The sequence below is a fragment of the Siminovitchia acidinfaciens genome, from assembly GCF_003605385.1.
In the GTDB taxonomy this organism is placed as follows: domain Bacteria; phylum Bacillota; class Bacilli; order Bacillales; family Bacillaceae_C; genus Siminovitchia; species Siminovitchia acidinfaciens.
In genome coordinates this window covers 57,347-115,017 of record NZ_QYTV02000003.1, presented here as the reverse complement: position 1 = coordinate 115,017, position 57,671 = coordinate 57,347, and the positions used below count along the sequence as shown (strand labels likewise).

Sequence of the window (57,671 nt, the reverse complement as noted above, 5' to 3'; positions counted from 1 at the left end):
CTCTTTATGGCCAACGGTATATTGCGGCATTGACTGTTTCCAGCGCGAGACAATTGTAAAATTCGGCTTTGCCGTTAAATTCATTGTCCGCTTCAAATCTGCCAATACGATTTTCTCAATCTCTTCATCTGACAAATCTACGACAGTTTCCTCGCCAGCGCGACCAACATAACAGCGAAGCAGAACTTTCCCCTCTGGTGTCGTATGCGGCCATTTTTTATGAGTCCATGTACATGCCGTAATTGTATAGTCACTGTTTCTCGAAACTACAAACCCAGTTCCATCCAGATGATCATCGACATCTTCCGCATTAAATGCCATTGCTACAGTTGCTACCGATGTTGCAGGCATATCCTTTAATTCCTGAATAACAGAATCATCAGGGAACAAGTCCGCCAGCGCAAAATGAGGCAGGGCTATTACAACACTGTCTGCATCCAGCGAATCACCGTTATTCAGCATAAGCTTATACCCGTTACCATCATTTTCCGTAATCGACACAACGCGTGTCCCTTTAATAATAGAGTCAGTTTCAAGCTTCTCTTCAATTGCCTTGACAAGCGATTCCAAACCGCCTTTTAACGTTAGGAAAATCCCTTGATTTTTTGCACTCACTGTTTTTGGAGGTGCGGAGGGCGTAGTTTTTTTCATGCCCAAGATCAAACTGCGGTATTTTTGCTCCGCATGGTAAAATTGCGGAAATGTTGACATTAAGCTGAGTCGATCAATGTCCCCGGCATAAATACCTGACAGCAGCGGTTCGACCAAGTTCTCCACTACTTCGTCTCCCAGCCGTCTTCGGAAGAAACGTCCCAACGATTGATCGCCCGAAACATTCGACCGCGGCATGACTAAGTCTGCAGCCGCCCTCATTTTTCCTTGAATAGTAAATAAATCTGTCGTTATGAAGGGCCCAATCTTAGTTGGTATCCCCATAACCGCACCCTTAGGCATCGGATGGAGCTTCTCGTTTGCAAGCACAAAGGCGCGGCCCGCTGTATTGTTCACGAGCTCATCTTTTAAGCCCACTTCAATCGCTAGCTCCTGTGCACTCATTTTCCGTTCAAGAAATGAGTCGGGTCCGCGCTCGATAGTAAAGCCATCTTTATAAACGGTTTGAAACTTACCTCCCAGCTTGTGGCTTGCCTCAACAAGCGAAACGTCACAAGACATCTGCTCTTTTTGTATTGTTTTTTGCAAGTAGTATGCTGTTGTTAAACCGGTGATGCCACCACCGATCACAACAACCTTTTTCTTGTCTTCCAAACCGAAATCGCCTTCTTTTTATTAATGTTTTCCGAGTTGCTTTAATACCACTGAAGCAAGAGCATCTATAAACTCAGGCTGCGCGTCCGGCATGTCCGGCCGATAATACGCCGAGCCCACTTCATCAGTCACAACTTTACACTCGTGGTCGTTGTCATAGAGTACCTCGAGGTGGGTTGATACAAATCCCACTGGTATATACACAAAAGCTTTGTACTTTTTCTCCCTATATAAATCTCTGGTCAAATCCTGCACATCCGGTCCAAGCCACGGCTCAGGAGTATTTCCTTCACTTTGCCATCCGACTTCATACACTTCAATGCCTGCGCCTTCCGCAATTAAATCCGCAGTTTCCTGTAATTGCTGCGGGTACGGATCTCCGAATTGAAGGATTTTCTCAGGCAGGCTATGTGCAGAAACAATAAGGCAGGATGCTTCGCGCTCATCCGCCGGCATGTTATTGTAAACTTCTTTTACACGTTTGACCCAATAATCTATGAACTTAGGTTCCTTGTACCAGCTTTCAACAGATGTGATTTCAGGACCACCCAATTCAGCAGCCTTCTCTTGTGCCCGGCCATTATAGGACTTGACACTGAAAGTGGAGAAATGGGGCGCCAATACGATGGATACAGCCTCATGTATGCCATCATCGTGCATTTCCTGCACAGCATCTTCTATGAACGGCTCAATATGCTTTAATCCGATGTATGCTTTGAATTCCACTTCTTCCTGAATTTCATTCAACCGATCCGCAAGTCCGTACGCCTGATCTTTGGTAATTTTTGCAAGCGGTGAAATTCCTCCGATGGCTTCGTATCTGCTCCGCAAATCTTCCAATGCTTCTGGGGAAGGGCGCCTTCCTCTTCTTATATGAGTATAGTAGCGTTCAATATCATCTTCGTGATATGGAGTTCCGTATGCCATAACGAGCAATCCCATTTTCTTTTTCGGCATCATCTTGCGCTCCTTCTGGAAAAATTACTTTAATTTCTCTGCACTGTATTCATGAACAAATGCAGTCAGTTTTTTCAATGTTTCCGGCTTAACTTCAGGGAAAACACCGTGACCCAGATTAAAAATAAAGCCAGGTTTTTCAATACCTTGATCGATAATTTCTTTCGCACGCTCTTCAATGGCACTCCATGGAGAAATTAACAATGCAGGGTCCAAGTTTCCTTGTACTGCTTTTGTTATTCCGAGCTTACGGGCATCCGCAATCGGCAATCTCCAATCAAGTCCAACGACATCAAGCGGCAAATCATTCCATTCAAGCGTAAGGTGGCTGGCCCCTACCCCATGCATAATAAGCGGGACATTCTCATTTCTCATTTCAGTGAATATCTTCTCCATAACAGGCTTGATAAAGTTTCGATAATCTGCACGGCTTAGAGCACCCACCCAAGAATCAAACAATTGTACCGCACTGGCACCAGCTTTAATTTGAGCTTTTAAGTAAACAACCGTCATTTCAGCCAGCTTATCCATTAAAAGTGCCCAGGTTTCCGGTTCGGAATACATGAACGCCTTCGTTTTATGGTAATTCTTTGAAGGGCCTCCTTCAATCATATAAGATGCCAATGTAAACGGAGCTCCACCGAAGCCGATCAGTGGGACAGATAATTGCTCCTTTGTTAAAATCTTGATTGTTTCAAGCACATAATCAATGTCTTTTTCCGGATTCAATTCACCAAGCTTTTCCACATCACTTGCAGAGCGGATGGGATTATCAATGACAGGACCGATTCCGCTGACAATCTCTACATCTACCCCCAGTGCAGGAAGCGGAGTCATGATATCTTTGTATAAAATTGCTGCATCCACATTGTAATTTTCCACCGGGAGGCGTGTAACATATGCGCAAAGCTCAGGCTGGTGAGTAATCTCAAACAGAGAATATTTTTCTTTCAGTTCCCGGTATTCCGGCTGCGAGCGTCCGGCCTGGCGCATGTACCACACAGGTACATGTTCCGTCTTCTCTCCTCTTGCAGCCCTTAAAAAAGTATCATTTGTAATTTTACTCATGTAAATGGAAGCCACCTTTCGGTTTTTCTATATAAAACAAATTGTTATTCCACACTAATAATAGAACATGTGATTGACTCATGCTTACTATAGTACTTTTCTATCGTAAAGTATAGGCGGGGTGCGGGGTTGTCATAAATTTGTGCTTTTTACACACCCCTTTTGCACTTTGTTTTGTCTTACCCGGTTTAGGGTAAAATTAAATAACAAGCAATTCTGTACAGAAGGGGTGTCTTGGTTGTACACATACATTACTACAGGAACATATTTTTTCTTAAAAAAAATTGAAGAAAAGCATCCGGATGAGGATATGCTTTTAATGCAAAACGTTGAAACTGCACTAATTTGGCACGAAACAAATGGCCCAACGCTTTTTCAATCGCCCAGAAAATATGAAGTCATTCATTCTTCGGGGCAGCTTGAAAAGAATGGCTTCGTTGCCTGCAATCATATACCTGTACGCGAAGAAGGCAGGCCCGTATTCGAGTACCAGTTTGCTGAACGGATGAAAAAAGTCGAATCTTTTCCCGGTTTTATTGCTTTCAGGTTATTGCGGCCGCTTTCAAATGATACTTATGTTGTCATGACCATGTGGGAGGATGAGAAAGCATACAACGACTGGAAGCAATCACCTTCATTTGCCGAATCCTACTCGAAGGCAATCCATTCCGCTGAAAATAACAATGTTTTTTCCGGGCAATCGTATGTATCCGTCTTTGTACTGGACGACGAAAAAAGTGATGATAACGAGTAATTGACACACCCTCCCCGAGCTTTCATATGATGCTGTATGGGAAAATAGGCTTTTATCCCATTGACATATGAAGCTGCAGGGAGGAATAAGTGTGGGAATTGAGTTAACTGCCTTGCATTGGATCTATCTCTTATTCATCGGACTGACAATCTTATTGATGATCCTAAGACGTGATATCACAATCATTTGCATAACAGGTGTTCTTCTGCTTGCCTTTACGGCCACCGGATCTTTAGCCCCATCAATTAGCGCTATTTTTACAAGTTTTATATATGCAATCAGCGAATTGCTTTCAATTATCCTCGTCATATCAATCATTACATCGATGAGCAGGATATTAATGGCAACCGGAATCAATGATATGATGATTTCTCCTTTCGCCAAAATAATTAAGACCCCTGCACTTGCCTTTTGGACGATTGGTATCGTAATGATGGTCATTTCCTGGTTTTTTTGGCCTTCCCCTGCTGTTGCTTTAATGGGAGCGGTACTGCTGCCCGTTGCTCTTCGGGTCGGCCTTCCTGCTCTTGGTGCTGCAATCGCTATGAACCTTTTTGGCCATGGAATTGCCTTATCAGGCGACTTCATCATCCAGGCGGCCCCTAAACTTTCCGGTGATGCAGCAGGATTAGCGGCTTCGGAAGTTATTGCAGCAAGTATTCCCCTTATCATTATCATGGGTGTTGTCACAACAGTAACCGCGTTTATTTTTTTAAAGCGGGATATGAAGAAAGGAAAGCTCTATTCCACAAAAGAATTCGCCTCCGAGGGAGTCATGAAAGAAACCGAAAAAAGTGAACTCTCTCCTCCTGTCAAACGATTCTTCGCAGCAATCATTCCTATCCTATTTGCAGCCAATATTGGCATGATGTTTACGTTGAACCTCCAAGGAGGAGAAGCCACGGCGCTAATTGGTGGAACTTCAGTTTTAATATTAATATTCACATCTATTGCAGCACATAAACGGCAGGCTCTGGAAAAAACAACTAAACTTCTTATTGAAGGACTTCAGTTCGGTTTTCGTGTGTTCGGACCTGTCATTCCTATTGCCGCCTTCTTCTACCTTGGCGGAGGCGGATTTGAGCAGATGATTGGCAGCCCTTTGCCAGAAGGCTCCGAAGGAATCATCAATGATCTCGGAACAGCCCTTGCAGCTGTTGTCCCTGTCACCAAATCAGTCGGGGCCTTAACAATTACAGCTGTTGGCGTCATCACGGGTTTGGACGGATCAGGCTTTTCCGGACTCCCTTTGACAGGCTCCATTGCAGCACTATTCGGCAAAGCTATCGGCTCCGGTACAGCATCGTTAACCGCATTGGGACAGATTACTACCATCTGGGTAGGCGGAGGGACCATTGTTCCGTGGGCACTCATTCCTGCTGCTGCCATTTGCAATGTCGATCCATTTGAACTAGCCAGGCGTAACTTGGTTCCTGTCATCATCGGATTGGCAGTGACCACTATTGCCGCTTTGTTTTTCATCTAAAAGATTATTAGGGAAATGCGCTTTCTGACAGCATTTCCTTTTTTAGTAAGGTTGATCGCAAACTACCTGGAAATATGCGACAATTAACTTCCACCACACAGTAAAAAACGCTTTCAGCCACTCCTCTTATGCTATAATTATTTTCAGACAAATAATAAATAGGCGGTGGTACTCGATGAAGCAGGCTCTATTTGAAAAATTGGAAGAGCAATATGATGAAATGGTGCAAACCAGACGCTACTTGCATCAGCATCCCGAACTTTCATTCAAAGAGTTCAAGACAGCGGCATATATCGCAGATTTTTATAAAAAGCTTGGAATTGATGTAAAAACTGGAGTTGGCGGTAATGGAGTCGTGGCACGCATTAAAGGCGGAAAACCGGGTAAAACGGTCGCCCTGCGGGCTGATTTCGATGCACTTCCGATTCAGGAAGAAACAGGTCTTCCTTATAGTTCAAAAGCACCAGGCGTGATGCATGCATGCGGTCATGACGCTCATACGGCGGTATTATTGACAATCGGAAAGGTGCTCCATGATTTAAGGGAGGAGCTTCCCGGGGAATATGTTTTAATTCACCAACACGCCGAAGAGCTTGCTCCAGGCGGAGCCATCTCAATGATTAAAGATGGATGCTTAGATGGTGTAGATGTCATTTTCGGAACGCACCTGTGGGCAGAACTTCCTTATGGAACAATCAGTTACCGGACAGGCCCATTCATGGCAGCCGCAGATCGCTTTGAAATTGTCATTCAAGGCCGCGGCGGGCATGGTGCCATGCCGCATAAAACAAAAGACGCTGTGGCCATCGGTTCCCAGCTTGTCATGAATCTGCAGCAAATTGTAAGCCGCAGGGTCAACCCTGTAGAACCGGCAGTTGTTTCCGTCAGTTCTTTTATTGCAGAAAATGCCTTCAATGTTATAGCGGATACAGCTAAGCTGCAAGGCACAGTCAGGACATTCAGTGAAGATGTCCGTGATTTAATCGAGCAAGAAATTGAAACGGTCGTAAAAGGTACTTGCATAGCCAACGGCGGTTGCGGTTATGAGTTCGACTATCACCGCGGTTATCCAGCAGTCGTCAATCATAAAAATGAGACGGAATTCTTAGCAGGTCTAGCAGCCGACGTTCCAGGCGTTTTATCGGTGGAAGAGTCGGAGCAGCAAATGGGAGGAGAAGATTTCGCATACTATTTACAGAATGTGAAAGGCACATTCTTTTTCACAGGCGCCCTGCCCGATCATGAGGATGCAGGTTACCCTCATCACCATCCAAAGTTTGATATTAACGAAAAGGCAATGCTTCTTGCAGCCAAAACACTGGCATCGGCAGCTGTTAATTATCAAAAACATGAGTTGACGGAAAATAAAGCTGTAGGAATATCATAATAGCAAAAGGCACCCGTTTTTTTATGCGAGTGCCTTTTCTGATCGTCCATAGATGTGCAGGATATGGAAGTAAAGAGCTTCCCCCTAAATTGCCCTTTCCCTTTTAAAAGTACTGCTCCATTTTCTTAATTCTGCCGGGCGCGTATTGCTTACCGAAACCAAAAGCGAACATGATACTTAACAATAAAATGAGTCCGGAGTTTACAATATTCCCCCCTGCCAAGGTGAAAAGAGCGAATAGCAGTCCCTGCAACATCAAAACCTGGGTTAATAAAAGATAGAAATCCTGCTTTTTATATACTGGCGGTACGGGATACAAATGAACCCACACCTTCGTATCATGGAGCCGATAAATGGGGAGCAGCTGGAAGCCTGTCAAATATAAAAATAGAAATGCGACTCCGACAGCAACATATAAATTGTCGATAAAATACAAAATAATACAGGCAAGCAGTGTTAACCTGATAATTAATCCTGAATATTCACTTGTTCTCACAAGTGTTCTCGAATACAAGAATCGAAAAGTATTCCTGTCTCCAAACGAGATGAACTCGAAAAGAGGATCGAGCCATTTCCTTCTCCATACCTTGCTTTTCAAATGCGGTACATCAGTAAACATATTTGCCGTCCGATAAAACATTTGCATCCTGCCTTGCTCTTTTTCAATCAACAATTCCCATTTCAGGCTCTTATTTTTTACAATGCTCCTCATATAAAGAGTGTAAGCAGTTGCGATAAGAACAACGGCCAATATGTACCACCACGAAGCTTTTGCAATAATAAAATAAAGGATTACTGTATTCAAGGTAAACCGGATAATCTGATCAGCCGCAAGCGTTCCAGAATCATTAGTTTTCAATGTATCCCAACGCAATTTTAAATTCCAAAACTTTAATACAAGCAGCACAGTAAACAAATATATAAAAGCGGCCAACCCTGCACCTGTCGCTTTAAAATACAAGGGCATCAGCGCCGCAAGAGTGAGCAGGAGGATATATGCCTGGATGACAAAGCTTAGTTTCATCCCTTTTTTAAAATATCCCGTCAACTCATTTTCCAACGGCAGCAGAAAGACTATATCAGCTTCCTTGAGCAATGTAATGATGGGGCTGATCGTCAAACAAAAAGCTAAAACAATCGACATGACAAGGCTGACTGGGAAGTCTTCCGTGATACTCTTCACCCATTGAGAATAGTAATAAATGGCGGCACCACCGCCAAAAATCAGCACAAACTTCATGTGATCATTAAACATATATTTGAAATAGCGCTGCATCTCTTTTATAAATTCCTGAAACCTTTCAGGCCATAGTTCATTTATTTGTTTCATCCGGCTCTTCCTTTGTCAATTGAATATAAATGTCATTCAAAGTTGCGCCGCGCATGCCGAATTGCTCCTGAAGCTCTTCTAATGTTCCATTTGCGCGCACTTTGCCGTTATGTAAAATGACAAAACTGTCACAAAACTGCTCCGCTGTTGCAAGGATGTGAGTAGACATTAAGATGCCGGCCCCCTGCTCCTTCATTTTTTCCATTAGTTCAAGCAGTGATTGAATTCCAAGTGGATCAAGGCCTACAAAAGGCTCGTCAATGATATACAATGGCGGTTCGATTAGAAATGCACACATGATCATTACCTTTTGCTTCATCCCTTTTGAAAAGTGTGCGGGAAACCATTTCATTTTTTTATCCAGACGGAACTCCTTAAGCAATGGCTCAACTCTCGATTTATATGTATCCTCAGACAGGCCATAAGCCATTGCCGTTAGCTGCAAATGCTCCTCTAATGTCAATTCGTCATACAATACCGGCGTTTCGGGAACAAAGGAAAATTGCTTCCTATACGCGACATGGTCTTCTTTCAACTGCTTCCCATTAACGGAAATTGCTCCGGAACGAGGCTCCATCAAGCCAATAATATGTTTGATTGTCGTACTCTTGCCTGCTCCATTCAACCCGATCAATCCGACTAACTGACCTTTCTCCATGGAAAAAGATACATCTTTTAAAACAGGCTTTTTTGTATATCCGCCGGTCAGGTTTTTGATATCCAATAAAGACATAGTCATTCGTCCTCTCATTTAATGATTTCATTGTATCAAATAACAGGCATCCAAGCATTAAGCAGCTGGTGAATTTTTCCTCTAATAAACCATACTTAAATACACAATATATATTTTGAAGGGCGCGGGAAAAACAAAGCTGGGGTGGTTGTCGTAGACAATGATCTGCAGTAGACGCGGAAAGTCAAATCAATTGCATGAACTGTAATCTGTACCTTAATAAGGGGATGATTGCGTTGGGCATGATTATGATTGATCGAATGTTTCTTTAATCAAACCGATGGGCGAGATGAAGAACACTTTCCTAAATATCCGCTAATCCTTCAATGTGCAGAGCCTTGGTGCTCTGCACATTATTTATGTTTCGCTTTAACAGACAGGAAGTCCTATTAGACGATTGAGGCCAGTGCCTCTTGCAGACCACGTTTTTTTCGTTTGCTTTTTGTTGTTCCCCTCCCTCTATGATAAAATGGGCTATTATAATGTGCAAAGGTGGAATGGACATGAGCAACTGTATTTTTTGTAAAATTGTAAATGGCGAACTTCCGTCAGCAAAAGTATTTGAAAATGATGACATTCTGGCTTTTATGGACATAAGCCAAATCACAAAAGGTCATACGCTTGTTATCCCGAAAATACATAATGAGGATATTTTTGAAATGGATGAGGAGACAGCCGAAAAGCTTTTTTCCGTTGTTCCTAAAATTGCGCAAGCCATTAAAGAAGAATTCGGTGCCAAAGGCATGAATTTATTAAATAACAATGGTGCATTCGCGGGCCAGGAAGTTTTCCATTATCATATGCACTTGATTCCAAGATACGATGAAAATGACGGCTTTTCCAAGCGGTTTGTCAGCCATCAGGCAGACTACACACCTGAAGATTTACAGACGATGGCCGCGGCCATTTCAGGCAAATTAAAATAATCTCCATAACCCGGACCTTATACCTGGTTGAATTTAAAAAAGGCTTCATTTTCAGAAAATAGTATGCTACAATACTGTTAATCTTTCGCTGGCAGCAACAGAGCATGTCAGGATTGAGAGTATGAGTTTAGTTGAGAAGAGGAGAGTTATACAAATGAATACTAGAATACTTGTCATTTTATCTTTATTTGTGGCAATCGGCGCTGCGCTGCATTTTGTCATTCCTGGGATTTTCGGGGGTATGAAACCTGATATGATGCTGGCTATGATGTTTTTAGGAATCGCGCTTTTCCCTGATAAGAAAAATGTACTATTGATCGGCTTGGCAACTGGTTTGCTTGCGGGTCTTACATCCAGCTTTCCAGGAGGACTAATTCCGAACTTGATCGACAAGCCAGTAACTGCTTTTGTTTTCTTCGGACTGTACCTGCTTATTGCAAAGAACATGTCCAATTTGGTCGTTGTTGCGATCCTGACTGCCATCGGTACATTGGTTTCCGGAACAGTGTTTCTAGGGTCTGCTTTACTCATTGTCGGGTTACCACCAGGCACAGGCTTTTTAGCATTATTTGCAGCAGTCGTGATTCCTGCAACAATCTTGAACGCTATCGCCATGTTTGTTCTTTTCCCAATTGCTAAAACGATTTTGAAACGTACGAATCTGATGCAGCAAGCCTCATAGAATTAATAAGAACCCCGCCTATGGTGAGGGTTCTTATTTTACTTTGAAAGTATGGCCATTAAAATCCCGGCGACAAAAATCAGGCCGCCTATACATCCAAGGGAAGCAACCCGGGCCCTTAATATTTTTTTCGGCGGATAAATGCCTGGCCGTTGGTATAAAATGACATTATAGAACATGCCAATAAGTAACAGCGTCCCGAGGGTGATAAAAACGGTCATCATCACATTTATATCGTCCACCTCGATCCTTTTCGAGTTTACACATCACTAAATGATTACACTATTCTGATTGTCCGGTTGCAGACGGCGCCAAAAGACGTGGCAATTTAGGCAGCCAGCAGTTGTCGCCCCTAAGCAGCCGTCTTACGCTTTTCTGTTGTCTAGCTACAGCGCCTATCGACTAGCAGACTTCGCGTCTAATCTGCTCCTGCGGCGCAGCATATTCGAAGAAGCATAGGCGAACTTCATAGCAAAGCTGCACGACGTTTACTCAGGGAAGTATCACACGAAGTCATTCCAAGGAGCAGCTTTCCTACGATAAGTCAACATCGGCTCCGATGGACAGGACGTCCTAGTGCCACCGACGCACAGGAAGTGCTAGTGCAAGCGAAGCGACAGGATGTCGCTCCCTGAGCCTGCCAAAGCCACAGGACGTGGCAATCTGAGGCGGCCTTCGTCGCCGTGTTTCCTTTATCTCGTCGGGGTCACTCTGTCCAGCTGCAACGCCTAGCCCCTCGAGGTCATAAGCCAATTCCCTGTGGTGGCTGAAAAACTGCCTCCTCGGGAATCGTCTTATGCTTGTCGGGGCTGATCAAGGCGTTTCCGCATTTCGGCTCAGTCTGTACGTCGATGGGCAGGCGCTTTCGCTTTTCTATAATACTATGCAAAAAAAGTGTGCGCATGAAAAAGTTCGGGTAAAGTAAATAGCAGGAGTTTTAATTTTTTTCCAGAAATAATTATTAAAATAAGTAATTAAGACAGGGTGAGGAAAATGAACAAAAAAATGTTAACTTACGGTTTATTGGTGGGAGGAGCCGTCGGTGCGGCAACTGCCCTGCTATACGCTCCTCTTTCGGGAAGAGAATTGCGAAACCAAATGAAGGAATCAAAAGATGAATGGATTAAGATTGCCAACGAGTTTAAGGAAAATGCTTATGAGCTGAAAGATTCCGTATCAAAGCTCTCACAGGATGGAACAGAAATCATAAAAGAGCTTGCAACTGATGTAAAGACTGCCGTAGAGGAATGGCAGAATGAGATTGAACCTACAAAAACCGCTATGCAGAAAGAGATAAAAAATATACAATCAACAATCGCGGAACTGGAAAGCAAGCTTCAGGCGGGTAAAGAAACAATCCGCCCTTCTTAATGGCATTTTGGCAAGAGAATTAGTCGCTCTTACTCTTGCCTTTTCTTCAGTTCTAAATTTTTTTAATTTTTTTCAGATTGCATTTTTATTATTTTTTTTGCATAATAATAGAAACACCTTTAAAGCGGGGGAGTAAAATGGCAGATAAACACGTTTCCATCAAAGAAGCAATGATTTTCAGCCAACGGATGGCCCAATTAAGTAAAGCATTATGGAAAGCGATCGAAAAAGATTGGCAAAACTGGATTAAGCCCTATGACTTGAATATTAACGAGCACCATATTTTGTGGATTGCATATCACTTAAAAGGTGCCTCCATTTCAGACATAGCTAAATTCGGTGTCATGCACGTCTCCACAGCCTTCAATTTTTCAAAAAAACTTGCAGAGCGTGGATATCTTCAGTTTTCAAAAAAAGAGAGCGACAAACGAAACACATATGTGGAGCTGACTCCACGCGGAGAGGATTTACTGCTTGAACTGATCGAATGTTACGACCCAGACGAAGACTCTGTATTTACGGGTGCTGCACCTCTAAGAGATTTATATGGGAAGCTGCCTGAAGCAATGGAAATGATGGCGATTGTGCGAAAAATATACGGAGAAGACTTTATGGAGATTTTCGAAAAATCTTTCATCAACCTTGAGTCTGACTTTTTCGAAATCGAGGAAAGAAGAGATAAAGCTGAAATCACGAGTGCCGTTTAATTCGGCAATCACCTGATGTTCAGCCATAATACCTTCATAAGTTTCGGATGGATATTCTGTTTCAAACATGCTTGGATTGTTTCTCGTGGCTCCAGTTTCCTATTTAACATGGCCGTAAACTGTTTAAAAAGCGGAGAATGAAAAACAAAGTTTTCCGCTTTTTGCCTTTCCATTTCATCCAGCAGTTCTTCGCACAGCAAATGAAACTCCTTTACTTCCTTTTCCGCCAGCCCATTTTTAATGATCAACAGATCAAAATCCTTATTCACTGGCTGAATCATTTCCAATAAAAGCTTTTGATGATATTCAAGCTTCTTGATTCTCTCCATTAACTCATCCATTCATACATCTCCCTTTTAGGTAAATAAACCATCAATTTAGACTGAAATAAATTATTCAATCAAAGGATAGGTTATATCTAGCTTCGGCGGACAGGAAATACTAGTGCAAGCGAAGACACAGGACAAGGAAAGTTCGTCAGCGTTACATCGCACGAAGAAAAAGCTCAGCTTTTTCGAGGATGTTGCGGTCTGAAGCGGCGACGCGCAGGACGCGCTAGTGCCACCGAAGTTACAGGATGGCGCGATCTGAGCTGAGACTGCCAGGTCCCATCGGCTTGAGGTCACAAGCTGCAAGGAAGCAAACTTGGGAATGTTTCTCAAAATGCAAATGAAATCAGCTGCATTCCCGTAATGGTTAGGAACCCCCTCATCAATTTCGCCTTGCGCTTGTCGTCTAAAGTTGCGCCTTACGCTTTTCATATTACAGGAAAGGGGGCCGAACAAAAATCTTGTTGCTTTTCCCCCTCTTTCATCGTACATTATGAGTAATTCAATTTCACAAAGTAAGGGGGGATATAGCAATGCATTGTTGGAAAGCATACTACGTAGACCGCAAGCATCATTTTTTCCGGCGCTTTTTCATTTCTTCCCTTGTTTCTTTGTTTGTTTTCATATTTTCTTATGTAATAATGCAGACATTTGCAGCCCGGCAATTCAATGATGAATTTTTTATTGTGTTTTTATGCAGTTTCCTTCTACTGTATCCTGTTCATAAACTTTTTCATATTGTACCAATCATTTCCTATTATAAACATATGAAATGGGAAATCGAACGACATTTTCGCATTTTACCTGTCATAGATATTAAAGTAGAATGCCCGATTCCGAAAAAACGGTTCGGTATAGCGCTTATTTTACCTTTTTTCACACTTAATGTCCTGCTCATTTTTTGCATTTTTCTTCTGCCACAGTATGGGCATTATATTACTATTTTACTTGCTTATCATAACGGCTTATCGACATTTGATCTTTTATACTTTAAAACACTATTCCTTTCACCTAAAAACGCCCTTGTTGAAGAGAACGATGAAGGCTACGAAATATTGGTAGAAGACGATCCTTTATAATGATGCTTCCATACAGTTTTTGTTAAAAACTTTTGGAGCATCATTTTTTATGCTGTCTTTTTTTTGTAAAATTTGCTATCGTATGTTTATGGAGATAGTTGGGGGGAGGATTCGGATTGCCAGCTTTGTATATTATATTTGCTATTTTCATTTTATATATTTTTAATAACTTGACCTATTCCCTCTGTGTACAACGGGAGATACCTGAGGAGCGCCACCCAAAGATTTTTCGGACTATTAATATATTGATTACAATTTTACTATTCTCCTCATATATTGAAATACTTTATACTTAGTAATAATAGCGCAAGCACCTGTTAATCATGGAATAACTTGAGTAGGTCCCAACGAGATAAAATAAGGAAGTTCGAGAGTGCCTGCAGTTAACGTGAAGGAGAGTTTGCCTTCAGAAGCGATTGGCTTAACCCTAGCCCTAAGACACTTGGCAGGTCAGAAGCATCGTCCTGACGCTTCACCTGCACTAACATCTCTTGTGCATCGAAGCCAGACAACACGTTGACTTACCCGTTTTGCTGCCCGCAGTTTTTCTTCTCCTGTGGCTTCAGCAACCTCAAGGCACGACTTCCTGCCCTTTCGCTGTACCAGTACCTCCTGTCCGTTGGAGCGGGACGCAGCATAATTTTATAGATGAGTTATTCACAACTTAAGCTTTTAATAATTTCTTTAACAACAAGCAAGGACGGCATCCGCGTGGATACCGTCCTTTTTTTTGAATTCTAATTTATCCACTTGTTGAATCTTAGTAAAACCAAGAAGCTCCGACAATGATCAACAAGATGAACAATACTACGATTAAAGCAAATCCTCCTCCGTATCCACGGCCTCCGCTCACTTATATGCACCTCCTAACATACTTCACCATGTATCCTATTCATTCGATTTTATAATGCTCAAGATATTCGCCCAGTCATTTAAAGTTTTTTACCAGACAAAAGCTGCTCCAACGATAATCAACAAGATGAACAGTACTACTATGAGCGCAAAGCCTCCGCCGTAACCAAATCCTCCCATATTGATGACCTCCTTTGCTGTTTCGATATAGCATATGAAACGGGCGGGCATGTTGGCTGAATAAAACGCCCATTTTTTTAGATTTTCGAGAAATTGTTTTTTTCTGCAATCATCTGTGATATAGTATGATTTGTGGAAATTGAACACGCGATAGATATAAAATACAGGGAGTTGGCTTACATGAAAAAATGGGTATTATCCCTTTCTTTGGCAGCCGGGATTGTTGGACTTGCAGGCTGCGGGGGCCAGGGCGGCGATGCAGTTGCCAAAACCAAAGCTGGAGATGTTACAAAAGACGAATTATACGAAGCAATGAAAGATAAATTCGGCGAGCAGGCACTTCAACAGCTAGTTTTTGAAAAGGTTCTCTCTAAAGAATACAAAGTATCTGATAAAGAAGTTGACAAAAAACTGGACGAGCTTAAAGATCAGCTTGGGCCACAATTCCAAATGGCCCTTATGCAAAGCGGCTTCAAGGATGAAGATGACTTCCGCGAGTCCCTGAAAATCAACCTACTTCAAGAAAAAGCGGCAGTAAAGGACATCAAAGTGTCTGAAGAAGAAGTGAAAGAGTACTATGAGAACAAACAAAAGGATATCACTGTCCGTCACATTTTACTCGACGATGAAAAAACTGCAAAAGAAGTTAAGGCAAAGCTTGATAAAGGCGAAGATTTTGCAAAGCTTGCGAAAAAATACTCCGTCGATACAGCTGCAAATGAACAAGGCGGAGACCTTGGAACAATTTCCATTGACGATCCTCAGATGGATGAAACATTCAAAAAGGCTGCCTTTAAATTGAAGAAGGATGAAATCAGCGCTCCTGTTGAAACACAGTTTGGCTGGCACATCATCCAAGTAACGGATATTAAGGAAAAGAAAGATAAAAAGCCATTTGATAAAGTGAAAGACGAGTATGAGTATGAATTAAAAGTAGCCAAGCTTGATCCTGAAATGATGCAGGAAGCTCTTAAGAAAGAGCTTGAAAAAGCGGACATTAAAGTAGAAGATAAAGATCTAAAGGAAACTTTCGATCCGATTTTAAATGAACAGCAAGAAGGCGGAGACGTCCCTGCTGACGAAGAAAAAGAAGAGGAAAAATAATAAGAGCTGCCCCCTCGTTGGGCAGCTTTTATTTTTAAAGTTAAGTATAAAAACCTTACCAAATGTTCTAGGATACGTTGTCTAGCTTCAGACGCCATCAGCTCAAGGTCACAAGTTGCAACGAAGCTTAATCAGGGTGAACGTGCCCCTGCGGTACAGCCTATTCAGGGAAGCATATGTTTCCCCTCGTCGCAAAGCTGCATGAAGGCCAATTTAAAGAAGTTTCTCACGATGTAATTAATATTAGCAGCTTTACTGTGGCCGGTGAAGAGCTCCCTCATCAAAATTCGCCTTGTGCTTGTCGCCTAAGGCTGCGCGCCCTGCGCTATTCCTTATTATTCCAAACCTTCCGCTTCCCTTACCTGTTTCCTCCGTTCCTTCTCTTCCTCCATCCTCTCAATGTAGACTTCGCCTTCCTTCTCTATCCATTCCCTTTCGAATTCACGATCTTCACGGGCTGTTTTAATAGCCATGAAAGCACTGACGAATATTCCTGCAATAACGAAATACAACCAAATGGGCAAGGTCATTTTCTCCTTCTCCTTTCGTAGGCTAGTCCATACTATTGTAATAATATGTGAAAAAACAAAAAAAATGCCTCTAAGACAGAGGCATCACGAATGAAATGTCGGTTTATAAAAGGATCGGTTATCAAGCGGGAAAACTTTCTCTGAAAATTCTCCGGGCTTGACATGTTTTAAAGCACGGTCAAGCATATTCATTTTTGCGTCCATATTATCGATGAGAAAAAGGATTTCAGCCTCTTTGATCATCGGCTGTTTCGGGCTTCCCCATTCCAGCTTTCCATGATGGCTAAGTACGAGATGCTGAAGAATAACAACTTCTTCCCCCTGAATTCCAAGTTCTTCTGCAGCCTTTCCGATTTCATTGACAATAATGGTAATATGGCCAAGCAGGTTCCCTTCAATCGTGTAGGCCGCCGCTACAGGGCCGGACAACTCGATAACCTTTCCAAGGTCATGAAGAATGATGCCGGCAAACAGCAGATCACGGTCAAGAGACGGGTAAAGCTCAGCCACTGCCTTAGCCAAGTCCAACATGGAAACTACATGATAGCCGAGACCCGAAACAAACTCATGATGATTTTTCGTTGCTGCCGGATATTCAAGGAACTGCTCTTGGTACTTGCGAAGCAAATGCCTTGTAATCCGTTGAATATTTGGATTCTTCATTTCAAATATATATTGAGTAACCTTGCTTGAAATTTCGTCCTTTGATATCGGAGCTTTCTCCAGTAAATCGCCGACGCTAACATTATCCTGAGGGTTCGAGCGTCTGATTTTCTTTATTTTCAACTGCATCCTTCCCCGATAATTATGAACTTCCCCGGTGACCCTGACAATCGTTCCCTGCTGGTATGCAGTGACCTCACTGTCAGAAGCGTCCCAAAGCTTGGCTTCAATATCGCCTGAACGGTCTTGTAAAATGAGCGTTAGAAAAGGCTTGCCGTTGCTTGCAACTCCTCTGTACGCGCTCTTGATAAGAAGAAATAAGTCCACCTGTTCCCCGACTTCATGTTCCATCAATTCTTTTAACATCCAAACGCCTGCCTCCCTTTATTCTCACCAAATTATAACATAATCTCTTGCCACCATTCCTCATTATTCAGCCACATTCGGTTGTAGCAATCTTTGTTGAATATGGATGACCTGTTCATCGGAAAACTGATTAGCAATGTGCCCGTGGCAAGTAAACAACAAAACTTGTGCATCAGCACTAAAATTTTGGATCAGTTGGAGCATTCTCTTTGTTCTCTCTTGGTCAAAGTTTACGAATCCGTCATCGATGATTACAGGGAATGGGTATTCTTCCTTCAGAACATGCACTAGCGCCAGCCTGATGGCGATATAAAGTTGTTCACCGGTACCCCTGCTTAATTCCGCGGGTGAGAACAAGATCCGGTCCTTCCTTTCCACCGTCAGATTTCCATCCGGATGGACATGAAGCCGGATATACTCATCGTCAGTCAGAAAAGAAAAGTATTCCGTTGCTTTGCGAATTACCTTCGGAAAACGGCCTTCCTTGTATTTTCCCATCACTTTTTCAAGTAAACTCGCTGCAACAGCTAATTCAGCCCAACCATGGGCTTCTTCATTGAATGTAGAGCGCATTTGTCGAAAGTGATGCAGATTCTCCGTATATGTGCCGCCTTCTTCAAGGAATCGTACTTCCTGGTTTAAGATTGCCAGCCTGTTTCTGTCCTCTTCCAGATGGCGTGACAGTTCATTCATTTCTTCGCTTAAACGATTGATTTTACGTTGGAGCTCATCATGGTTTTGGACGATTTTATCATCTTCCTCTCCAAGCTGGTCTTCCAACAAAGCCAAGCGCTCTAAAAGGTGGTTTCTCTCTTCAAAAAGCCTGGATTTTTTGCGGAAATCTTCTTCACATGTAACATCAGCCGCTTCAAAAAGCTTGTTCAAACTGGACAGTAGAGCAGCTTTTTCATTCTGAATTTGAAGGATGTTTACATTTAGCTCGGACAATTTCTTTCCCAATTCTTTTAAGAGGATTTCCTTTTCCTGTTCTTTTTTCAATGTTTTTTGCAAAATGTATATCGCCTGGGCAGGTTCATGAAACTCGATGTCTCTCTCCATAAGGAATTGTAAGAGATTTTCATGCCATTTTTCTTGCCCATTCAGAATCTGTACCTTTTGAGCTTCGATTTCTCCAATTTGCTGATCAAGCTGCTGGAGTTCCTTTAACATGGAGAAGGCATCCTCGATCTTCCGGTGAGAAAAATTCTCACTCAATCCAAGCTTCACTTTAATGTCGTCTAATTTTTTTTCCTCGGCATCAACGCTGTCCCTTACCTTTTGTAACAGGGAACAGGATTCTTCAAACTTCTTTTTTTGTTCCTCAAGTCTTGAAAACTGATCCTTCCATTTCTCTCGTAGCACAAGCTGCTGCTTAAACTGGTGAACAACATGAATATCACCAATTGATGTTTCCAACAATTCTTCCGTTTTTTTCAGCTTTTCGCGCTTGGCGTTCAAGGTTTCTGTAATAAAATCGGGGCTGGTCCCTTCTCCTCTCCTTAGGAATGAAACGATCGTATATACGATGCCGGCAACAGCTACAATCGTCAGTGTCCATTGTTTGGACAGGAAACCCCAAATAAACATACTGAAAAAGATGAGAAGGAAAGCAGATGATAAAATGACGGTCTGGCTTTTCTTTTTTTGATAAATTTCATCTGCACGTTTCTTTCTATTCTTAAGACCTTCCACTTCCTCTTGAAGCTCTTTTCTTTGTTCTTCAAGATCAGCAGCTGATTCCCGCCTCTCATATAGCACTTTCCAATCTTTAAAAGTACTTTCGCTGACTAATTGCTTTTCTATTGCTTCACATGCATTTTCCAGAGCGATAATTTCTTTTCTATCAAGCTCCAAACGATCCTCCAGATCTTTCATCCGACCTTCATATCTCATATATTGTTGGAGCGTTTCTTTTATTCTGGCCTTCATATCGATTCCCAAATTCAAGCATTTTACGGATTGAGCTTTTTCAGATGAGTAATGTAATTCGGCAACAATAGACTCGTATTCTGTTCGGGCTCCGGCAATGACATGCTCCAGTTTGGCCAATTCTTCCATTTCTTGCTGCTGTTTTGGCCATTCGCGAATAAACGTTTCTGCTTTATTTTTGTTAAAGTCCACGAGAAAAGCATTTTCCTTCATTTCCCTTTTGGTATTCGCAATCCTTTGCTCCACAGTTTTTAATGTACTCGATATTTCCAATAAACGATCATTATATTTTTCTAACCTTTTCAACCCATCCATCGGAAATGCTACTCCATCCAGCTCTAATAAACGTTTCTTTATTTGATTTCTTTCCTTAATCAGCGGCCATTTCTTAAAAATGTCACTTAGCGAGCCGTGCTCTTCTTTCCGATTATCCAAAAGCTCTTTTGATGTTTTCACCCGGCTGTTGATTTCCTCAATTTCGGCCAAAAGTGACTCATATAAGGCATTTTGCTGTTTTGCATGTTTAAGCTGCTGCTCCTTGTGACGAAGGTTTTTCAGCTGTTCGTTGAGCATCGGCTTGCGTCCGCCGGGTTTAAATAGTTGATTTAATTCCCTTTGTATTTGCTTTTCAACCTGCAGAAGATCATCTGTACCCACTGTACCGGCAGCAATCAGATATTTTCCGATGTCGTCCTCTTTAAGGCGCTGGATTTCCTGAATCCCTTGAAGGTCAAAGGAAAAAATACTACGGTACATTGTTTTGTCCGTTCCATTTAAAAGAGTCGGAAGGAAGTCCGAAGCCTCTGTCGGCCCATTTTCAAGCAGCACATTAACATCCCCTGCCGCTTTGCCCTTTACCCGTTCAATAACTATCTCTCCGTATTTTTCCGAATCGAACACTAGCTTCCCGCCGTATGAAGTATGAGTTTTAGGTTCATATCTTAACTCTGACTGTTGGAGGGTAGGAAAACCAAAAAGGATACTATGGATAAATGACATGATCGTAGATTTTCCAGCTTCATTTTCTCCAAAAAACAATTGCATATCCTCAATATTATCCACTTTGAAGTCATTGAGTCTTCCAAACCCATAAATATGTATTTGCTTTAATTTCATGGACCTTCCCCCTTTCAGTCTATTTCAGACAGGCGTGATAAGACTAATTTTTTCGCTGAAAGCAGCAGCTGCTCTCTTTCCCTTTCATCTAGAGAATCGAGATACCTGCTTGCATAAGTATGTGTATACAGTCCGGATATGGCCTCATCGAATAAGCTTTTATCCTGCATATCCTGGACAGCCGAATCCAGCATGTTTAAAAAAGCACCATCCGATATTAGGCGATGCCCATCATTTGAAGCTTGGTCCAATTCTACGCGATAAGGCCAGACGAATTCGCCTTCAAGAAAAGCTTCATCTTGCAGCATCTCTATAAACTCGCCATTTTCAATTATTTTCAGCACCTTGGAGGACAATCTATGACTATTGGCTAATCGAATTCTGCAAAGGACACTTTGATTTTTGTTTCCTAGTGATTCCATTGCGGAAACGCATGATGTATATAGCTCTGTCAGTTCTATATCATCCTCCAGATGGATTTGTACTGACTCCCAACGTATATCTGCCGTTTCAATAAATTCAAGTTCGGCTCGGACTTCCTTGGTCATCGAGACGAAATAGCAGCCTTTTTCCCCTTCTTCTTTCCGGTGGCGGCCCTGCGTATTTCCTGGATAAATAATGTATGGGTCCGAATGCAGTATTCTTTTTTTATGTATATGGCCAAGCGCCCAATAATCCATTTCCTTTTGAAGCAGTTCATGAACCGTAAAGGGAGCATATGGCTGATGGGCTCCTGCTTGTCCTTCTTCGCTGCCGTGAAGCATCGCAATGTTCAGGTCTGCCCCGGGCTTTTTTTCGAACTCCTCTATTTTTCTTGCAAATACATGCCTTTCAGGATAGCTGAATCCATACACATGAACGGTTACTCCATTTTTAGCGGTAAAATGATAAGCATCAGGCTGTTCACCAAAAACATAAACATTCTCCGGCATATCCAGCTTAATCCAGTCACCGGCCATATGATCATGGTTTCCATGTGTAATAAAGGCGATAATATCTTTTTCCTTTAAACGCTGCAGCTGCCTTCTTAGGCGTGCCTGGGCTTTGATACTTCGGTCTTCTCCATCAAAAAGATCTCCGGCTACTAAAATAAAATCGACATTTTTTTCAATGGCCGCGTCAACCACCCGTTCAAATGCGGAAAATGTACTTTCCTGCAGACGTTTAAACAATTTTTCCGGCAGATGGCCCAAACCCAGAAAAGGGCTGTCCAAATGCAAATCTGCCGTGTGAATAAAGCGGATTCCCTCCAAAACAATCACTCCCCCAAGCGAATGTACGTTCTTATCATTATACATGAATATAGAAGCGACTGCCATACCTAGTCCCCATGCCGCTTTTCGTATAAGTAAAATTATGTAACAATGGATAAAAAGCCAGTTGGAGGTTGAAAAAATATGGGGATTTATCAATTATCCGCTTTTGAACCAACAGGAGAAAAGCTATTGGATGAAAGTTTTGAAGCAGCAAATGATGAGCAAGCCAAAGAAAAAGGGACAGCGATTTTGACCGAAAAAGAATTGCTTGATAAAACGCATCGCTGTGCATCGCCCTCAGGGAAACTAATACTGTTTCACCGGTAAGAACAAAAGCGCAAGTGCCTTGCTCAGCGCGGGCAAACAAGACGACTCCCGAGGAGGCAGTTCTTCAACCAAGCGGCTTACTTGAAAACATCTTGAGCAGCTACTTTGAAAATGCTCCATGCAGCTTTGCGACGAGCTGAACAAGACTCCTTCGAATAAGCTATGGCGCAGGAGCACTTTTGCTTCCTTGCATGCTTGTGACCTCGAGGGGATAGGCGCTGGAGCTAGACGTAGAGTAATCCGATTAACATTTTTCCACAAGCATGGAATTTTATAGTCCGCTCAACAAAACACAGGAAGACTGTCCCGTTTTATTATTAGGACAGTCTTCTTTCCTTTTATTTCAGTTCGTTCTCTTCCGCACTTATTAAATCAAATTCTTCTATGGGCTCCTCAGCGTTTTTCAATTTATTTAAGAAACCCAGCCGATACTGCTTTCTGAAATGTTCCTTGACCATATATGCAACACCATTATCGTTATTCGTCCTGGTAATCCAATCGGCCGCATCCTGCACTTCCTTGGGCGAATTTCCCATGGCTACTCCCATACCGGACCAGTTCATTAGCGGGATATCATCCATACCCGCTCCGATGGATACCACCTCATGCCTTTTTATTCCATATTGACTGCATACAAATTTTACACCAGTCAATTTGGAGACTCCCGCTGGAACTATCACCATTTTTAATGGTTCAATTGGAATACAGACGACTTCATCATACATTTCTTTAATTGCCCTTTTGGCATCGTCCATATCTTTTTCGTCGAAAAAGACAACTTCCATGTTAGGTGGAGAAACCGGCTGATCTAGTAGCTTTTCACTAATGGAATCAACATAGCGTTCCTGATACATGAAGCGGTTTGCCGACTGAAAAACAACTTTGGCCATCATATTATTTGGGACTTTTATTTTATTGCCAATTAAAAACTTTTCATTTACCAGACGAATTTGACACGAAAAAGATTCAAGAAGAGCTGTAATTTCACTTGTAATTTGTTCGTGGACCCTGTGTACATAAATGGGTTTACCAATATCTTTCGCGATAAAAGCCCCATGGTGGGCAATGATATAATCTTTTAGCTTTAATGACTTGGCTATCCTTTTTGCTGCTGGAAAGTTTCTTGTTGTTGCCAATATTATGTGAATCCCTTTTTGAAGGGCGAATTCAATCGCCTCACGGGTTTGCTTATGAATGCGGCCATTTTCTTGCAGCAATGTCCCATCAATATTTAATACAAGCATTTTATAGGTCATGATGTTCCCCCTTTAAGCAATCTCATCCTCTTCTTATGTATACGAGACACGCCTGCCGGGTAGACCTGAAAAAATGTAGTCGCTCTATTCCAAAAACGTTTTACGGTATTCCCTATTGCTCGGGAGGTAATCGTCATCCATTATCGTATGCTTGAAATGTTCCCCTTTTCTCCTGCCGAAATCTGGACCGAGCGCTCATCCGGGAGAAGTTCAACTATCTCATATATTTTTGGGTTTTTTTCAAAAAAAGCTCCTCAATGAGGAGCTTACTTAAGCCATTGAGCCGTACAAGTCATCGAGCGGCTTCATGATAATTTTATTCAATTCGGTGATTGTCATGCTCATTCGTTGTTCCGCTTCCATGAGCATGGTCACTTTCTCGTTTTCCTGCGCCCGGTTGGCAATCTCCTGTGCCCTCATAACCTCATCTTCAGTTATGTCATAGCCTTGCATTTGTTTTTGCTGGAGCTGCATCTGGACATTCCTAAACTCGTCAAACATCTGGCTTGCTTCACTGTCGTTAGTCACGGATTTATACATTTCTTGTAAATGCTTGAATTCGTCACTGCTTCGCATGGCTTTTTCAAGTTCATACGCATAATCATACAGGTTTGTGTTCATTTTCATCCCTCCTCACCCAAGTGTAACATACTATGAAGTGAGCATTACAATGATACCTTGGATCATTCCGATTAAGCCTCCGAGAAGCGCACCCAAGTAAGTAATCATCACCAGTTCCTTCTTGGCGACAGATATGACAAGCTCTTCCAAGCGTTCCAAAGAAAATGATTCTATTTCTTTTCGGACAATATCTTCCACTTGGAATCGCTCAAGTATTTCGCCTGATTGTTTTGTCAAATAGTCGCCGCCTGCGGCAAGCAAGCGGGGAACGGCTGTATCCAGCAATTTAATTCTATAAGGCTCAATGAGTTCTTTGACCGGCTTTCGCAAGTACCCCTCCAGCGGAAAAAGGTCAGCGGATCCCTCTTTTATAAATTGCAGGACTCTGTCTTCATTGATGCTGGAATAAAATTCACTAAGTTTTCTTTGCTCCAATTTTCTTCCTTCTTCTTCCAAAATAGATATCAGCAGGTCCCTTGTGCCTTTATTATAGAGGAATTTCATGATTTCCGGCTGCAATTTATCCGCCAGCTGATCTTCTCCAATAAACATTTGGACTAAGTTCCAGAGTTTCCCCCTATTTTTTAAAAAGTTCTCGATCATGACTCTGATTTTTTCTTTTCCTTCATCGCTTGAAAAGTAATCTGCACCTTTTTGAATCATATGGTCAGCCATCCCGGGAATTTTGCTGTAAATGGTGTCTGTCAGTTGGTCAGGAAGAATGTCACCGATTGACTTATCCAAATACCTCATTTTCAGCTCAGCATATTTTTTATCAATCGTCTTATGAATAGCAGCATTCATTCTTTCCGCTGGTTTATTTATCCCAAATCGTTCCAGTATTTCTTCAGACGTCATCCCTTTTTCCAGCCAGGTGTTCAATTTGGCATTGATCCACTCTTCTGTCTCCCGCTTGAACGTATCGTCAGTCAATTTTTTATAAATGCTCTCAGGGGTAACTAAATATCCAACAACAAGCTTTCCAATTTGCGCAGCCAATTCACCTTGTCGCTTTGGAATTAATCCGGGGGTGAATGGAACCTGCCATTTCCCTAAATAAAGCGTACGGTATGGCCGAAACAGCATGCGGATAGCTAAAAAGTTCGTAAATCCCCCTATTACTGCACCAATAATTACCATGAATGGTATGATTGTAAACCAGCTTGACATGGATTTCCTCTCCTTTTTTAGAAAAGCGCAGCGCCTTGCTCAGCCCCGAAAAGCACAAGACGATTCCTGAGGAAGCAGTTCTTCAGAAAGCAGCTTACTTGAAGGCGTCTTGAGTAGCTTCTTTGATGATGCTCCATGCAGCTTTGCGACGGGCTGAACAAGAACTCATCGAATAAGCTATGGCGCAGGAGCACCCTTGCTCCCTTACAGGTTTGTGATCTCGAGGGGCTAGGCGCTGGCCACCTCAGACTGCCCCATCCTGTGCTTCGGCAGGCTCAGGGTGCGATATCCTGTCGCTTGCACTTTCGGCGGTGGCACTAGTACTTCCTGTACGTCGGAGCTAGACAATATACATACTTTTTGAATAAAGAACTCGGAATAATTTCACACTGTCTTTACATTTTAGAGGCTAAAGGCAAAATTGCCTTATGCTTGTACACTTGAGCCGAATTTGCTCGGAAGCAAAATTCTTTTCTTCCCATATAAACCATTGTAAGAACGAGGACATATTTCTCGTCATACGATATGAGAAATGCGCCCAGTTCTATTTTGGACTTTTTTGCCAACTACCACAGTCTGAACTGATTATAAATAATATTGGTGCGTAAGGGCAAATATGGACACTTTTGAGGAGGACTTTGTATGAGGGTTCGATATAAATGTGAGTTTTTTGACAGTGAGGAATTAAAGTTGTATTTTCCAAGGGAACTTCACCCTAAAGGTGACCATCAATATGTTTCTTTCGGGTCCAGTGCCGCCGAAGCAGATTGCAGCAAGCATCCAAACGGAAGAAATGTCATCGCCATCAGTTCAAGTTTGGCTGTAATTTTGGGAATTCCTGAATTTGTTTCATCCCTTTGCCTTTTTGAAGATGAAGAAACGGTTTATCTAGGGCCGCTTGTCGGGATTTTCACCTCGGGGTTCACTCCTTTCCAACTTATGCCGGTTGGAGAACGGACAAATGGCTTTGCAAGGCAAATGTCGGTGCAGTCTTCCGTTGGAGCCGTCCCTTTTTTGTTTGGAGAAAAACATATTGACTGGGAAAAGGGAGTCATCCACGGATTTTTTTATCATGAACAAAGTTGGAAAAAAAGGACCGTTCCATTTCCCAATGTGGTTTATGACCGGCTGCCGAATCGGTTGAGCGAAAGCCAGCCCTCATTTAGAGAAGTCAAAGATAAGATGGAGAATGACTATTTGATCCCTTGGTACAATCCAGGTTTTTTCAACAAGCTGGAGCTGCATGAGCGATTATGCAATGATTCGCGTGCTGAGAACTATTTACCGGAAACTCACCGTTTTACATCTTTCTCGGAAATTGAACGAATGGTCGCCGCTTATGGGCATGTTTATTTAAAGCATGCGGACGGCAGCAATGGTGAAAAGATTCGGCAAGTCCTTTATGATCCTGAAAAAGAAGAATACTATTGCCGGTTTAACGATAACAAAAATCGGCTGTATAAATTTGATTCTATCGAAAGTCTGATCAACCATATGTATAAAGGAAAAGAATCGGAAAAGCTCATCGTTCAGCAAGGCATTCGCCTAATCCGAATCGAGAAAAAGCCTATGGACTTTCGTGTTCATGTCAATAAAGATGAAAGCGGCACTTGGAAGGTTAGTGCGGTTGCTGTAAAAATTGCCGGAGAAGGGAGTCCAACGACACATACCCGGTTTGGCGGTGTTGTCCGTTCACTTGATGAGGTTTTTCCTGAAGAAGAAGTATTTGAAGCTAACCGGAAGAAGCTCCATACTGCGGCGTTGGACCTGGCAGCTGCCATCGAAGACAACATAGGCGGAATTGTCGCTGAAATCGGTTTTGACCTTGGAATAGACCGCAATGGCAAGGTATGGATGTTCGAAGCCAACTCAAAGCCCGGCCGCCAAATTTTTTCCCACCCAGGCCTAAATGAGTCCGATACATTGACAAACAAACTGGCACTTGCCTTTGCCGTCCATTTAACTGAAAAGACAATCCATAGTCCACAGCTGCTTTGGGATAGATAATCTTGGATTGTAATATGACTGATTGGTAAGATAGTTCTCAGGAAGAAGCTGGCAAAATATCTTCTTTACCTATAACAATTCGGGGTGATCAAATGCTGCAACATTTCCAGTACCATCCATTATATAAAGATAAGCGAATTCCCGGCTGGACATTTTCTTTTTATTTTTCCGGTAAAAGATTGGAAGGTATTTATCATCAGGACGGGAAAATAGACTGGACGTCAGAAGCACCGGACACCAGCCATGAAAACAACTTAAAAAGACAATTGCACGATTTAATGCTGTACCATGTCTATGACCAAAGATAAATGCTTTTTCCAACTTTTTATATGCATGGTTCATCGTATCAGGGGTCCAAACTATCCTTAAGGAGGTTGATACGATGACTAAGAAAAAGTCACCTGATTTTTTACCTGATTCCAACAACGAGGGACGGGACCGATACTTTATGGATGTAGACAGAATGGAAAATGAAGGAATGTCCGGCGGATCAGTTTTTATGAGGGATGACTCCACAAACATTGAGCAATCCACTGATTTTTTTCCGGAAGACCCGCCACAAGGCACCAATTTGAAATAGCGTGGGGACTCGCGAAAGCAGGGTCCCCTTTTATTTTGTATAAACGACTTTCAATTCTTGCTGAGTTCCGCATACTTCGCAAACAAATAGATGCGTGCACTCAGGCTTATGGCTGCTTTGGGGATCCCCATCAGCAAGCTTATTCAAATCAATGTCCATATAAGGGGAATAGTCATCATAATAATCATAGATCTTCCCTTGATCAACCAAGACTCCCAGACATATGGGGCATGCCCGATTTTCGAAAGAAGTCCCATTGCATAATCCGCAGAAATCCATCCTTTTCTCCTCCTTCACACATATCTTTTGTGAAATTGGAGAATAGATGTATGCCCATCTATTGTTTAAGCAGGTAAAAACTCCCTCACCTAGGCCTGCATATTTTTATCCCAAAAAAACATAATAAAATTATATAAACGATGGGTTACACCCAAAAGAAGGTCACATGCATGTGTGTCGGTGCAACTCCGACTAACCCAGCCAATCTTAATATCACACACAACAAGGAGATGACAACATGGCTGACAATAACTCAAACCAAATTTTGGTTCCTGGTGCCGAACAGGCAATCGACCAAATGAAAGTTGAAATCGCACAGGAGTTTGGTGTGAATCTTGGTGCGGACACGACTTCCCGTGCAAACGGATCTGTTGGTGGAGAAATCACGAAGCGTTTAGTTGCAATGGCACAACAACAACTTGGTGGATATTCCCAACAATAAGTAAATAAATATATATCATGGCAAAAAGGCCCCCGAAACTTTCGGGGGCCTTTTGTATTGGGGTCTGACCCCTCCTGCCGCTTTTCTTTATTGTCGCCTATCGACTAGCAGACTTCGCACCTCTGGGTGCTCCAAGGTAAAGTTTTTTCATGAAGCTATGTTACCTTGTCGCAAAGCTGCTTGAAGCATACTCGAGTAAGATTCACACGATGTTATTGAAGTCAGCAGCTTTCCTACGATAAGTCAACATCGCTCCGCTTCGCTGCGCGTGTTTCCTTTATCTCGTCAGAGGCACTCCAGTCTGTACGTCGATGGGCAGGCGCCTCCACTTTTCTTTAAAGATGAACCATCTTTTTAGGATCAATCCATTCGTCGTATTGTTCTTCAGTCAAGTAGCCTGTTTTGATTGCCGCTTCTTTCAATGTCGTTCCTTCTTTAAATGCAAGTTTAGCAATTTCTGCCGCTTTTTCATATCCGATATAAGGATTCAAAGCAGTGACGAGCATGAGTGAGCGATTGACATTTTCCTCAATCACTTCAATATTCGGTTCAAGACCTTTCAGGCATTTCTCGTCAAATGAAATCATTGAATCTGCAAGAAGATGGACAGATTGAAGGAAGTTATAAATAATGACCGGCTTATAGACGTTCAATTCAAAGTTCCCCTGGCTGGCAGCAAATCCAATCGCTGCATCGTTTCCAAACACTTGGACACCAACCATGGTGAGCGCCTCACTCTGGGTCGGATTCACTTTCCCAGGCATAATGGAGCTGCCCGGTTCATTGGCTGGAATCGTAATTTCTCCGATGCCGCTTCTTGGACCACTCGCGAGCCAGCGGACATCATTTGCAATTTTCGTCAAATCAGCAGCTAGCCCCTTCAACGCTCCATGGACGAAAACCATTTCATCATGGCTTGTAAGAGCGTGGAATTTATTGTCTGATGATTTGAATTGATAACCGGTTTGTCTGCTTAATTGCTCCGCCACTCTATCTCCAAAATCAGGCTCCGCATTAATGCCAGTACCTACAGCTGTTCCGCCAATAGCCAGATTAAGGAGATGTTCCGCACTTTCCTTAATCATTTTCTCGCTTTTTTCGACCATGGCTCTCCAGCCGCTTATCTCTTGGCCGAGCGTTAGTGGAGTGGCATCCTGCAAATGTGTACGGCCAATTTTAATAATGTTCATATTCGCTTCTTCTTTTTCAAGAAGAGTTTGCTTTATTTGGCTCAATGCCGGGATTAAATCATGATAAATTGCGTGGTATGCAGCAACATGCATTGCTGTAGGGAATGTATCATTAGAGCTCTGAGACATATTGATGTCATCGTTCGGATGAACTTTCTCATCAGAACCCTCTTCTATTAATTCATTGGCTCTGCGCGCAAGCACTTCATTTACGTTCATATTTGACTGTGTTCCGCTTCCTGTTTGCCATACAACGAGAGGAAAGTGTTCGTCAAATTTTCCTTCAAGCACTTCATCGGATGCTTTGACGATCGCTTCCTTCTTGGCATCGGATAACTTGCCAAGCTCATTATTAGTAATTGCGGTCGCTTTCTTCAATTGAACAAAAGCCTTGATAAGCTCCAAAGGCATTTTTTCATCGCCAATTTTAAAGTTCTGCTTGCTTCGCTGAGTTTGTGCTCCCCAGTACTTATCTGCGGGCACCTTGATTTCGCCAATCGTATCCCGTTCAATCCGGAATTCCATTTCGTACATGCCTCCTCTATGTTTTAAACCATAAGTATTTTCTCACATATCGACAAAAATTTCATCTAACATGTCACACATCATACAAAACCGACAAAAATTACAAATTATTGTTATTGATTCTGATATTTTCGATACGTATCTTTCAATTTTTCTTCAAATTTTTTCAAGTTACCTTTTCCTTTATCCAACTTCTCTTTCCATTTTTTTGCTTCATCTGTCATCTTATCATCGAAGTTCCGCAGTTGGCCTTTAATGGTATTCTCTTCTTTTTTACGCTCTTCCTCCAGCCGCTTGTTGATAGATGGCGTTTCAAACTCATCTTTTTCAATATATGGAAGTGTGTTTTCCATCATTGATTTGAAAATGGGAACAACCGTGTCACTGCTTGAACCTCTTAAATAATGGTTTCTGTCAGTTAGATCATACCCAAGCCAGACAGCCCCCACAAGATTCGGCGTATACCCGACGAACCATTGATCTTTTGTTCCGTTTGGAATATCAGGGTAAGGCAGCTGGGTAGAACCCGTTTTACCAGCAATATTGTAGCCTGGGATGTGTGCGTTCCTGCCTGTCCCCGTCTCTACAACGTTCAGAAGGATCGCCGTCATTTTCTGAGCTGTTTTTCCGCTGATGACGCGAGTGGATTTCGGTTTATACTCCCCTTCCACATTACCTGTAGGACCGACGATTTTTGTGATAATATGGCTTTTTTCCCGCTTTCCTCCGTTTGCAAATACTGAATAAGCTTCGGCCATTTGCTGCGGTGAATACCCCGTGGTGGTCCCCCCTAATGCCAAGCTGAGATTTTCATCTTCCTTTTGAATCGGCAAACCAAATTCTTTGGCGGCCGCAACCCCTTTGTGCAGGCCGATTTCATTCAACAGCCAGACAGCCGGAACATTTAGCGATTTCTCAACAGCTGTATACAAAGGTACCTCTCCTGCATATTGTCCGTTATAATTTTTGGGTTTATAGTTTGCGAATGTCATACCCTCTTCATCTTTTAAGGTTGATTCTGCCGTATAGCCTTCCTCTAGTGCAGGCGTGTAAACGACAAGGGGTTTCATAATGGAACCCGGCTGCGCTTTAAGCTGTGTCGCCCTGTTATAAGCACGAAAAGAGTGTTCTCCTCTGCCGCCAACAAGTCCCCTGATTCCACCTGTTTTCGGATCAAGCATGATTGCACCGCTTTGAGCAAGCGTTCCATCAGGACTTACTGGAAAAAGATAATTGTTAGCATATACTTTCTCCAAACCTGCTTGAACGTTTTGATCCATCTCCGTATATATTTTGTAACCACGCGTCAATATTTCTTCCTGGGTCAATCCGTATTGGTTAATTGCCTCATTTAGAACGGCATCCACATAATAAGGGTACTTTCCTTTTAACGGATCTTCTCCTTTATCTTCAAGGACAATTTTTTCATTTACAGCTTCTTGGTATTCCGCGTCACTAATCATTTCATACTTCAGCATCTGTTTTAAAACAAGATTTCGGCGCTCGACCGATGCATCATAATTTTTATATGGATCAAGGGCCGATGGCCGATTTACGATCCCTGCAAGCATCGCTGATTCACTAAGAGTGACTTGACTTACATCCTTCCCGAAAAACTTTTTGGATGCGTTTTGAACTCCCCATCCGCCACTGCCGAAATAAACCTGGTTTAAATACATTTCCAATATCTCATCTTTTGTGAACTTCTTCTCAATTTCTATTGCAAGGAATACTTCTTCAAGCTTTCGCTTATACGTCCGTTCCGGAGAGAGAAGGGCATTTTTTGTCAGCTGCTGGGTCAGAGTGCTTCCTCCTGCTCTAATTCTTCCTGACATCAAGTTTTTAAAAAAAGCTCGTGATATACCGTAAACATCAAAACCTCTATGCTTATAAAAGCGGTGATCTTCTATAGCTACAATTGCGTTCTTCATATTCTCAGGAACTTCCGCGATTGGAACTCCTTCCATCCTGTTAGCGGAAATCTTACTGGCCTCGTCTCCGTCTTTATCATAAATAACAGTCGCCTGAGCCAATCCTTGCTTCAAGGATTCAACATTCGCAGTACTCGCCAAATAGGCAAAATACGACAGGCCAATCAAAATCACTAACGAAACAACCAACAATAATATTTGATTAAGATGGGCTTTTTTCCAAAAGCGCCAAATACTATCTTTTATTTTATGAAGTAGGTCCATACCTTTTCCTCACTTTCAATTGCGCTGCTTCCACTCATTCAAAACCAATTATAATATAATGTTTTTTGAGGATAAAAGCTATAGGAAAAGTGAGGGCGACGTTTAGCGACGTACAGACTGGACGACTCCTGACGAGATAAAGGATAAGGAAGTGCGAGAGTGCCTGCTTATCGGCGACAAGCATAAGACAAGCGCTGACGAAGGCGTCCTTTGCCTTCAGAAGCGATTGACTTATGACCTCGAGCCGATGGCACTCGCAGCCGGACAACACGGCGACGTAGGAGCCGATGTTGACTTATCGTAGGAAAGCTGCTGACTTCAATAACATCATGTGAATCTTCCTCGAATATGCTTCAAGCAGCTTTGCGACAAGGTAACATAGCTCCCTGGATAAACTATGCCTTGGAGCACCCAGAGGAGGAAGTCTGCTAGTCGCTGGAGTCCGCAACTGGACAATAAGAAAAGTGAAAGGCGGCTGATTAGGGGCGACAAGCGCTGGCCGCCTTAAGTCGCCACGTCCTGTGGCGCCGGCGGCACTAGGACCTCCTATCCGTCGGAGGGCAAACCAGTGAAGTCGTTCTTTGACTTCATTGGTTTGACCGAAGCGACCTCGAGCCCCTGCCGCCTGAAACTAGACAATAGGAAAAGTATAGGGCGGCTGATAGAGGCGAGAATTACCCAAAGCTTAAACCAACAATTCCAGTCTTTACCATATAGGTTGTAATAATTTTTTCGTGAAGTATAGGCTTGGTGCAATGGATAATGCACAACAACGGAAATCAGCGGTGGATTCTAAGTATGCACAACCTTTAGTTCAATTTATCTAAACACAAAAAAAAACAACCGGTCTCTACCGATTGTTTTTATCTATGATGATTGATGGTCTAGTTCTCTTACCTTCTCTTTCGTTAACTCATCTTCCATTCTTTTCATATACATATACACAATTTGTCTTGTTTTTTCATCCGCACCTATGATTTCCAAATGTTTCATGCATTTGCTGATCACGGGGTTCATCGATTTGCTTTTTTCTTCTTCATTTTTCATACTACCCACCCCAATCTGCAAGATTTGACTTGCATTTTAATTTAATGATGGAAATTCGCCATTTTACACCAAATAAAATGGGTAGATATTTGTTGCTTATATTTATTATATATAGGTCTTAAAAATAAGTATATAGGTCCATTTTATCAAATTTTCAGAAAAACCGCACAACAAACACTTTTATTGAAAAATGGATTATACTCAGCAAGGGTATCCCATATAAATTTTGTATGATAAAATGGTCTAAAAAAAATGAAGCAATTTGTTCCATATAGACATACACAACAAATTACGCCATATATATCTAGTAAACTCAATAATAATTTGCATAATTTTTTAAAAAAATAGAGGCTTTTTACTTTGCAGCTGATATAATGTAATGGAGGTGAGTGTTGGTATGGACCAGCTTACGGACGAGGTAATTTCTTATCTTCAACAAAAAAGATCAAATTTCCTCGAAAAATGGAAAGAAAAAGCGATGAATCCTCCTGTCCAATTACAGTCCCACCAAGAGAATATGGACAAGAAGGGGCAATTTATATATAAAATAGCAATGCATGCACTCTCACTGCCTAAAGTGGATCTGCAAAGCTATTTACAGACCAATGCTCAAGAAATGGCGAAAATAAAAATAAGAGAAAACTCGGGTATTGAGCTATTAGTCTATAACATTAACATGGCAAAAAATATCATTTGTGAGCAATTATACCAATTTCCTGCTGAACATGAGAAACTAAACAGCTTTTCCAAGCAGCTATCCTATATCTTTGATCACTTTTCCTATTATGCCGTTACGCATTTTAATGCACTGAAAGAACAGTTGATGGAAGAGGAAAACCGGCATATTCATTCAAGCCATGAAGATCGCCTGACTTTGCTCGGACAAATGACATCGAGCTTCGTCCATGAATTCAGAAACCCGTTGACAACCGTTCAAGGATTTGTTCAGCTACTGCGTGCTGAATATCCAGATCTTCCCTACATGGATATTATTTCATCGGAACTCGATCAATTGAAATTTAGAATCACTCAATTTTTAATGCTTTCCAAAAAGCAGGAAGTGAATCAGGAAGAAGTCATTTTTTCCTTGAATGAACTTGTTGAACAAGTGGCATCTTTCGTGTATCCGCGATTGCTGGAATTAAAAGTATCCCTTCAGCAAGAATTAGAAGACGACCTATATGTAAAAGGCATTCAAGAAGAAGTGCGCCAAGTCATTATTAATATCATTTTCAACGCAATTGAAGTCATGGTTGCCACTGATACAGAGTCAGTTATACATATTAAAGGTTACCGGAAAGGCGACTCCATTTATCTCGAAGCGTCAAATACCGGGCCGAAAATACCCGATTCCTTGATCAAAGACATTTTCGAACCATTTGTAACTACCAAAAAAACAGGTACAGGTCTTGGTCTTTATGTTTCCAGACAAATCATTGAAAAGCATCAGGGGCAATTATTATGCAGTTCCACTGAAGAATGGACAACATTTACAATCATACTCCCTGCACCGGAACTAAAAGAAGATGATAGTTAGCCCCAAGCCATCAAACGGAAAAAGAGCGGAGAAGTCCGCTCTTTTCTCGTTTGATTACAACCAGCATGCGCCCACAATGATTAATAAAATAAACAACACTACGATTAACGCGAAACCTCTCCCGTAGCCGTAACCTCCATAGCCATAGCCTCCGTAGCCGCCACAACCGAAGCCACATCCGCCAAAGAACATAAACCTTCACCTCCTGAAATTGGAAATAAGGAAAAATCCCTACACAATAAATTATTCAGGTTGTCAGATTATGTTTGGGCAAGCGCCATATGTTATCAATCATTTTTAGTTTTATACACATTCCGCTATGATATTATAGACAGAAGATGCAGCGCGAAGGGAGTTTAGTAATTGAAATCTTTAGTACTGGCTGAAAAGCCGAGTGTGGCCAGAGATCTTGCAAAAGTTCTCGGGTGCACATCAAAAAAGAAGCATTACATCGAGGGACCGCAATATATCATTACATGGGCTTTGGGACATTTGATTGAACTGAAAATGCCAGAAGACTATGATCATAAATATAAGACATGGAAAATGGAAGATTTGCCTATCATTCCTGAAAAAATGGAATTAAAAGTGATTAAGCAAACATTCCCACAATACAAAGGGATTGAACAGCTGGCAAAAAGAAACGATATTAAAGATTTGATCATTGCGACTGATGCCGGACGTGAAGGTGAACTGGTCGCCCGCTGGATCATTAAGAAAATTCGCTGGAAAAAGCCTGTAAAACGACTTTGGATTTCTTCTTATACTGACCGGGCAGTCAAAGAAGGATTCCGGCAGTTAAAGCCGGCCAAACAATATGATGCTTTATATCAATCTGCTGTTTGCAGAGCCGAAGCCGATTGGCTTATCGGTTTAAATGTGACAAGGGCCTTGACAACGAAGTTCGATGATCCCCTCTCGGCTGGGCGGGTTCAAACCCCAACGCTCGGAATGATCATCAAACAGGAAAAAGAGATTCAGTCCTTTGTACCGAAAGAATATTGGACAGTTCATATAAGAGCTGGCAGCCTTGAAGCCGAATGGGAGAATAGAGGAGAAAAAAGGATTTTTTCAAAGGAAAAAGCGCAAGGGATTGTCGATAAAGCCGCTAGTCAAGAAGCAGTGATTAAAGCAGTCGACCGAAAGGAAAAATCTGAACAGCAGCCTCTCCCTTATGATCTGACAGAACTTCAAAGGGATGCGAACCGACGATTTGGTTTTTCAGCCAAGAAAACATCAAATGTCCTCCAAGGTTTATACGAATATCATAAAGTTGTTACGTACCCCAGGACAGACTCAAGATATTTGACAACTGACCTGACAGCTACGATGGCAGACAGATTACAAGCGCTGCGTGCTGCATACAAAGATGAAGTGCAGCCTGTACTCAAACAGAAAGTGAAAGTGCTTGCGCCTCGTGTTTTCAACAACCAAAAAGTTACTGATCATCACGCTATCATTCCGACGGAACAACCTGTGAGACTGGGCGATCTTTCTCCGGATGAGATGAAGCTGTTTGATTTGATTGCAAAACGATTCCTTACGCTTTTTTATCCAGCATATAAATATGAAACACTTCGTGTTACAGTTGAAGCGTCTGGCGAAACATTCCTAGCAAAAGAAACAACTGTCATAGAGGAAGGTTTCAAAGTGTTAACCAAACAGCAGGATACAGAAAGAAACGTTAAATCACTTCAGCACTTAAAGCCTGGCCAAAAAATTAAGATTGAAGGCAGTCGATTACAGGATCATCTGACTGAGGCTCCTCCTAGATTCACTGAATCAGACCTCTTGGCCAGAATGGAAAAATATGGACTGGGTACACCTGCTACAAGAGCTGATATTATCGAGAAACTTCTCAGCTCCCAAGTGATAGACCGTGTGGATAACCGCCTTTTCCCTACCCCAAAAGGAAAGCAGCTGATCGATCTGGTAAATGATGAGCTGAAATCTCCGGAATTGACTGCCAAATGGGAAGCTGAACTCGAAGCAATTGCCCGTGAAAAAGGGAATCCAGATCAGTTTTTACAAAATATCCGGAAACAGACAAAGCGTCTTGTGAACGAAGTCAAGACGAGCGACAAGTCTTATAAAGCCCACAACATTACTGGCACCAAATGCCCGGAATGCAGTTCTCTTATGAAAGAAATCAAAGGCAGAGACGGACGGGTACTTGTTTGCTCAAACAGAGAGTGCAATTTCCGAAGAAGAAAAGATCCGAAACTCTCTAACCGCCGCTGTCCGCAATGCCATAAAAAAGTGGAAATCCATAAAGGAAAAGCAGGCATGTATTTCCAATGCCGCCCGTGCAACCTTGTGGAAAAAGCGGAAAACCGGAAAAAGGCTGTCAACAAAAGAGAAGAACGGCAGCTTCTAAAAAAATATTCCAATGATGAAAGCTTTGGAAACAGCTTGGCCGATGCATTGAAAGCAGCAATGAAAGATGATAAATAAGGTGAAAGCGGCTGTTCAAAATGCTCTGTTATTAAACTAGGGCGGATATTTTTCTAAGGGGCGGGTCGGTGAACGATGTTTGATGTATTCCGCAACAATGGACACCAACAGATCATTTGTGCTTTTTTAACAAAACCCTGAATGAATGCTCCCCCCTTTTAACACAAAAGCGTGAACGGCACGCTCCATCTTACAAATGAAAAACGTCCTGAAAATCATTTTTTGCTGATTTTCAGGACGTTTTTTATATATTACGCATTCATCGCCCGATATAAATTGGCCATCTCTATTGCTCCGACAGCTGATTCCCAGCCTTTGTTGCCAGCTTTTGTTCCAGCTCGTTCAATCGCTTGCTCAATTGTATCGGTCGTCAATACGCCGAAAATAACAGGAATTCCTGATTGTAGTGCAACATTTGCCGCTCCTTTTGCAGCTTCGTTGCAAACATAATCAAAATGCGGAGTCGCGCCGCGTATTACAGTTCCCAACGTAATAATTGCATCATACTCATTCGTTTCTGCCATTTTTTTGGCAGTTAGTGGAATTTCAAATGCACCCGGCACCCATGCAACTGTCACATCATCTTCCGAAACGCCATGGCGCTTCAAGGCGTCCATTGCGCCGGAAAGGAGCTTTCCAGTAATAAATTCGTTAAATCTGCCAACAACAATACCGATTTTTAGGCCTGTACCAACTAAATTCCCTTCAAAAACTCTACTCATATCTTATCTCTCCTCTATTTTTTAAAATTTCAGCATATGCCCCAGTTTTTCCGCTTTCGTTTTTAAATATCTTTCGTTCTCACTCTTAAACGGAAGCTGAATAGGAAGTCTCTCAGTCACTTCAAACCCGAAGTCCTCCAGGCTGGAAACCTTTCTTGGATTGTTTGTCAACAGTTTGACTTTATTGACTCCAAATTCTTTTAGAATCTGGGCCCCGATTTTAAAGTCGCGGAGATCAGCTGGAAATCCGAGTTTTTCATTAGCTTCCACCGTATCAAAACCTTCTTCCTGCAGCTTGTACGCTTTTAACTTATTGATAAGCCCTATACCTCTTCCCTCTTGACGCAAGTAGAGCAGGACACCCGTTCCCTCTTCGTCAATCCGCCTTAACGCAGATTGCAGCTGTGGACCGCAATCGCATCGGCACGAGCCGAATATGTCCCCTGTCAGGCACTCGGAATGCATCCGAACCATTACAGGCGTATCAGGTCCAACTTCGCCTTTTACAATGGCCAAATGTTCTTTATCATCAAGAACGTTTGAATAAGCAATAATTTTAAAATCACCGAATTCTGTCGGTAAAAAGGCTTCCGCTTCCCTTTTGACAAGCGTCTCCTTGGAGCTTCTATATAGAATCAGGTCTTTAATTGTAATCATCGAGAGACCGTATTTTTTTGCTATCTCCATTAAATCAGGAGTGCGTGCCATTGTACCGTCATCTTTCATAATTTCACAAATCACTCCCGCAGGCTTTGCACCGCAAAGGAGGGCTAGATCGACGGCAGCTTCGGTATGGCCTGGCCTTTTCAGAACTCCTCCCTCTTTCGCAATGAGGGGAAAGATATGTCCCGGTCGTTTAAAGTCTTCAGGCTTTGCTCCATCGCCCATCATCTCTAGGATTGTTTCTGAACGCTCATATGCGCTGATACCGGTATGTGAGTCTTTATAGTCGATGCTCACGGTGAATGCAGTCCCTAGAGGGTCGGTGTTTTTATCAGCCATCTTGGATAATTCCAATTCCCTGGCTTTCTTTTCTGTAATAGGAACGCATATTAATCCTCTGCCTTCTTTTGCCATGAAATTAATCACTTCAGGAGTTGCTTTCTCGGCAAGTGCAACAAAATCACCCTCATTTTCCCTGTCTTCATCATCCGTAACAATAATTACTTTTCCGTTCTTTAGATCCTCGAGCGCTTTTTCGATTGAATCAAACATGTTGTCACCCCTTACGTAATTTTATTCAATGAAGCCATTTTCCGTAAGCAGCCCCATTGTTATTTCTTTTTTTTCTCCTTCGCGGTTCCCCACCATGCGATGAATATATTTTGCGAGCATATCGAATTCGAGATTTACTGGATCACCGACATTTTTCCCGGCAAGTATTGTTTCATTTTGAGTGTGCGGGACGAGGGATATCGTTATTTTTTCACCTTCTGTTTCAAAAATGGTCAGTGAAGTGCCGTCGATTGCAATCGATCCTTTTTCCAGGACAAACACCTTGAATTGCTCGGGTATTTGGATTGTCATATAAAGAGCATTTTCCACTCTTTTTTTATCTAATAGCGTACCGGTACCATCTATATGGCCGCTGACAAAGTGGCCTCCGAACCTGCCATTCGCGGCCATCGCACGCTCCAAGTTCACCTTTGATCCAGAAGAAAGCATGCTGAGCGAGGTGGCCTTGAAGGTTTCCGGCATAACATCAGCCTGAAAGGATGAGCGGGTGAACTCCGTCACTGTCAAGCAAACACCGTTTACTGCAATGCTGTCACCCAAATTTACGTCTTCCAGAATTCTTTGTGCCTGAATATGAATGGTGAAGGATTTTGCTTTCCGGTCGATCCGTAAAACTGTACCAACTTCTTCTACGATGCCTGTAAACATTTATTCTCTCCTTTCCATCGGTTCGGCAACAATTTTTATGTCCGGACCGATTTGCTCGACTGATTTAAACGCCAAGGGAATACTGTCTTTCATCAACTGTTTGGGCATGCCTGAAAAAGCTTGCGTTCCTTCCCTGTCATTCAACAGCTTTGGTGCCATGTACATGACAATTTCCTGAAAACACCCAGCCTCTACGAAAGAGGAATGGACTGCGCCGCCACCTTCGACAAAGACCGAAAGGATCTGTTCCTCTCCAAGCCAGTTCAGGAGCGGTTCAATTTCAATTGTATCTCCAGTCATCATTTTCACTTGAACACCTTTTTGCTCAATTGCAGCACGTTTTTCTTTATCTGCCTGCCTTCCACACACAACGATTGTGGTTGCGGTCTTGTCATTTAATAAATTAGATCGTATTGGAATATTCAAATGAGTGTCTAAAACAATTCGAATGGGATTTTTTCCACCCTGGGGCAATCGGGTTGTAAGTTGGGGATTGTCATGAATCACTGTATTGACGCCGACCAATATCGCATCGTGGCGATTCCGATATCGATGGACATCCAATCTCGCATCTTCAGAAGTGATCCATTTGCTGTCTCCGCTTGAAGCCGCTGTCTTTCCGTCAAAAGTTGCAGCGGTTTTTAATGTAACGTATGGTTTCCTTGTCTTCATAAAATGAAAATAACATTTGTTCAGATCTCTGGCTTGTTGTTCGCAAATTCCAAAGTCCACTGATATTCCGGCATCCCGAAGCTTTGCCACTCCATTTCCGGCAACAATCGGATTGGGGTCAAGACTCGCAATATAAACGCGGCTGATTTTTTTTTCTATGACCAAATCAGCGCACGGCGGCGTCCTGCCCGTATGCGAACAGGGTTCAAGTGTGACATATAGGTCCGCACCCTCGGCTTCATCACCCGCCTGGATCAATGCATTGACTTCAGCATGCGGCTCACCTGCCTTCATATGAGCACCCATGCCGAGAATCCTCCCGTTTTTGACAACGACACAGCCAACTGTCGGATTAGGACTTGTTTGCCCGACAACAGAATTCGCCAGTTGTAAGGCCAAATTCATATAAAATTGTTTGTCTCCCATAGTGCCTCCTTTCAATTTCGACGGAAAAAAGCCCCGAAACAACGTTTCGGGGCGCAAAAACAGCAATGTTAAATAAGCGTCGTGAAATCCTGCGGCAATACAGAGAATTGCCGATCAGAAATAAGCATGCTTAAAATGCATGGTTCAAGCTGACGCCTTTTTCCTTCTCCCATCCAGACTTTCACTGTCGGCTTTGGAATTTCACCAAATCCACCGGCTCGTTTCCGAGCCGGGTCACGGACTAAGAGACATATGTCTCATCACCGCCGGTCGGGATTTCCACCCTGCCCCGAAGGAAAAACTATTCGAATGCTTGTATTATATCATAAATGAAGAAAATTCAAAGGTGACTTTTTACCTGACCTTGTGTGGATGGCGCTGAATTTGGTGTCGAGGTTTTCATTTGTCGTCCGAAAAGGAAAAATATTATCCAAAGGCATTTTTATCAAAACAAAAAGAAACAGGCCCACAATCCAAGATGCATCATATTCACAGTGGGGTTGAAGTTCACCGTAAATTGCTTTTGTTGCATAAATAGGCCAATTCACCAATTGAAGGAACTTTATATGTCAGAAGAGCTGTTATTAACTACCTTTTAAGGTTAATCTGTAAAATCAACAGCAGTATTTTTCAAGGTTTTCAATAAATTAGACAAAAATATTTTATCTCCACTCAAAAACCTCATTGAGGAGATCATTCTCCCAATGAGGTCCTTTTATTTTCATTTACTATTGCTGGAACTGCTCCTCCTCTGTAGATCCTGTCAATGCAGTGGTAGAAGATGTTCCTCCGGAAATGACCATTGATACTTCATCAAAGTAGCCGGTTCCAACTTCGCGCTGGTGACGTGTAGCTGTGTAACCGTCTCGCTCAGAATCAAATTCTGCCTGTTGAAGCTTAGAGTAGGCGGCCATTCCTGTTTCTTTATAACCGCGCGCCAATTCAAACATGCTGTGATTGAGGGCGTGGAAGCCAGCAAGTGTAACAAACTGGAATTTATAGCCCATTTCTCCCAATTCCTGTTGGAAGCTTGCAATTTCTTCATCACTCAACTTGCTTTTCCAGTTGAAGGATGGTGAACAGTTATATGCGAGCAGCTTTCCTGGGAATTTCTCATGGATCGCTTCTGCAAAACGGCGGGCCTCTTCGATATCCGGTTCAGCTGTCTCACACCAGATGAGATCCGCATACGGCGCATATGCAAGCCCTCTTGAAATCGCCTGATCCAGTCCGGGATTTGTGTAGTAAAATCCTTCCGGGCTTCTTTCTCCTGTCAAGAACTCACGATCGTATGGATCTACATCACTAGTGATCAAGTTGGCTGCATTTGCGTCCGTTCGCGCGATGATTACAGTCGGGACATCCATTACGTCAGCAGCAAGTCTGGCTGCAATTAAGTGGCGAACCGCTGTTTGCGTTGGCTGAAGAACTTTCCCGCCCAAGTGGCCGCATTTTTTCTCAGAAGCCAATTGGTCTTCCAAATGCACCCCGCCGGCACCTGCTTCAATCATGGCCTTAGTCAGTTCAAATACATTTAGAGGTCCACCAAACCCAGCTTCCATATCTGCGACAATCGGAGCAAACCAATACGTATCTCCACTTCCCTCCTGATGCTGGATCTGATCAGCTCGCTGCAATGTCTGATTAATCCGTTTAACAACTTGCGGTACACTATTGGCCGGGTATAAGCTCTGGTCCGGATACATTTGTCCTGCCAGGTTGGCGTCACCAGCAACTTGCCATCCACTTAAATAGATAGCCTTTAGGCCTGCTTTCACCTGCTGCATTGCCTGGTTTCCTGTCAAAGCTCCCAACGCGTTTATATAATCTTCCGTATTGATCAATTTCCAAAGTCTTTCAGCACCCATACGTGCCAACGTCTGTTCAATGACAACAGATCCCCGCAGCTTTTCTACCTCTTCCGCAGAATAAGATCTTTCAATCCCCTTCCATCGGTCTGCCTTCCAGCTTTCTTCGATTTGGCGGATTTTCTCTTCTCTTGTCATGTTAACCTCTCCCATTCTATGTTTTTATATTTTATTAGTAGATTGAAAATCAATCTAACACCCAACTGTAGTACATCTGATTCTTTTATTGATAAATGTTATATAACAGATAGACCAAAAAAATTATTCAATATCCTCACAGCATTGAATTACCTCTTTAAATGTTTGATGCTCCGTTCCACATTTGTCACACATGTTCTCAATCCTCATTTTTCCTTCCTCCTGTATAATAACAATGTCTTTCGTTTCCAGCGGCTCAACATCAAACGAACCCTCAGCATTTCTTTTTAAAGTAAGCAGCTCTTTTCCAAAGACAAAAGTGGTTCCATTCATTTCTTCAATTGTTTTGCCTTTGATCAACTCTTCTAAAATCCACCCATCAATAAAATCTCTTTCCGCTGTCTGTTTCGTTTGCATGTTTTCCACCCTCTTTAGCTTTTTTATTGGATTGATACTAATGTATAACAGGTAGAATATTTAGTCAACTGTTATAACACAAAATTTTTGAACTCCTTTCTCTAATCATTTTTGCGGGATTATTCAGGTAACCAAAAGTCCTCAGGACCGGAGTGTGCAGCCTTGAGGACTTGATCCTATGCTTGCTGCATTGTCATTTTTTGCTTGAATTCAAGACGGCGTTGGTGAAGAATCGGCTCTGTATATCCGTTTGGCTGTTCTTTCCCAAGCAACACAAGATCACACGCAGCCTGGAATGCAACTGATTCATCGAAATTATCCGACATCGGTTTGTATAGCGGATCTCCAGCGTTTTGTTCATCGACAACCACCGCCATCCGTTCCATAGTTTCAAGCACCTGTTCCTTTGTACAAATTCCATGATGAAGCCAATTGGCCATATGCTGGCTTGAAATCCTGAGGGTCGCCCGGTCTTCCATTAATCCGACATTATGAATATCGGGAACTTTGGAACAGCCAATGCCTTGTTCCACCCACCTGACAACATAGCCTAATATTCCTTGGGCATTATTATCGAGCTCTTCCTGGATTTCTTCCTTTGTAAAATTAGGGTTCGACGCGAGCGGAATATCTAATATTTCATCTTCTACATCACTGATTTTTTGGGAAAGCTTATGTTGGATCTCCCATACATTTTTTTGATGATAATGCAGAGCATGTAAAGTTGCTGCTGTTGGAGAAGGCACCCAAGCTGTGTTCGCACCAGCTTCCACATGACCAATTTTTTGTTCAAGCATGGCTTTCATCAGATCCGGCATGGCCCACATACCCTTCCCAATTTGAGCACGCCCAGGTAACCCGGTCTCAAGGCCAGAATATACATTCGACTGCTCGTATGCCTTGAGCCATTTGGATCCCTTCATATCATTTTTTCTAATCATGGGCCCTGCTTCCATCGACGTATGGATTTCATCTCCCGTGCGGTCAAGAAATCCTGTATTGATAAACACGATTCTCTCTTTTGCTTCTTTGATACAGGCTTTCAGATTTAATGATGTCCGGCGCTCTTCATCCATGACTCCCATTTTTAAAGTATTCCGTTCCATCCCGAGCAGGTCTTCCACCCTGTTGAACAATTCGTTGGCAAATGCGACTTCCTCAGAACCGTGCATTTTGGGTTTAACGATATATACAGATCCTTTTTCGGAGTTTTTCTTAGTTGTATTTCCAATAAGGTCATGTTTGGCTATTAAACTGGTAATGACAGCATCCATTATTCCTTCCGGAACTTCTTCTCCGTTTTTATCTAAAATGGCAGGGGTTGTCATCAGATGTCCTACATTACGGACAAGCAAAAGTGAACGCCCGCGAAGGTGAAGCTCATTTCCTTTCGATGACGTATATACCCGGTCTTCATTTAACACCCGATTGATAGCTTTACCGTTCTTTTCAAACTCAGATGTCAATGTACCTTTCATCAGACCCAGCCAATTCCTGTAAACAAGGACTTTGTCTTCCGCGTCAACCGCTGCGACCGAATCTTCGCAATCCACGATCGTTGATAATGCGGATTCTATCAATAAGTCTTTTATTCCTGCCGAATCTGTCCGGCCTATCGAATCATTTGGATCAATTTGAATTTCAACATGCAGACCGTTGTTTTTAAGCAATATTGCGCTTGGGTTCTCCGCTTCTCCTTGGTAACCGGCCAAATTTTCATTTGCTTCTAGCCTCACTTTTTTTCCATCACGCAACTCTACTTGAAGCTCCCATCCCGAGATGCTGTATTTAGTCGAATTGTGGTGAGACCCTTCTTGCAATGGTGCAATCCGGTCCAGAAAATCTCTCCCGTAATCGATCACTTTTTGACCGCGTTTCGGATTATATCCCCCAGCTCGTTCTGCTCCATCCGTCTCATCAATGACATCAGTCCCATAAAGGGCATCATACAGGCTACCCCATCTGGCATTAGCCGCATTAATGGCATATCTGGCATTATTTACTGGAACAACTAGCTGTGGACCTGCCTGCGCTGCGATTTCTTCGTCCACATTTTTGGTTGTGATTGTAAAATTATCAACAGGTTGTTCCAAGTAGTCGATTCCTTTAAGAAACTCTTTGTATCTTTCCAAATTAACAGGTCCCTCATTTTCCCGATGCCATTGATTTATTTTGTTCTGCATGTTTTGCCGAGTCTCTAACAGCTGTTTATTTTTAGGCACAAGATCTTCAACAATACTGCTGAAACCTTTCCAAAAGCTATCGCTTTCCAGACCAGTATCAGGCAGTGCTTCTTTCTCAATGAACTCATGTAAAACGGACGCAACCTGCAGTCCATTTACGTCCAAGTATTTCTCCATTCCCTCTTTCTCCTCCTCTGTACTAATCTAAAAGTGCACTTGTGTTATATATCAGTTTTTATTTGTTAGCTTTATTATATAACAACAAAAACAAAATTAAAAGCAATTTTTATATTAATCTTTTATTAATGAATTTTATGACACTTATTATTTATGAAATTATTCTCAAAAAGTGTTTGACTATTTTTACTGTTCTATGTAAGATTTCAATTAATAGGCGTCCATTATGCGACAACTAATTTTTCATACCAAAAGGAGGACAATTCATTGGAGAAGAACAAAGAAGAGCGTAAGAGAAAAATTCCTTTCTGGGCTGCCATTACCCCTTTATTGGTGATGATTGTTTCGATCGGCTATGCTGTCATTGTCTTTGGACAAGATCCGCACATCCCCATTTTAATTGCGGCAGTGGCAGCCGGGCTAGTTGCATATTTTTACGGATTTAAATGGAAAGAAATCGAAGAATCTGTCTATAACGGTATTCGCCTTGTTTTGCCAGGTGTTTCGATTATTATGCTTGTAGGTGTTGTCATTGGAGCATGGATCGGTGGCGGAGTAGTAGCTACAATGGTTTTTTACGGGCTTAAACTGATTTCTCCTTCCTGGTTTCTCGTTTCAATTACGTTGATTTGTGTCATAGTCTCACTATCTATCGGAAGTTCCTGGTCAACAATGGGGACGGTTGGAGTAGCCGGCATGGGCATCGGCATTAGTATGGGACTGCCTGCTCCGATGGTAGCCGGCGCAATCATTTCAGGCTCTTACTTTGGAGATAAAATGTCACCGCTTTCAGATACAACGATCATGGCTTCCGGTTTGACGAAAACGGATCTTGTCGATCATATCAAGCATATGTTTTACACAACGATTCCAGGACTGGCAATCGCCCTGATTGCTTACTTTTTTCTAGGCAGAAACGCTGCAAAATCAGGGCCGAATTCCAGCGATATTCAGGAAACTCTTACAGTTCTGCAGGATAGCTTTGTAATTTCTCCATTTTTACTTATCGTTCCATTAATCGTTATCATCATGGTCGCACGAAATGTTCCGGCTATTCCCGCAATTATTGTTGGTATTTTCCTAGGATTCCTGTCCCAGATTTTTATTCAGGGAGGAAACGCAGGCGACGCCTTTGCAGCACTGTATAGCGGATATGTGCTTGAATCAGGGAATGCGCTGGTGGATGATTTGTTTAACCGTGGTGGACTTGACTCCATGATGTTCACTGTTTCTCTTGTGCTGGTTGCAATGGCTTTTGGGGGAATTCTTGAAAACACAGGCATGCTGCAATCAATCCTGGATCAAATCCTAAAGATTGCCAAAACGGCAAAAAGCGTCATTACTGCAACGATTTTATCCAGCTTTACCATGAATGTGACCTGTGCCGATCAATATATTTCCATCGTCGTTCCCGCTCGCATGTATGCCAAGCTTTACAGGGATAAAAGGCTTCATTCCAAAAACCTCTCTCGTGCCCTGGAAGACGGCGGAACATTGACATCAGTATTCGTACCCTGGAACTCATGTGCGTTGTTTATTTTTGCCACGCTCGGTGTAAGCGCTTTCCAATATGCACCTTATGCTATTTTGAATTTCATTGTTCCTATCATTTCGATTATATATGCATTTACCGGATTTTCGATTGTTAAACTATCTGAAACAGAAGCAATTACTTTGGAGAAGGAAGAAAGAGCTTCTATGAATGCATAAGTCGATGCGGAATCCAAAAACAAAAGCACGAGCAAACAAGGAAATTATTGAGGAAGCCGTTCTTCAGCCATGCGCTGATTTCCATTCTCGAAAAAGCTGCCGCTTTTCCTTCGTGCGATGTAACGCTGCCGAAGCTATCCTTGTCCTGTCGCTTCGCCTGCACTAGCACTTCCTTTACGTCAGTGACACTGGGACCTCCTCCGTCGGAGCTAGACATAATATAATGTGATAGCTAAGTTGGTCACGGCTTAAATATTTCTTAAAAACAAGAAAAAGAAAGTCCATCAAGGGCTTTCTTTTCCAGAATTATAGATGGGGATATTCAGTTCATACAAAGCGCGCGGACGTCCCTGCATATAAGTCATTTCTTCGCCGACAATTTTTATTGATCCATGGTCAGCCAGTTTCTTTATCATTCGCTCCGCGGACCTTCGCGTCACCTGCAGGTATGCCGATAAATCAGCGGCCGTGAATTGAAGCGATTGCCGCGACTTGGCGAATTGGATAATTTTTGATAAGTTGGCAGGGCTAATTTTTATGGACTTAGCCAACTTCACATGTTCTGGGTGATTATTGATTAGCCGTTGAAACCTGATAGCATCCGGATAAGGGCCGTACAACTCTTTATTTTCCGTTAAAATATAGCCGCAGCTTGTTCTTTCATGATCTGCAAATCGTTGAGCTGCTATTGCATGCTCCTCGGCTTCAGAAGCTGTCTCGCCATAACCGAAACCGACAGCAACCGGCTCTTCCCAGCTTTGCAGGAATTTCTGGAAAACATCTGTGTTTATGATGCTTTCTATGTCTCCGCGTGTAGTGAAAAGTGAAGCTGCAAACTTTCCTCTTATTTGTACAGATGCTCTTATTGCATTGGCAAAGGTCGCCACTCTTTCATCAGGATATGTAAATGAAGAGGAAAAGATAATATGGCATACAGCAATCGTTGCCGCATGCTTTTTCACAAATTCAGCTTCAGCTTTTGCGTCAAGAAGGCCACGAATGAGCGCTTTAGAAGGATCTGTCATCCTTAGGGCCGGAACTCCCAGTTCGGTAAGCTGATTATAGACTGAATAAATGCTGGTCAAAGCCATTTTTGTTTGACCGGACTGATACAGGCTCTGATGAAATCGGACAATTTTCTGCAAGTCAAAGTTCGATTGCAGCATTCCTACAAAATCCATGACATGATACGGTGCCTGCGGTGCGGAAATATCTTCCAGGACAGCCCAAAAACTAGCAGAATTGAACACATCGATAGACAGCTGTTCAATTGATAATTCATTATTATGCACAATAGAAAGCAATGAGATGGCTATCGCCATTTCATCCTGTTCCATGTATGTAGCCGGAATCGTCAGCTGCTTCCTAGCCTCGGCAGAAAAATAATATGGAAGTCCGCCGGAATAAAATACAACGTCACACGGCTTTAATTCCCTTGTGATGGAATCAGATTCCTCCGGCTGTGAATATATGTATGGAACAACCTCTACATCCTTGATTTGTTCAGCCAAAAGAGTTATATTATGCATAAAATCAGTTGGGCCAATAACTGCTATTTTCGTAGTCATAGCATCTGCTCCTGTTTTTTATTAACGACTATTTAACGACCATTTTATTTTAAAAAAACATCTTTGTAAAGTGAAGGGATTGATTACTAGTGAAAATCAAAGCAATACATATTCATGCCATCCACCTGCCGCTCCATGCCCCTTTTATCGTAAGTTATGGAACATACCATAATATGCCCACGATCATCGTAAAAATAGAAACAGATGAAGGCATAACCGGATATGGGGAAGCTGTCCCGGATGAATTTGTAACCGGCGAATCGTTTGAAAGTACATACCACCTTTTAAAGCACACGATTGCTCCGCTCTTAATAGGTAAGAATCCGATGGAATTTGAAAAAATCCATGATCTGATGAATCAGGTTGTATATGGTGTCCCTGCTGCAAAAGCGGCGATTGACATCGCATTGTTCGACGCAGCCGGAAAAAAGCTTGGACAGCCAGTATATCAGCTGATCGGCGGGCGGTATCATGAAAAGTTCCCTGTCACCCACGTTCTCAGCATTGCGGAGCCGGATGCCATGGCCGACGAAGCAACTGCAATGATCAAAAAAGGGTATAGCTCTTTTAAAATGAAAGTCGGAACAGAAGTAATGAAAGATGTCGAAAGAATTCAAGCTGTAAGAAACAGGGTCGGGGAAAATATCGCCATCCGTGTTGACGTCAATCAAGGCTGGAAAAACAGCGCCAATACATTAGTCGCCATCCGTTCATTAAGGGAGTTGAATATCGACTGGCTTGAACAGCCTGTAATGGCCGATGATATCGATGGCATGGTTGAAATAAAATCAAAAGCGGATATTCCTCTCATGATTGATGAGGGTATGAAAGGTCCTCGTGAACTGCGGGAAATCATTCACAAACGGGCAGCAGATAAAGTAAATATTAAATTGATGAAATGCGGAGGGATCCTTCCTGCAGTGAAGCTTGCATATCAGGCAGAAATGGCCGGTATCGAATGCCAGGTAGGATCAATGGTTGAATCATCTGTCGGGTCAGCGGCTGGGTTCCACGTCGCATTCTCCAAAAAAATCATCACCAGCGTTGAACTGACAGGACCTCTGAAGTTTTCTCAGGATATTGGAAACCTCCATTATGACGTTCCGTTCATCAAGCTGAACGATCAGCCCGGGCTGGGTGTGGAAGTCGATGAGCAGATCTTGGAGGAATTGACGAAGTATAAGGATGTTGTCCTATAGGAGGCTGGTTTTATGACCTATTTTTACGATGGTGTTTTAAAAGATGGCAAACCGTTTAATGTACGCCGCCTTAATACTGTTGACATCAGTAACATTATGGCCCTCCAGGATATAATTATCCAGTCGCTTGAAAATAAAGACATTCTCCAGCCGCTTTCTTATAATGAGTTTCGATACATTACAGACGGCAACGGGATTCTAATTGGTGCCTTCGCTGATAATCAGTTGATTGCGTTCCGAGCCCTTTTGGTTCCCCCGGTAGATGAAGAAGGCCATTTAGGGCTTGATATCGGCCTGCAGGAAAATGAGCTTAGGGATGTCATTTATCAGGAAATTTCGAATGTCCATCCGGACTACCGAGGAAACAGGCTTCAGCAGCAGCTGGCACAATTGATTATGCAAGAGCTTAAGAAACAAGAGCAGACTTTTAAATACGCCTGTGCCACTGTCATGCCATACAACATACCAAGCCTGAAAGATAAATTTGGCCAAGGCATGCTGATTGCCGCACTGAAGGAAAAGTATGAAGGACGACTGCGATATATATTTTACAAAGAGCTCACTGAGGAAAAACCATTCGTGTGGAGCGAAACCAAAGAGCTCCCCATGAGTGACATTGAAGGCCAGCAGCAGCTTTTACAGCAAGGCTGGCTTGGGTTCAATATGGATAAGCAGAATGGTGAATATATCGTTCTATTTGGGAAATAAGAAAAGCTCCAGAAAGGAACATTCCTTTTTGGAGCTTTTTTCTTTTTTTTAGTTGCCTGCAGGGACGATTCCTGTATCGGTTTGGTAGCCCGCCAAAGGATAAGCAGGAATCTCCTCCCAGCGGTCTGGATCGACTTGCTTGACTTCATCTGTCGCAAGTCCGTAAAGGAGAGCTTTCAATCCAAGATAGTTTTGTTTCTCCAAATGTCCGTTTGATTTCTGGCCAAGGTTCCCGTCCCTTGTATTCCCTTTCGTTTCAAAGAAAATCGCCGGATTGCTGTGGCCTGTCGGATTAATATTATCGTAGTTTAGACCAATCATCATTGCAGAGACTACGCCGCCCTTGATGTCGATTTCGTATCTCTTTTCGCCGCTTCCCGTTTGATAACGGTCAATATGCATATGGCCATAGTCCTTCAATGCATCGTAGACATACACAGACATTTGGCGAGTGAGATCATTATAAAGACCACCTTTTATTCCCGGCAATGTCGGTCCGTTAGGTGCCAGCGAAACACCAAGTGACATGGACGTAGAGTAGTTCGTTCCGTACACTGTCTTTAATCCTTGGTGATGCAAGTCAACAGCATAATCCGGTTTTACATCAGCCCAATATTTATAGACTGCCAATGACTCTTTTGCTGCAAAACCATTTTCAGCCCAGTCACGATTCAAGTCGATTGTCATATTCCTGCCCCTATTATCTTTCCTGGGCTCACCAGATTCATCATATAATGTGGTTGTTCTAGTATTCATTAGGCTTCCATCCGGGTTATACATTGGAATGGCATAAATTGTTGCATTTTCCAGGATTGTCTTTACTTCTTTCGATCCGTTGCTTCCGAATGTTTTTAAAAGCTCCATGACGGCGCCAGTCGTTAATTTTTCATCTCCGTGGATTTGAGCCTGTACCCAGATTTTGACGGGTCCACTTCCGACCTTCGCTACATAAATGCTGCGGTCCTGTTCGGACTTTCCGTAATCATCCAAAGTGAAAACTTCCACTTTCCCCTTGCTCGTGTGCTCGATCTGCTTTAAACCTTTAATCATTTCATCATAGGAAATGACACTTTCATAGCTTGTATTCCCTTCCGTCGAAGGTCCTCCAGGTACCGTGTCGGCTGCTGAAACACTTGACGAAAAAGCAGAAGCAAAAATTAATCCAAACACAATAAAAAACAAAAATCTCTTTTTCACTTGGCCTTTCCTCCCCACTCACCATTTTTCTCTTCAAGTTTAATTATAATTATACAAAAATTCATAATAAATAGTCCTTTCGGCTGGTTTTGAGGGAAAACGCTACGGACTTTTGTCACTTTATTTAGAAGGACGAAAGATTTCTAGTCTCTTTATTTATATCCTGAAAATCAGAGCAAATTATTTTACTTGGCAGGCTTTCTCAATAAACTCGGCCACAGGCCGTGTTATTCTATTACAAAGAAATTGAATACACAATGAAATGGGCATTAGCAAATGCTTGCCAATGCCCAACATTATTTTCCACAATCTGTTTGTAATGTAAAAGGGCTCTCGATAGTCCCTTCATTCAGTGGAGACCATTTCAGCCTGTTGTGCCGCCACTTGTCTGGCTTCCATCCTTTTTACAATATAAATACTCACTTCATACAATATCGCCATGGGTATCAATACCATCAGCTGGCTGATAAAGTCCGGCGGGGTGATCAATGCTGATAGGACTGCTATGACTAAATACGACCACTTCCTCACCTTTTTCATCGTTTCAGAGGTCAATACACCGATGGACGTCAAAAACATGGCGACTACCGGCAGTTCAAATAAAAAACCAAGCGGAACTGTCGTCATGATCAAGAAATGGACATATTCCTGAGCGGAAACGATCACATCGAAATTAACCGCACCAAATTCCATTAGAAAGTGATAGCTTAAAGGATTGACAATAAAATAACCAAAAGCGACTCCCATGATAAACAACAAAAACATTGCTGGTGAATATAATCCCAGAAAACGAATCTCAGTGGACTTTAAACCAGGTTTGACGAATTGCCACATGAAGTGCACGAGAAATGGAAGTGACAGCCCCAACGCAAGAGTGACACAAATGGAAGTGTAAAATTTGACGATTTGAAATGGGCCAAAAACTACTAGTTCATTTCCTTTGGTTAAATAAGGGAACCATCGATTCATCGTTGTAAAAACAAGAATCAGAAATAAGACAAACACGATCAGACTTTTAATCAACTGCTTGCGCAGATCAGACAAATGTTCAACCAAGGCTTCCCCGTTCGATTCTTCCTCTTGTTTCTCTATCTCATAATATGGACGATCGAAATTACTGTCTTCCGGCTTTTTGTCCAAGGGACTGAGAATCTTTTTATTTTGTTGATTTACTGGTCCCATCAGCAACACCTTCTATATCAGATCTCTTTTTTATCCTCTTGCTTCACCGCGTCTCCGTCATCCATGATCTCTCTGGTGGATTTTTTAAATTCCGACAGTGTCTTGCCCATGGCTCCCCCGATTTCCGGCAATTTTTTTGGTCCAAAAATAATCAGGACAATGACTAGGATAATAATTAATCCGGGTACGCCGATCTGCGAGATACCCATCCTCACCAGCTCCTTTTCGATTAAACTAGACTTCCGCCACTCTTACTGTATTTAATGATCCCTTCCGAACATCTGTAGGCCAATGCACCAACGGTGCCGGTCGGGTTATAACCGCTGTTGTGAGCGAAATTTCCGGCTCCGACTACAAAAAGATTATCGGCATCCCAGTGCTGCAAATAGTTATTTACGACACTTGTTGCGGGATCCGCCCCCATTGTTGTGCCGCCCGTATTATGAGTAGTCTGATATGGGACGATGTCGTAATCAGTCAGTATGTTTTCAGGTAAGACTTCTTTGGCACCCATCTCTTTCATAATCTCGGCTGACCGCTCCGTTGCGAATTTATGAAGCGCCCGGTCCTGATCCGTAAAGTTATAAGTCATTTGTAGCAGCGGCAAGCCGTATGCGTCTGTATATGTCGGATCAAGTGCGAGATAATTTTCCTTATATGGCAGTGATGCCCCCTGTCCACCTACATATAATGACCGTGTGTAGTAATGGATAGAGGCCTTTTTGAATTCCTCGCCCCATAGGGGAACATCCGGTGGAACCGGGTTGCTTGCAATCGGCCTGGACCCTGACTGACAAATCCAGATTCCGGCACCGTGCAGGAAGTCTTCTTTGCTGTGGTCAAAATTATCACCATTGAAATCGTCCATATACATCCCGAGTGCACCTGCACCCATGAATGTATTCATCTGATCTTCAAAGAAACCAGTTGCTCCTGCGTTAATTTGGTAGCAATAATTTCTGCCAAGCGTCCCTCTTCCTGTGTCCGGATCGTATTGTTCACCGATGTCTGATACCATGAGCAGCTTGGCATTATTCAATATATAGCTCGTCAATACGACGATATCTGCAGGTTGTATATATTCCTCTCTTGTAAGTGTGTCTATGTATCTGACACCTGTAACCTTGTCGCCCTTTTTCAATATCTCGACTACATTTGAATTTGTACGCACTTCATAGTTGCCGGTCTTTTCCGCTGCCGGAATAACTGTTACTTCCGGTGATGATTTCGCCCCATACTCACAGCCGAACCTATCGCAAAACCCGCAATATTGGCAAGCATAGATTTTCTGGCCGTCCGGATTTTCATACGTTTCGGACAAATTCGCGGAAGGCATCATATATGGGTGATATCCTTTTTCTTTCGCCGCTTTTTCAAACATTTGAAGGATTGGCGTCTTTTTCATTGGTGGAGTCGGATAATCGTCTGACCTTTTTCCGCCAAGAGGATTTGATTCACCTGATATCCCAGCCGTTTTTTCAAATTTATCAAAATAAGGTTCCAATTCATCGTATGTAATACCCCAATCCTGCAGCAAAAAGCCGTCAGGAATCTTGTCCTTGCCATATTTTTTTTCAGTCATGGTCCTGATCTCGAAATCATAAGGCAAAAATCTAAAGTTCCATCCGTTCCAATGCGTTCCTGACCCTCCAAGGCCTTCGCCCAAAAGGAATGAACCCATCTGCCTCATAGGGAGCGCTTTCTCTTTACGGGTATTTCTGAAAGTGACGGTCTCTTTAGATAAATCCTGCATTAATTCATAACGCATCGCGTACCTGTATTCGTCGTGGATTCGCTGGTAGTCTTCAGTTCCTCTCCTTCCGCCGCGTTCCAAGCCAACGACTTTCAGCCCCTCCTTTGCACACTCAGCTGCGACGATGCCTCCAGTCCACCCGACTCCGACAGTTACTACATCCACTTTGTCCAAAGTTTTAGCCATGTCCTCAACTCCTTTAATGATCCATACTTGCCAGTGACTGTGGATTAATTTTCTGAAATTCCTTGCTGTCTACGACGTTTATATAGGCTGCCTGGTGTCCTGGGAAGTTTTTCATTTTCCAGCCATCCATATTGTTATTGCCGCCGTAGATTGGATCTGCGTATGCTCCCTCAAGTGTTGCAGATCTGAGCAATGTGAAAAAGAAGTCGGAAGTGATTCCGTCCATTTTCACTTTTCCTTTTTGAAAGTCCGTCAATATCTCGTCCATTTGATTGCCTTCCAGCTTGGCAAAGCCTGTCTTGAAGCGGCTTTGTGCTTCCTTTTCCAATGTTTTGAGTCCAAGTAAAAAGGCCTCCTGACGGTTCATCGGACTTTGGTAGCCCTGGGTGATTGCTCCAATATTAAACGGTCCCTGCATATATTCCCTTGAATTCAACCCGTAGCCTCCGGCAAGTTGATTGTCAATGAAATAAGGTACACCAAGACCGATGGCACCGGGACCCAAATCATCCTTTGGAAAAATCCGTTCGGCAGCCTGCGATAATATTTCAAAGTCATTATAGTTTTTGAAGAACTGTAACCCTTTTGGACTGGACCTGTCTTTACCTGTTCCTTGATCTTTTTTGGCCGTGTCAGACTGTTTGTTGGAGTTATAGCCGATCAATCCGCCCAGCAGTCCGCCTCCAATCAAGGTCCCTGTCGCAATTCCGGATGTTTTCAGGAAGTCGCGGCGCGTTAACCCTTTATCTTTTTCCGACATATGAACAGCCTCCTTATCATTCTTTTTATGTAGAAAGCAGCAAATAAAAAAACCGCTATATGACTTGTATTGCCTTTAGCGGTTTTTTTTAAAACTTTTTTCCATATCCTTTTTTACAGTTTTTTTCATTTAGCGATTTTCGAAATCAAACCTTCCAGCTTGTTACAGTTTTTAAGAAGTTTTTGCCGGCAAATCCCATTACCTGTTCCTCTGTGTAATAATTTAATAGCTCGTTTACCAAATTTTGATATTTTCCTGCGTTTTCCAGCTTCCTGATATGTTTATCGATTCCGTCAAAGTCCGAGCCGAAACCGATATGGTTAACGCCTCCAAGCGAACAGAAATGATCTATGTGGTTAATCAGATCCGAAATGGTCACGACTTCTTTATCAGCTGTAAACTCGGGATAAAAAACTACATGAACCATCGCATTTTTTGCAAAAAGAGCTTTTGCCTGTTGATCCGTCAGGTTTCTTGGATGATTGCATAATGCTTTCGCGTTAGAATGGCTGGCAATCGGATAATCCGCAAACTCGATGACATCCCAAAAAGCTCTTTCGCTTAAATGGGACACATCTGTGAGGAGGCCGCGCTCATTATTCAAGGAAACCACTGACCTGCCGAAGTCAGTAAGTCCAGCGCCTCGTTTCTCTCCTGCCCCATCTGCAGCCAGATTCGCATTGTTCCAGGTAAGTCCGATAGAACGAACGCCAAGGTGGTGCAGGATGCTCAACTTTTGAAGGTCATTTCCGATACAGTCGACGCCTTCCAATGTAAGCACGGCACCAATTTCTTCGGCTTTTAACTTTAAAATATCCGACCAGCGGGAAATTTGTTTCATCTCGGCGTTTTTACCAAGGATATCTGTATAAAAATAATCGATTTGTTCAAGTGCGGCTTGGAATTTCTCTTCAGTTTTAACTTCCGGAGAAATAAAGACGGCAAAACATTGGACTTTCACCTTGCCTTTTTTCAAACGCTCCAAACTTGCGTCAAGCTTCCGGGAGTCTTTGAAGCTCAGCTTCCCTTTGCTTTCCCACAGTTTCCATAAAACATCACAATGCAGATCAATTATATTCACACGCACCCCGCCATTTCCGATTAATTCTTTTAACAGCTTGATAAGTCGTTTTTTTATAAGTTTCTTTTTATAACCAAAATTGTTTCTGACATGAACCAAAATGTCCATGCAAAATTTCATTCTAATCTACTATACTCAC

General features: G+C 42.5%; 56 protein-coding genes and 1 riboswitch (1 of these 57 cut by a window edge). Of the genes, 21 read left to right on the top strand and 35 right to left on the bottom strand.

What is annotated here, in order from left to right:
• The 3 genes in view from hemY to hemE are tightly spaced (at most 24 nt apart) and all read right to left on the bottom strand, a layout consistent with a single transcriptional unit that may run on beyond the window.
• Window positions 1-1,266 carry the 5' portion of a protoporphyrinogen oxidase gene (hemY, locus tag D4T97_RS07920; protein ID WP_126049425.1) on the bottom strand. 144 nt of this gene lie to the left of the window's left edge, so 1,266 of the gene's 1,410 nt are visible here — the first part of the coding sequence; the start codon lies at window positions 1,264-1,266; the stop codon falls past the left edge of the window.
• A 21-nt stretch (window positions 1,267-1,287) separates the two neighbouring features.
• Window positions 1,288-2,223, bottom strand: coding sequence for a ferrochelatase (gene hemH / locus D4T97_RS07915; RefSeq protein ID WP_126049423.1), 936 nt, complete (start codon window positions 2,221-2,223; stop codon window positions 1,288-1,290).
• A gap of 24 nt (window positions 2,224-2,247) precedes the next feature.
• Complete coding sequence (gene hemE / locus D4T97_RS07910) at window positions 2,248-3,291, bottom strand: uroporphyrinogen decarboxylase (RefSeq protein WP_126049421.1); 1,044 nt, start codon at window positions 3,289-3,291, stop codon at window positions 2,248-2,250.
• A 238-nt stretch (window positions 3,292-3,529) separates the two neighbouring features.
• Here hemE and D4T97_RS07905 point away from each other — a divergent pair, with 238 nt between their 5' ends.
• From D4T97_RS07905 to D4T97_RS07895, 3 genes are all read left to right on the top strand, one after another.
• The gene (locus tag D4T97_RS07905; RefSeq protein ID WP_126049419.1) at window positions 3,530-4,045 is read left to right on the top strand and encodes an antibiotic biosynthesis monooxygenase family protein; all 516 of its coding nucleotides are present in this window, start codon (window positions 3,530-3,532) and stop codon (window positions 4,043-4,045) included.
• A 91-nt stretch (window positions 4,046-4,136) separates the two neighbouring features.
• Window positions 4,137-5,531 carry a hypothetical protein gene (locus D4T97_RS07900; protein WP_126049416.1) on the top strand — a complete coding sequence of 465 codons (1,395 nt, stop codon included), beginning with the start codon at window positions 4,137-4,139 and terminating at the stop codon, window positions 5,529-5,531.
• A 175-nt stretch (window positions 5,532-5,706) separates the two neighbouring features.
• Complete coding sequence (locus D4T97_RS07895; protein ID WP_126049414.1) at window positions 5,707-6,918, top strand: M20 family metallopeptidase; 1,212 nt, start codon at window positions 5,707-5,709, stop codon at window positions 6,916-6,918.
• Window positions 6,919-7,021: 103 nt separating this feature from the next.
• Here D4T97_RS07895 and D4T97_RS07890 read toward each other — a convergent pair whose 3' ends face one another.
• Both D4T97_RS07890 and D4T97_RS07885 read right to left on the bottom strand, forming a co-directional pair.
• Window positions 7,022-8,248: an ABC transporter permease gene (locus D4T97_RS07890; RefSeq protein ID WP_126049412.1), complete on the bottom strand. Its 1,227-nt coding sequence runs from the start codon at window positions 8,246-8,248 to the stop codon at window positions 7,022-7,024.
• A complete protein-coding gene (locus D4T97_RS07885) occupies window positions 8,232-8,981 on the bottom strand; it encodes an ABC transporter ATP-binding protein (RefSeq protein ID WP_126050222.1) in 750 nt (249 codons plus the stop codon). The genes D4T97_RS07890 and D4T97_RS07885 overlap by 17 nt, the downstream gene beginning before the upstream one ends.
• 503 nt (window positions 8,982-9,484) lie before the next feature.
• Between D4T97_RS07885 and D4T97_RS07880 the strand changes: the two genes are divergently transcribed.
• On the top strand, window positions 9,485-9,907 hold the full coding sequence (locus D4T97_RS07880; protein ID WP_126049410.1) for an HIT family protein: 423 nt from the start codon (window positions 9,485-9,487) through the stop codon (window positions 9,905-9,907).
• Between the two features lie 154 nt (window positions 9,908-10,061).
• Entirely contained in the window at window positions 10,062-10,589 is a 528-nt protein-coding gene (locus D4T97_RS07875; RefSeq protein ID WP_126049408.1) for a tryptophan transporter, read from the top strand.
• Window positions 10,590-10,627: 38 nt separating this feature from the next.
• Here the strand turns inward: D4T97_RS07875 and D4T97_RS07870 are convergent, their stop codons facing one another.
• Window positions 10,628-10,831 (bottom strand): hypothetical protein, encoded by a 204-nt coding sequence (locus D4T97_RS07870; protein ID WP_126049406.1) that lies wholly within the window; start codon window positions 10,829-10,831, stop codon window positions 10,628-10,630.
• Window positions 10,832-11,582: 751 nt separating this feature from the next.
• Here D4T97_RS07870 and D4T97_RS07865 point away from each other — a divergent pair.
• Together D4T97_RS07865 and D4T97_RS07860 are read left to right on the top strand one after the other, a co-directional pair.
• On the top strand, window positions 11,583-11,960 hold the full coding sequence (locus D4T97_RS07865) for a YtxH domain-containing protein (RefSeq protein ID WP_126049404.1): 378 nt from the start codon (window positions 11,583-11,585) through the stop codon (window positions 11,958-11,960).
• 137 nt (window positions 11,961-12,097) lie between these two features.
• Window positions 12,098-12,667, top strand: coding sequence for an HTH-type transcriptional regulator Hpr (locus D4T97_RS07860; RefSeq protein WP_126049402.1), 570 nt, complete (start codon window positions 12,098-12,100; stop codon window positions 12,665-12,667).
• A gap of 8 nt (window positions 12,668-12,675) precedes the next feature.
• On the opposite strand, the gene D4T97_RS07855 is transcribed toward D4T97_RS07860, so the two are convergent.
• Entirely contained in the window at window positions 12,676-13,008 is a 333-nt protein-coding gene (locus tag D4T97_RS07855) for a DUF1878 family protein (protein ID WP_126049400.1), read from the bottom strand.
• A gap of 521 nt (window positions 13,009-13,529) precedes the next feature.
• On the opposite strand from D4T97_RS07855, the gene D4T97_RS07850 reads away from it, so the two are divergent.
• Both D4T97_RS07850 and D4T97_RS20770 read left to right on the top strand, forming a co-directional pair.
• Complete coding sequence (locus D4T97_RS07850) at window positions 13,530-14,075, top strand: DUF3267 domain-containing protein (RefSeq protein WP_126049399.1); 546 nt, start codon at window positions 13,530-13,532, stop codon at window positions 14,073-14,075.
• Between the two features lie 116 nt (window positions 14,076-14,191).
• Window positions 14,192-14,371 carry a hypothetical protein gene (locus tag D4T97_RS20770; RefSeq protein ID WP_126049397.1) on the top strand — a complete coding sequence of 60 codons (180 nt, stop codon included), beginning with the start codon at window positions 14,192-14,194 and terminating at the stop codon, window positions 14,369-14,371.
• A 464-nt stretch (window positions 14,372-14,835) separates the two neighbouring features.
• Here the strand turns inward: D4T97_RS20770 and D4T97_RS07840 are convergent, their stop codons facing one another.
• Window positions 14,836-14,928: a YjcZ family sporulation protein gene (locus D4T97_RS07840; RefSeq protein WP_126049395.1), complete on the bottom strand. Its 93-nt coding sequence runs from the start codon at window positions 14,926-14,928 to the stop codon at window positions 14,836-14,838.
• A gap of 89 nt (window positions 14,929-15,017) precedes the next feature.
• The gene (locus tag D4T97_RS07835) at window positions 15,018-15,107 is read right to left on the bottom strand and encodes a YjcZ family sporulation protein (protein WP_018705487.1); all 90 of its coding nucleotides are present in this window, start codon (window positions 15,105-15,107) and stop codon (window positions 15,018-15,020) included.
• Between the two features lie 180 nt (window positions 15,108-15,287).
• On the opposite strand from D4T97_RS07835, the gene D4T97_RS07830 reads away from it, so the two are divergent.
• Complete coding sequence (locus D4T97_RS07830; RefSeq protein ID WP_126049393.1) at window positions 15,288-16,211, top strand: peptidylprolyl isomerase; 924 nt, start codon at window positions 15,288-15,290, stop codon at window positions 16,209-16,211.
• Window positions 16,212-16,546: 335 nt separating this feature from the next.
• On the opposite strand, the gene D4T97_RS07825 is transcribed toward D4T97_RS07830, so the two are convergent.
• The 4 genes from D4T97_RS07825 to D4T97_RS07810 form a co-directional block, all read right to left on the bottom strand.
• Window positions 16,547-16,741 carry a sporulation YhaL family protein gene (locus D4T97_RS07825; protein WP_126049391.1) on the bottom strand — a complete coding sequence of 65 codons (195 nt, stop codon included), beginning with the start codon at window positions 16,739-16,741 and terminating at the stop codon, window positions 16,547-16,549.
• Between the two features lie 84 nt (window positions 16,742-16,825).
• Entirely contained in the window at window positions 16,826-17,770 is a 945-nt protein-coding gene (gene yhaM, locus D4T97_RS07820) for a 3'-5' exoribonuclease YhaM (protein WP_126049389.1), read from the bottom strand.
• A gap of 63 nt (window positions 17,771-17,833) precedes the next feature.
• On the bottom strand, window positions 17,834-20,815 hold the full coding sequence (locus tag D4T97_RS07815; RefSeq protein WP_126049387.1) for an AAA family ATPase: 2,982 nt from the start codon (window positions 20,813-20,815) through the stop codon (window positions 17,834-17,836).
• A 14-nt stretch (window positions 20,816-20,829) separates the two neighbouring features.
• The gene (locus tag D4T97_RS07810; RefSeq protein WP_235872187.1) at window positions 20,830-22,134 is read right to left on the bottom strand and encodes a metallophosphoesterase family protein; all 1,305 of its coding nucleotides are present in this window, start codon (window positions 22,132-22,134) and stop codon (window positions 20,830-20,832) included.
• 78 nt (window positions 22,135-22,212) lie between these two features.
• Between D4T97_RS07810 and D4T97_RS07805 the strand changes: the two genes are divergently transcribed.
• Window positions 22,213-22,398 carry a YhzD family protein gene (locus D4T97_RS07805; RefSeq protein WP_126049385.1) on the top strand — a complete coding sequence of 62 codons (186 nt, stop codon included), beginning with the start codon at window positions 22,213-22,215 and terminating at the stop codon, window positions 22,396-22,398.
• A 338-nt stretch (window positions 22,399-22,736) separates the two neighbouring features.
• On the opposite strand, the gene D4T97_RS07800 is transcribed toward D4T97_RS07805, so the two are convergent.
• From D4T97_RS07800 to D4T97_RS07790, 3 genes are all read right to left on the bottom strand, one after another.
• The gene (locus tag D4T97_RS07800; RefSeq protein WP_126049383.1) at window positions 22,737-23,654 is read right to left on the bottom strand and encodes a Cof-type HAD-IIB family hydrolase; all 918 of its coding nucleotides are present in this window, start codon (window positions 23,652-23,654) and stop codon (window positions 22,737-22,739) included.
• 270 nt (window positions 23,655-23,924) lie between these two features.
• Entirely contained in the window at window positions 23,925-24,275 is a 351-nt protein-coding gene (locus tag D4T97_RS07795) for a YlbF family regulator (RefSeq protein ID WP_126049381.1), read from the bottom strand.
• A 30-nt stretch (window positions 24,276-24,305) separates the two neighbouring features.
• Window positions 24,306-25,445, bottom strand: a complete 1,140-nt coding sequence (locus D4T97_RS07790) for a DUF445 domain-containing protein (RefSeq protein WP_126049379.1) — start codon at window positions 25,443-25,445, stop codon at window positions 24,306-24,308.
• A 642-nt stretch (window positions 25,446-26,087) separates the two neighbouring features.
• Here D4T97_RS07790 and D4T97_RS07785 point away from each other — a divergent pair.
• The 3 genes from D4T97_RS07785 to D4T97_RS07775 all read left to right on the top strand — a co-directional run bounded on the left by D4T97_RS07785 (window position 26,088) and on the right by D4T97_RS07775 (window position 28,032).
• A complete protein-coding gene (locus D4T97_RS07785; protein ID WP_126049377.1) occupies window positions 26,088-27,452 on the top strand; it encodes a YheC/YheD family endospore coat-associated protein in 1,365 nt (454 codons plus the stop codon).
• Between the two features lie 92 nt (window positions 27,453-27,544).
• Window positions 27,545-27,760: a YheE family protein gene (locus tag D4T97_RS07780; protein WP_126049375.1), complete on the top strand. Its 216-nt coding sequence runs from the start codon at window positions 27,545-27,547 to the stop codon at window positions 27,758-27,760.
• A gap of 74 nt (window positions 27,761-27,834) precedes the next feature.
• The gene (locus tag D4T97_RS07775; protein WP_126049373.1) at window positions 27,835-28,032 is read left to right on the top strand and encodes a hypothetical protein; all 198 of its coding nucleotides are present in this window, start codon (window positions 27,835-27,837) and stop codon (window positions 28,030-28,032) included.
• 30 nt (window positions 28,033-28,062) lie between these two features.
• On the opposite strand, the gene D4T97_RS07770 is transcribed toward D4T97_RS07775, so the two are convergent.
• Window positions 28,063-28,311, bottom strand: coding sequence for a hypothetical protein (locus D4T97_RS07770; protein ID WP_126049371.1), 249 nt, complete (start codon window positions 28,309-28,311; stop codon window positions 28,063-28,065).
• Between the two features lie 238 nt (window positions 28,312-28,549).
• Here D4T97_RS07770 and D4T97_RS07765 point away from each other — a divergent pair, with 238 nt between their 5' ends.
• On the top strand, window positions 28,550-28,753 hold the full coding sequence (locus D4T97_RS07765; RefSeq protein ID WP_126049369.1) for an alpha/beta-type small acid-soluble spore protein: 204 nt from the start codon (window positions 28,550-28,552) through the stop codon (window positions 28,751-28,753).
• Window positions 28,754-29,088: 335 nt separating this feature from the next.
• Here the strand turns inward: D4T97_RS07765 and fumC are convergent, their stop codons facing one another.
• Both fumC and D4T97_RS07755 read right to left on the bottom strand, forming a co-directional pair.
• Entirely contained in the window at window positions 29,089-30,468 is a 1,380-nt protein-coding gene (gene fumC / locus D4T97_RS07760; protein ID WP_126049368.1) for a class II fumarate hydratase, read from the bottom strand.
• 113 nt (window positions 30,469-30,581) lie between these two features.
• A complete protein-coding gene (locus D4T97_RS07755; RefSeq protein ID WP_126049366.1) occupies window positions 30,582-32,663 on the bottom strand; it encodes a transglycosylase domain-containing protein in 2,082 nt (693 codons plus the stop codon).
• A gap of 151 nt (window positions 32,664-32,814) precedes the next feature.
• Here D4T97_RS07755 and D4T97_RS20450 point away from each other — a divergent pair, with 151 nt between their 5' ends.
• On the top strand, window positions 32,815-32,967 hold the full coding sequence (locus tag D4T97_RS20450; RefSeq protein ID WP_164525505.1) for a hypothetical protein: 153 nt from the start codon (window positions 32,815-32,817) through the stop codon (window positions 32,965-32,967).
• A 563-nt stretch (window positions 32,968-33,530) separates the two neighbouring features.
• Here the strand turns inward: D4T97_RS20450 and D4T97_RS07750 are convergent.
• A complete protein-coding gene (locus D4T97_RS07750) occupies window positions 33,531-33,710 on the bottom strand; it encodes a hypothetical protein (protein ID WP_126049364.1) in 180 nt (59 codons plus the stop codon).
• A 397-nt stretch (window positions 33,711-34,107) separates the two neighbouring features.
• Here D4T97_RS07750 and D4T97_RS07745 point away from each other — a divergent pair, with 397 nt between their 5' ends.
• The gene (locus D4T97_RS07745) at window positions 34,108-35,247 is read left to right on the top strand and encodes an ATP-binding protein (protein ID WP_164525504.1); all 1,140 of its coding nucleotides are present in this window, start codon (window positions 34,108-34,110) and stop codon (window positions 35,245-35,247) included.
• Between the two features lie 54 nt (window positions 35,248-35,301).
• Here the strand turns inward: D4T97_RS07745 and D4T97_RS07740 are convergent, their stop codons facing one another.
• Window positions 35,302-35,439, bottom strand: coding sequence for a YjcZ family sporulation protein (locus D4T97_RS07740; protein WP_126049360.1), 138 nt, complete (start codon window positions 35,437-35,439; stop codon window positions 35,302-35,304).
• A 171-nt stretch (window positions 35,440-35,610) separates the two neighbouring features.
• Between D4T97_RS07740 and D4T97_RS07735 the strand changes: the two genes are divergently transcribed.
• Window positions 35,611-37,701, top strand: a complete 2,091-nt coding sequence (locus D4T97_RS07735; protein ID WP_126049358.1) for a DNA topoisomerase III — start codon at window positions 35,611-35,613, stop codon at window positions 37,699-37,701.
• A gap of 251 nt (window positions 37,702-37,952) precedes the next feature.
• On the opposite strand, the gene ribH is transcribed toward D4T97_RS07735, so the two are convergent.
• From ribH to D4T97_RS07700, 7 genes are all read right to left on the bottom strand, one after another.
• Entirely contained in the window at window positions 37,953-38,423 is a 471-nt protein-coding gene (ribH, locus tag D4T97_RS07730) for a 6,7-dimethyl-8-ribityllumazine synthase (protein WP_126049356.1), read from the bottom strand.
• A gap of 21 nt (window positions 38,424-38,444) precedes the next feature.
• Window positions 38,445-39,638: a bifunctional 3,4-dihydroxy-2-butanone-4-phosphate synthase/GTP cyclohydrolase II gene (locus D4T97_RS07725; protein ID WP_126049354.1), complete on the bottom strand. Its 1,194-nt coding sequence runs from the start codon at window positions 39,636-39,638 to the stop codon at window positions 38,445-38,447.
• A gap of 21 nt (window positions 39,639-39,659) precedes the next feature.
• Complete coding sequence (gene ribE, locus D4T97_RS07720) at window positions 39,660-40,307, bottom strand: riboflavin synthase (protein ID WP_126049352.1); 648 nt, start codon at window positions 40,305-40,307, stop codon at window positions 39,660-39,662.
• Window positions 40,308-41,405, bottom strand: a complete 1,098-nt coding sequence (gene ribD, locus D4T97_RS07715; protein WP_126049350.1) for a bifunctional diaminohydroxyphosphoribosylaminopyrimidine deaminase/5-amino-6-(5-phosphoribosylamino)uracil reductase RibD — start codon at window positions 41,403-41,405, stop codon at window positions 40,308-40,310.
• 157 nt (window positions 41,406-41,562) lie between these two features.
• Window positions 41,563-41,706: riboswitch (FMN riboswitch) on the bottom strand.
• A gap of 427 nt (window positions 41,707-42,133) precedes the next feature.
• Window positions 42,134-43,411, bottom strand: a complete 1,278-nt coding sequence (gene aceA, locus D4T97_RS07710) for an isocitrate lyase (RefSeq protein ID WP_126049348.1) — start codon at window positions 43,409-43,411, stop codon at window positions 42,134-42,136.
• A gap of 123 nt (window positions 43,412-43,534) precedes the next feature.
• On the bottom strand, window positions 43,535-43,828 hold the full coding sequence (locus D4T97_RS07705; RefSeq protein ID WP_126049346.1) for a hypothetical protein: 294 nt from the start codon (window positions 43,826-43,828) through the stop codon (window positions 43,535-43,537).
• Window positions 43,829-44,004: 176 nt separating this feature from the next.
• Entirely contained in the window at window positions 44,005-46,188 is a 2,184-nt protein-coding gene (locus tag D4T97_RS07700; protein WP_126049344.1) for a malate synthase G, read from the bottom strand.
• A 267-nt stretch (window positions 46,189-46,455) separates the two neighbouring features.
• Here D4T97_RS07700 and nhaC point away from each other — a divergent pair, with 267 nt between their 5' ends.
• Window positions 46,456-47,898, top strand: a complete 1,443-nt coding sequence (nhaC, locus tag D4T97_RS07695; protein WP_126049342.1) for a Na+/H+ antiporter NhaC — start codon at window positions 46,456-46,458, stop codon at window positions 47,896-47,898.
• A 284-nt stretch (window positions 47,899-48,182) separates the two neighbouring features.
• On the opposite strand, the gene D4T97_RS07690 is transcribed toward nhaC, so the two are convergent.
• A complete protein-coding gene (locus D4T97_RS07690; RefSeq protein ID WP_126049340.1) occupies window positions 48,183-49,466 on the bottom strand; it encodes an HTH domain-containing protein in 1,284 nt (427 codons plus the stop codon).
• 89 nt (window positions 49,467-49,555) lie between these two features.
• Here D4T97_RS07690 and D4T97_RS07685 point away from each other — a divergent pair, with 89 nt between their 5' ends.
• Window positions 49,556-50,665 carry a mandelate racemase/muconate lactonizing enzyme family protein gene (locus D4T97_RS07685; RefSeq protein ID WP_126049338.1) on the top strand — a complete coding sequence of 370 codons (1,110 nt, stop codon included), beginning with the start codon at window positions 49,556-49,558 and terminating at the stop codon, window positions 50,663-50,665.
• A gap of 12 nt (window positions 50,666-50,677) precedes the next feature.
• A complete protein-coding gene (locus tag D4T97_RS07680) occupies window positions 50,678-51,373 on the top strand; it encodes a GNAT family N-acetyltransferase (RefSeq protein ID WP_126049336.1) in 696 nt (231 codons plus the stop codon).
• A gap of 48 nt (window positions 51,374-51,421) precedes the next feature.
• Here the strand turns inward: D4T97_RS07680 and D4T97_RS07675 are convergent, their stop codons facing one another.
• The 6 genes from D4T97_RS07675 to D4T97_RS07650 all read right to left on the bottom strand — a co-directional run bounded on the left by D4T97_RS07675 (window position 51,422) and on the right by D4T97_RS07650 (window position 57,532).
• Complete coding sequence (locus tag D4T97_RS07675) at window positions 51,422-52,570, bottom strand: M14 family zinc carboxypeptidase (RefSeq protein WP_235872186.1); 1,149 nt, start codon at window positions 52,568-52,570, stop codon at window positions 51,422-51,424.
• Window positions 52,571-52,915: 345 nt separating this feature from the next.
• On the bottom strand, window positions 52,916-53,752 hold the full coding sequence (gene tatC / locus D4T97_RS07670; RefSeq protein ID WP_126049334.1) for a twin-arginine translocase subunit TatC: 837 nt from the start codon (window positions 53,750-53,752) through the stop codon (window positions 52,916-52,918).
• A 17-nt stretch (window positions 53,753-53,769) separates the two neighbouring features.
• The gene (gene tatA, locus D4T97_RS07665; RefSeq protein ID WP_126049332.1) at window positions 53,770-53,961 is read right to left on the bottom strand and encodes a twin-arginine translocase TatA/TatE family subunit; all 192 of its coding nucleotides are present in this window, start codon (window positions 53,959-53,961) and stop codon (window positions 53,770-53,772) included.
• 20 nt (window positions 53,962-53,981) lie between these two features.
• On the bottom strand, window positions 53,982-55,691 hold the full coding sequence (locus tag D4T97_RS07660) for a GMC family oxidoreductase (RefSeq protein ID WP_126049329.1): 1,710 nt from the start codon (window positions 55,689-55,691) through the stop codon (window positions 53,982-53,984).
• Between the two features lie 13 nt (window positions 55,692-55,704).
• Entirely contained in the window at window positions 55,705-56,451 is a 747-nt protein-coding gene (locus tag D4T97_RS07655; RefSeq protein ID WP_126049327.1) for a gluconate 2-dehydrogenase subunit 3 family protein, read from the bottom strand.
• 145 nt (window positions 56,452-56,596) lie between these two features.
• A complete protein-coding gene (locus D4T97_RS07650) occupies window positions 56,597-57,532 on the bottom strand; it encodes a dipeptidase (protein ID WP_126050216.1) in 936 nt (311 codons plus the stop codon).
• Between the last annotated feature and the right edge of the window lie 139 nt (window positions 57,533-57,671).

Coding starts and splice junctions, on each gene's coding strand:
- hemH (WP_126049423.1), bottom strand. CDS start 2,223: ATGCCGAAAAAGAAAATGGGATTGCTCGTTATGGCATACGGAACTCCA.
- hemE (WP_126049421.1), bottom strand. CDS start 3,291: ATGAGTAAAATTACAAATGATACTTTTTTAAGGGCTGCAAGAGGAGAG.
- D4T97_RS07895 (WP_126049414.1), top strand. CDS start 5,707: ATGAAGCAGGCTCTATTTGAAAAATTGGAAGAGCAATATGATGAAATG.
- D4T97_RS07890 (WP_126049412.1), bottom strand. CDS start 8,248: ATGAAACAAATAAATGAACTATGGCCTGAAAGGTTTCAGGAATTTATA.
- D4T97_RS07885 (WP_126050222.1), bottom strand. CDS start 8,981: ATGTCTTTATTGGATATCAAAAACCTGACCGGCGGATATACAAAAAAG.
- D4T97_RS07880 (WP_126049410.1), top strand. CDS start 9,485: ATGAGCAACTGTATTTTTTGTAAAATTGTAAATGGCGAACTTCCGTCA.
- D4T97_RS07875 (WP_126049408.1), top strand. CDS start 10,062: ATGAATACTAGAATACTTGTCATTTTATCTTTATTTGTGGCAATCGGC.
- D4T97_RS07865 (WP_126049404.1), top strand. CDS start 11,583: ATGAACAAAAAAATGTTAACTTACGGTTTATTGGTGGGAGGAGCCGTC.
- D4T97_RS07860 (WP_126049402.1), top strand. CDS start 12,098: ATGGCAGATAAACACGTTTCCATCAAAGAAGCAATGATTTTCAGCCAA.
- D4T97_RS07855 (WP_126049400.1), bottom strand. CDS start 13,008: ATGGATGAGTTAATGGAGAGAATCAAGAAGCTTGAATATCATCAAAAG.
- D4T97_RS07850 (WP_126049399.1), top strand. CDS start 13,530: ATGCATTGTTGGAAAGCATACTACGTAGACCGCAAGCATCATTTTTTC.
- D4T97_RS07835 (WP_018705487.1), bottom strand. CDS start 15,107: ATGGGAGGATTTGGTTACGGCGGAGGCTTTGCGCTCATAGTAGTACTG.
- D4T97_RS07830 (WP_126049393.1), top strand. CDS start 15,288: ATGAAAAAATGGGTATTATCCCTTTCTTTGGCAGCCGGGATTGTTGGA.
- D4T97_RS07825 (WP_126049391.1), bottom strand. CDS start 16,741: ATGACCTTGCCCATTTGGTTGTATTTCGTTATTGCAGGAATATTCGTC.
- yhaM (WP_126049389.1), bottom strand. CDS start 17,770: ATGTTAAAAGAATTGATGGAACATGAAGTCGGGGAACAGGTGGACTTA.
- D4T97_RS07815 (WP_126049387.1), bottom strand. CDS start 20,815: ATGAAATTAAAGCAAATACATATTTATGGGTTTGGAAGACTCAATGAC.
- D4T97_RS07810 (WP_235872187.1), bottom strand. CDS start 22,134: ATGGCAGTCGCTTCTATATTCATGTATAATGATAAGAACGTACATTCG.
- D4T97_RS07805 (WP_126049385.1), top strand. CDS start 22,213: ATGGGGATTTATCAATTATCCGCTTTTGAACCAACAGGAGAAAAGCTA.
- D4T97_RS07800 (WP_126049383.1), bottom strand. CDS start 23,654: ATGACCTATAAAATGCTTGTATTAAATATTGATGGGACATTGCTGCAA.
- D4T97_RS07795 (WP_126049381.1), bottom strand. CDS start 24,275: ATGAACACAAACCTGTATGATTATGCGTATGAACTTGAAAAAGCCATG.
- D4T97_RS07790 (WP_126049379.1), bottom strand. CDS start 25,445: ATGTCAAGCTGGTTTACAATCATACCATTCATGGTAATTATTGGTGCA.
- D4T97_RS07785 (WP_126049377.1), top strand. CDS start 26,088: ATGAGGGTTCGATATAAATGTGAGTTTTTTGACAGTGAGGAATTAAAG.
- D4T97_RS07780 (WP_126049375.1), top strand. CDS start 27,545: ATGCTGCAACATTTCCAGTACCATCCATTATATAAAGATAAGCGAATT.
- D4T97_RS07775 (WP_126049373.1), top strand. CDS start 27,835: ATGACTAAGAAAAAGTCACCTGATTTTTTACCTGATTCCAACAACGAG.
- D4T97_RS07770 (WP_126049371.1), bottom strand. CDS start 28,311: ATGGATTTCTGCGGATTATGCAATGGGACTTCTTTCGAAAATCGGGCA.
- D4T97_RS07765 (WP_126049369.1), top strand. CDS start 28,550: ATGGCTGACAATAACTCAAACCAAATTTTGGTTCCTGGTGCCGAACAG.
- fumC (WP_126049368.1), bottom strand. CDS start 30,468: ATGGAATTCCGGATTGAACGGGATACGATTGGCGAAATCAAGGTGCCC.
- D4T97_RS07755 (WP_126049366.1), bottom strand. CDS start 32,663: ATGGACCTACTTCATAAAATAAAAGATAGTATTTGGCGCTTTTGGAAA.
- D4T97_RS07750 (WP_126049364.1), bottom strand. CDS start 33,710: ATGAAAAATGAAGAAGAAAAAAGCAAATCGATGAACCCCGTGATCAGC.
- D4T97_RS07745 (WP_164525504.1), top strand. CDS start 34,108: ATGGACCAGCTTACGGACGAGGTAATTTCTTATCTTCAACAAAAAAGA.
- D4T97_RS07740 (WP_126049360.1), bottom strand. CDS start 35,439: ATGTTCTTTGGCGGATGTGGCTTCGGTTGTGGCGGCTACGGAGGCTAT.
- ribH (WP_126049356.1), bottom strand. CDS start 38,423: ATGAGTAGAGTTTTTGAAGGGAATTTAGTTGGTACAGGCCTAAAAATC.
- D4T97_RS07725 (WP_126049354.1), bottom strand. CDS start 39,638: ATGTTTGATTCAATCGAAAAAGCGCTCGAGGATCTAAAGAACGGAAAA.
- ribE (WP_126049352.1), bottom strand. CDS start 40,307: ATGTTTACAGGCATCGTAGAAGAAGTTGGTACAGTTTTACGGATCGAC.
- ribD (WP_126049350.1), bottom strand. CDS start 41,405: ATGGGAGACAAACAATTTTATATGAATTTGGCCTTACAACTGGCGAAT.
- aceA (WP_126049348.1), bottom strand. CDS start 43,411: ATGACAAGAGAAGAGAAAATCCGCCAAATCGAAGAAAGCTGGAAGGCA.
- D4T97_RS07705 (WP_126049346.1), bottom strand. CDS start 43,828: ATGCAAACGAAACAGACAGCGGAAAGAGATTTTATTGATGGGTGGATT.
- D4T97_RS07700 (WP_126049344.1), bottom strand. CDS start 46,188: ATGGAGAAATACTTGGACGTAAATGGACTGCAGGTTGCGTCCGTTTTA.
- D4T97_RS07690 (WP_126049340.1), bottom strand. CDS start 49,466: ATGACTACGAAAATAGCAGTTATTGGCCCAACTGATTTTATGCATAAT.
- D4T97_RS07680 (WP_126049336.1), top strand. CDS start 50,678: ATGACCTATTTTTACGATGGTGTTTTAAAAGATGGCAAACCGTTTAAT.
- tatC (WP_126049334.1), bottom strand. CDS start 53,752: ATGGGACCAGTAAATCAACAAAATAAAAAGATTCTCAGTCCCTTGGAC.
- tatA (WP_126049332.1), bottom strand. CDS start 53,961: ATGGGTATCTCGCAGATCGGCGTACCCGGATTAATTATTATCCTAGTC.
- D4T97_RS07660 (WP_126049329.1), bottom strand. CDS start 55,691: ATGGCTAAAACTTTGGACAAAGTGGATGTAGTAACTGTCGGAGTCGGG.
- D4T97_RS07655 (WP_126049327.1), bottom strand. CDS start 56,451: ATGTCGGAAAAAGATAAAGGGTTAACGCGCCGCGACTTCCTGAAAACA.